General features: G+C 68.3%; 58 protein-coding genes and 2 tRNA genes (2 of these 60 cut by a window edge). 37 read left to right on the forward strand and 23 right to left on the reverse strand.

Annotation, left to right across the window (positions count from 1 at the left end; all coding sequences use genetic code 11):
• The 3 genes from ACUYTF_RS10790 to orn all read right to left on the reverse strand — a co-directional run.
• Positions 1-792 carry the beginning of an acyltransferase family protein gene (locus ACUYTF_RS10790; RefSeq protein ID WP_449279796.1) on the reverse strand. It extends 1,401 nt beyond the left edge of the window, so the window shows 792 of its 2,193 coding nt (coding positions 1-792); the start codon lies at positions 790-792; its stop codon lies beyond the left edge, outside the window.
• Between the two features lie 81 nt (positions 793-873).
• On the reverse strand, positions 874-1,617 hold the full coding sequence (locus tag ACUYTF_RS10795) for a PIG-L deacetylase family protein (protein ID WP_449279797.1): 744 nt from the start codon (positions 1,615-1,617) through the stop codon (positions 874-876).
• Between the two features lie 20 nt (positions 1,618-1,637).
• The gene (gene orn / locus ACUYTF_RS10800) at positions 1,638-2,285 is read right to left on the reverse strand and encodes an oligoribonuclease (protein ID WP_449279798.1); all 648 of its coding nucleotides are present in this window, start codon (positions 2,283-2,285) and stop codon (positions 1,638-1,640) included.
• 27 nt (positions 2,286-2,312) lie between these two features.
• Between orn and def the strand changes: the two genes are divergently transcribed.
• On the forward strand, positions 2,313-2,876 hold the full coding sequence (gene def / locus ACUYTF_RS10805) for a peptide deformylase (RefSeq protein ID WP_434143660.1): 564 nt from the start codon (positions 2,313-2,315) through the stop codon (positions 2,874-2,876).
• Positions 2,877-2,999: 123 nt separating this feature from the next.
• On the opposite strand, the gene ACUYTF_RS10810 is transcribed toward def, so the two are convergent.
• From ACUYTF_RS10810 to ACUYTF_RS10825, 4 genes are all read right to left on the reverse strand, one after another.
• Entirely contained in the window at positions 3,000-4,205 is a 1,206-nt protein-coding gene (locus ACUYTF_RS10810) for an MFS transporter (protein ID WP_449279799.1), read from the reverse strand.
• 276 nt (positions 4,206-4,481) lie between these two features.
• Positions 4,482-4,557: transfer RNA gene (locus ACUYTF_RS10815), tRNA-Arg, on the reverse strand.
• 68 nt (positions 4,558-4,625) lie between these two features.
• The gene (locus tag ACUYTF_RS10820; protein ID WP_449279800.1) at positions 4,626-5,474 is read right to left on the reverse strand and encodes a DNA-3-methyladenine glycosylase family protein; all 849 of its coding nucleotides are present in this window, start codon (positions 5,472-5,474) and stop codon (positions 4,626-4,628) included.
• Between the two features lie 23 nt (positions 5,475-5,497).
• Positions 5,498-6,067, reverse strand: coding sequence for an HhH-GPD-type base excision DNA repair protein (locus tag ACUYTF_RS10825; protein ID WP_434143666.1), 570 nt, complete (start codon positions 6,065-6,067; stop codon positions 5,498-5,500).
• Positions 6,068-6,167: 100 nt separating this feature from the next.
• Here ACUYTF_RS10825 and ACUYTF_RS10830 point away from each other — a divergent pair, with 100 nt between their 5' ends.
• Together ACUYTF_RS10830 and ACUYTF_RS10835 are read left to right on the forward strand one after the other, a co-directional pair.
• A complete protein-coding gene (locus ACUYTF_RS10830) occupies positions 6,168-6,419 on the forward strand; it encodes a type II toxin-antitoxin system Phd/YefM family antitoxin (RefSeq protein ID WP_449279801.1) in 252 nt (83 codons plus the stop codon).
• Positions 6,419-6,673: a Txe/YoeB family addiction module toxin gene (locus ACUYTF_RS10835; RefSeq protein WP_449279802.1), complete on the forward strand. Its 255-nt coding sequence runs from the start codon at positions 6,419-6,421 to the stop codon at positions 6,671-6,673. The genes ACUYTF_RS10830 and ACUYTF_RS10835 overlap by 1 nt, the downstream gene beginning before the upstream one ends.
• A 16-nt stretch (positions 6,674-6,689) precedes the next feature.
• Here ACUYTF_RS10835 and ACUYTF_RS10840 read toward each other — a convergent pair whose 3' ends face one another.
• The 5 genes from ACUYTF_RS10840 to pepN all read right to left on the reverse strand — a co-directional run bounded on the left by ACUYTF_RS10840 (position 6,690) and on the right by pepN (position 13,365).
• On the reverse strand, positions 6,690-7,499 hold the full coding sequence (locus ACUYTF_RS10840) for a phosphotransferase (protein ID WP_449279803.1): 810 nt from the start codon (positions 7,497-7,499) through the stop codon (positions 6,690-6,692).
• 99 nt (positions 7,500-7,598) lie between these two features.
• Entirely contained in the window at positions 7,599-9,194 is a 1,596-nt protein-coding gene (locus tag ACUYTF_RS10845) for an isocitrate lyase (RefSeq protein WP_449279804.1), read from the reverse strand.
• Between the two features lie 209 nt (positions 9,195-9,403).
• Positions 9,404-9,877, reverse strand: coding sequence for a globin (locus ACUYTF_RS10850; protein ID WP_434143674.1), 474 nt, complete (start codon positions 9,875-9,877; stop codon positions 9,404-9,406).
• The gene (locus tag ACUYTF_RS10855; RefSeq protein ID WP_434143676.1) at positions 9,874-10,788 is read right to left on the reverse strand and encodes a mechanosensitive ion channel domain-containing protein; all 915 of its coding nucleotides are present in this window, start codon (positions 10,786-10,788) and stop codon (positions 9,874-9,876) included. Before ACUYTF_RS10855 ends, ACUYTF_RS10850 begins: the two co-directional genes overlap by 4 nt.
• Positions 10,789-13,365 carry an aminopeptidase N gene (gene pepN, locus ACUYTF_RS10860; protein ID WP_449279805.1) on the reverse strand — a complete coding sequence of 859 codons (2,577 nt, stop codon included), beginning with the start codon at positions 13,363-13,365 and terminating at the stop codon, positions 10,789-10,791.
• A gap of 79 nt (positions 13,366-13,444) precedes the next feature.
• Between pepN and ACUYTF_RS10865 the strand changes: the two genes are divergently transcribed.
• The 11 genes from ACUYTF_RS10865 (at position 13,445) to ACUYTF_RS10915 (ending at position 23,846) form a co-directional block, all read left to right on the forward strand.
• Complete coding sequence (locus ACUYTF_RS10865; protein WP_434143680.1) at positions 13,445-14,083, forward strand: mycothiol-dependent nitroreductase Rv2466c family protein; 639 nt, start codon at positions 13,445-13,447, stop codon at positions 14,081-14,083.
• Positions 14,084-14,093: 10 nt separating this feature from the next.
• Complete coding sequence (locus ACUYTF_RS10870; protein ID WP_434143682.1) at positions 14,094-14,585, forward strand: ribose-5-phosphate isomerase; 492 nt, start codon at positions 14,094-14,096, stop codon at positions 14,583-14,585.
• Positions 14,585-15,598, forward strand: a complete 1,014-nt coding sequence (locus tag ACUYTF_RS10875) for a DNA-formamidopyrimidine glycosylase family protein (protein WP_434143684.1) — start codon at positions 14,585-14,587, stop codon at positions 15,596-15,598. The genes ACUYTF_RS10870 and ACUYTF_RS10875 overlap by 1 nt, the downstream gene beginning before the upstream one ends.
• Positions 15,599-15,963: 365 nt before the next feature.
• Positions 15,964-16,311, forward strand: coding sequence for a 50S ribosomal protein L19 (gene rplS, locus ACUYTF_RS10880; protein ID WP_434143686.1), 348 nt, complete (start codon positions 15,964-15,966; stop codon positions 16,309-16,311).
• A gap of 208 nt (positions 16,312-16,519) precedes the next feature.
• Entirely contained in the window at positions 16,520-17,260 is a 741-nt protein-coding gene (gene lepB, locus ACUYTF_RS10885; RefSeq protein WP_434143688.1) for a signal peptidase I, read from the forward strand.
• A 5-nt stretch (positions 17,261-17,265) separates the two neighbouring features.
• On the forward strand, positions 17,266-17,901 hold the full coding sequence (locus ACUYTF_RS10890; RefSeq protein ID WP_434143689.1) for a ribonuclease HII: 636 nt from the start codon (positions 17,266-17,268) through the stop codon (positions 17,899-17,901).
• A 32-nt stretch (positions 17,902-17,933) separates the two neighbouring features.
• Positions 17,934-18,761, forward strand: a complete 828-nt coding sequence (gene murI, locus ACUYTF_RS10895) for a glutamate racemase (RefSeq protein WP_449279841.1) — start codon at positions 17,934-17,936, stop codon at positions 18,759-18,761.
• A 53-nt stretch (positions 18,762-18,814) separates the two neighbouring features.
• Entirely contained in the window at positions 18,815-19,570 is a 756-nt protein-coding gene (gene rph / locus ACUYTF_RS10900) for a ribonuclease PH (protein ID WP_449279806.1), read from the forward strand.
• Positions 19,567-20,169, forward strand: a complete 603-nt coding sequence (gene rdgB, locus ACUYTF_RS10905) for an RdgB/HAM1 family non-canonical purine NTP pyrophosphatase (RefSeq protein WP_449279807.1) — start codon at positions 19,567-19,569, stop codon at positions 20,167-20,169. The genes rph and rdgB overlap by 4 nt, the downstream gene beginning before the upstream one ends.
• A gap of 145 nt (positions 20,170-20,314) precedes the next feature.
• Positions 20,315-23,356, forward strand: coding sequence for an aminotransferase (locus tag ACUYTF_RS10910; RefSeq protein ID WP_449279808.1), 3,042 nt, complete (start codon positions 20,315-20,317; stop codon positions 23,354-23,356).
• Positions 23,357-23,453: 97 nt separating this feature from the next.
• Positions 23,454-23,846 (forward strand): ankyrin repeat domain-containing protein, encoded by a 393-nt coding sequence (locus tag ACUYTF_RS10915; protein WP_449279809.1) that lies wholly within the window; start codon positions 23,454-23,456, stop codon positions 23,844-23,846.
• A 77-nt stretch (positions 23,847-23,923) separates the two neighbouring features.
• On the opposite strand, the gene ACUYTF_RS10920 is transcribed toward ACUYTF_RS10915, so the two are convergent.
• A complete protein-coding gene (locus tag ACUYTF_RS10920; RefSeq protein ID WP_449279810.1) occupies positions 23,924-24,292 on the reverse strand; it encodes a hypothetical protein in 369 nt (122 codons plus the stop codon).
• Between the two features lie 129 nt (positions 24,293-24,421).
• Between ACUYTF_RS10920 and ACUYTF_RS10925 the strand changes: the two genes are divergently transcribed.
• Complete coding sequence (locus tag ACUYTF_RS10925) at positions 24,422-24,901, forward strand: hypothetical protein (RefSeq protein ID WP_449279811.1); 480 nt, start codon at positions 24,422-24,424, stop codon at positions 24,899-24,901.
• A 99-nt stretch (positions 24,902-25,000) separates the two neighbouring features.
• Here the strand turns inward: ACUYTF_RS10925 and ACUYTF_RS10930 are convergent, their stop codons facing one another.
• The 6 genes from ACUYTF_RS10930 to ACUYTF_RS10955 all read right to left on the reverse strand — a co-directional run bounded on the left by ACUYTF_RS10930 (position 25,001) and on the right by ACUYTF_RS10955 (position 28,633).
• Positions 25,001-26,143, reverse strand: a complete 1,143-nt coding sequence (locus ACUYTF_RS10930; protein ID WP_449279812.1) for an AAA family ATPase — start codon at positions 26,141-26,143, stop codon at positions 25,001-25,003.
• On the reverse strand, positions 26,133-26,900 hold the full coding sequence (locus ACUYTF_RS10935) for a DUF6414 family protein (RefSeq protein WP_449279813.1): 768 nt from the start codon (positions 26,898-26,900) through the stop codon (positions 26,133-26,135). Before ACUYTF_RS10935 ends, ACUYTF_RS10930 begins: the two co-directional genes overlap by 11 nt.
• Positions 26,901-27,015: 115 nt before the next feature.
• Positions 27,016-27,147, reverse strand: coding sequence for a hypothetical protein (locus tag ACUYTF_RS10940; RefSeq protein ID WP_449279814.1), 132 nt, complete (start codon positions 27,145-27,147; stop codon positions 27,016-27,018).
• Between the two features lie 293 nt (positions 27,148-27,440).
• The gene (locus tag ACUYTF_RS10945) at positions 27,441-27,677 is read right to left on the reverse strand and encodes a hypothetical protein (protein WP_449279815.1); all 237 of its coding nucleotides are present in this window, start codon (positions 27,675-27,677) and stop codon (positions 27,441-27,443) included.
• A gap of 25 nt (positions 27,678-27,702) precedes the next feature.
• A tRNA-Leu gene (locus ACUYTF_RS10950) sits at positions 27,703-27,787 on the reverse strand.
• 60 nt (positions 27,788-27,847) lie between these two features.
• Positions 27,848-28,633 carry a TIGR00645 family protein gene (locus tag ACUYTF_RS10955; RefSeq protein WP_449279816.1) on the reverse strand — a complete coding sequence of 262 codons (786 nt, stop codon included), beginning with the start codon at positions 28,631-28,633 and terminating at the stop codon, positions 27,848-27,850.
• Between the two features lie 198 nt (positions 28,634-28,831).
• Here ACUYTF_RS10955 and ACUYTF_RS10960 point away from each other — a divergent pair, with 198 nt between their 5' ends.
• Complete coding sequence (locus ACUYTF_RS10960) at positions 28,832-29,521, forward strand: haloacid dehalogenase type II (protein ID WP_449279817.1); 690 nt, start codon at positions 28,832-28,834, stop codon at positions 29,519-29,521.
• A gap of 47 nt (positions 29,522-29,568) precedes the next feature.
• On the opposite strand, the gene ACUYTF_RS10965 is transcribed toward ACUYTF_RS10960, so the two are convergent.
• Positions 29,569-30,393 (reverse strand): alpha/beta fold hydrolase, encoded by an 825-nt coding sequence (locus tag ACUYTF_RS10965; RefSeq protein ID WP_449279818.1) that lies wholly within the window; start codon positions 30,391-30,393, stop codon positions 29,569-29,571.
• Between the two features lie 241 nt (positions 30,394-30,634).
• Here ACUYTF_RS10965 and ACUYTF_RS10970 point away from each other — a divergent pair, with 241 nt between their 5' ends.
• The 7 genes from ACUYTF_RS10970 to ACUYTF_RS11000 all read left to right on the forward strand — a co-directional run bounded on the left by ACUYTF_RS10970 (position 30,635) and on the right by ACUYTF_RS11000 (position 38,525).
• Entirely contained in the window at positions 30,635-31,678 is a 1,044-nt protein-coding gene (locus ACUYTF_RS10970) for a TerC family protein (protein WP_449279819.1), read from the forward strand.
• A gap of 237 nt (positions 31,679-31,915) precedes the next feature.
• Entirely contained in the window at positions 31,916-33,406 is a 1,491-nt protein-coding gene (leuC, locus tag ACUYTF_RS10975; RefSeq protein ID WP_434143717.1) for a 3-isopropylmalate dehydratase large subunit, read from the forward strand.
• Between the two features lie 2 nt (positions 33,407-33,408).
• Positions 33,409-34,011 carry a 3-isopropylmalate dehydratase small subunit gene (gene leuD / locus ACUYTF_RS10980; RefSeq protein WP_449279820.1) on the forward strand — a complete coding sequence of 201 codons (603 nt, stop codon included), beginning with the start codon at positions 33,409-33,411 and terminating at the stop codon, positions 34,009-34,011.
• Between the two features lie 95 nt (positions 34,012-34,106).
• Positions 34,107-35,435, forward strand: coding sequence for a UDP-N-acetylglucosamine 1-carboxyvinyltransferase (gene murA, locus ACUYTF_RS10985; protein WP_434143942.1), 1,329 nt, complete (start codon positions 34,107-34,109; stop codon positions 35,433-35,435).
• Positions 35,436-35,515: 80 nt separating this feature from the next.
• On the forward strand, positions 35,516-36,280 hold the full coding sequence (locus tag ACUYTF_RS10990; RefSeq protein ID WP_449279821.1) for a lysophospholipid acyltransferase family protein: 765 nt from the start codon (positions 35,516-35,518) through the stop codon (positions 36,278-36,280).
• Positions 36,277-37,398, forward strand: a complete 1,122-nt coding sequence (locus tag ACUYTF_RS10995) for an NAD(P)H-dependent glycerol-3-phosphate dehydrogenase (RefSeq protein WP_449279822.1) — start codon at positions 36,277-36,279, stop codon at positions 37,396-37,398. Before ACUYTF_RS10990 ends, ACUYTF_RS10995 begins: the two co-directional genes overlap by 4 nt.
• Positions 37,395-38,525, forward strand: a complete 1,131-nt coding sequence (locus tag ACUYTF_RS11000) for a D-alanine--D-alanine ligase family protein (RefSeq protein WP_449279823.1) — start codon at positions 37,395-37,397, stop codon at positions 38,523-38,525. Before ACUYTF_RS10995 ends, ACUYTF_RS11000 begins: the two co-directional genes overlap by 4 nt.
• Positions 38,526-38,694: 169 nt before the next feature.
• On the opposite strand, the gene ACUYTF_RS11005 is transcribed toward ACUYTF_RS11000, so the two are convergent.
• Positions 38,695-39,192 (reverse strand): DUF3515 family protein, encoded by a 498-nt coding sequence (locus tag ACUYTF_RS11005; RefSeq protein WP_449279824.1) that lies wholly within the window; start codon positions 39,190-39,192, stop codon positions 38,695-38,697.
• A gap of 75 nt (positions 39,193-39,267) precedes the next feature.
• Here ACUYTF_RS11005 and thiL point away from each other — a divergent pair, with 75 nt between their 5' ends.
• From thiL to ACUYTF_RS11025, 4 genes are all read left to right on the forward strand, one after another.
• Positions 39,268-40,323, forward strand: a complete 1,056-nt coding sequence (gene thiL, locus ACUYTF_RS11010) for a thiamine-phosphate kinase (protein ID WP_449279825.1) — start codon at positions 39,268-39,270, stop codon at positions 40,321-40,323.
• A gap of 95 nt (positions 40,324-40,418) precedes the next feature.
• Positions 40,419-41,036 (forward strand): RNA polymerase sigma factor, encoded by a 618-nt coding sequence (locus ACUYTF_RS11015; protein ID WP_449279826.1) that lies wholly within the window; start codon positions 40,419-40,421, stop codon positions 41,034-41,036.
• On the forward strand, positions 41,014-42,153 hold the full coding sequence (locus ACUYTF_RS11020) for a hypothetical protein (RefSeq protein ID WP_449279827.1): 1,140 nt from the start codon (positions 41,014-41,016) through the stop codon (positions 42,151-42,153). The genes ACUYTF_RS11015 and ACUYTF_RS11020 overlap by 23 nt, the downstream gene beginning before the upstream one ends.
• On the forward strand, positions 42,150-42,467 hold the full coding sequence (locus tag ACUYTF_RS11025) for a hypothetical protein (RefSeq protein ID WP_449279828.1): 318 nt from the start codon (positions 42,150-42,152) through the stop codon (positions 42,465-42,467). Before ACUYTF_RS11020 ends, ACUYTF_RS11025 begins: the two co-directional genes overlap by 4 nt.
• A 10-nt stretch (positions 42,468-42,477) precedes the next feature.
• On the opposite strand, the gene ACUYTF_RS11030 is transcribed toward ACUYTF_RS11025, so the two are convergent.
• Positions 42,478-44,022, reverse strand: coding sequence for a PucR family transcriptional regulator (locus ACUYTF_RS11030; protein ID WP_449279829.1), 1,545 nt, complete (start codon positions 44,020-44,022; stop codon positions 42,478-42,480).
• 168 nt (positions 44,023-44,190) lie between these two features.
• Between ACUYTF_RS11030 and gabT the strand changes: the two genes are divergently transcribed.
• Together gabT and ACUYTF_RS11040 are read left to right on the forward strand one after the other, a co-directional pair.
• Positions 44,191-45,528 carry a 4-aminobutyrate--2-oxoglutarate transaminase gene (gene gabT, locus ACUYTF_RS11035; protein ID WP_434143735.1) on the forward strand — a complete coding sequence of 446 codons (1,338 nt, stop codon included), beginning with the start codon at positions 44,191-44,193 and terminating at the stop codon, positions 45,526-45,528.
• Positions 45,529-45,598: 70 nt separating this feature from the next.
• Positions 45,599-47,065, forward strand: coding sequence for an NAD-dependent succinate-semialdehyde dehydrogenase (locus ACUYTF_RS11040; protein ID WP_434143737.1), 1,467 nt, complete (start codon positions 45,599-45,601; stop codon positions 47,063-47,065).
• An 82-nt stretch (positions 47,066-47,147) separates the two neighbouring features.
• Here the strand turns inward: ACUYTF_RS11040 and ACUYTF_RS11045 are convergent, their stop codons facing one another.
• Positions 47,148-47,759, reverse strand: a complete 612-nt coding sequence (locus tag ACUYTF_RS11045; protein ID WP_449279830.1) for an RsmD family RNA methyltransferase — start codon at positions 47,757-47,759, stop codon at positions 47,148-47,150.
• A 128-nt stretch (positions 47,760-47,887) separates the two neighbouring features.
• Between ACUYTF_RS11045 and ACUYTF_RS11050 the strand changes: the two genes are divergently transcribed.
• From ACUYTF_RS11050 to rnc, 8 genes are all read left to right on the forward strand, one after another.
• Positions 47,888-48,457, forward strand: a complete 570-nt coding sequence (locus ACUYTF_RS11050; protein WP_434143740.1) for a dihydrofolate reductase family protein — start codon at positions 47,888-47,890, stop codon at positions 48,455-48,457.
• Between the two features lie 54 nt (positions 48,458-48,511).
• Positions 48,512-50,704: a DEAD/DEAH box helicase gene (locus ACUYTF_RS11055; RefSeq protein WP_434143742.1), complete on the forward strand. Its 2,193-nt coding sequence runs from the start codon at positions 48,512-48,514 to the stop codon at positions 50,702-50,704.
• Positions 50,705-50,805: 101 nt separating this feature from the next.
• A complete protein-coding gene (locus ACUYTF_RS11060; RefSeq protein WP_434143743.1) occupies positions 50,806-52,218 on the forward strand; it encodes a histidine kinase in 1,413 nt (470 codons plus the stop codon).
• On the forward strand, positions 52,215-52,910 hold the full coding sequence (locus ACUYTF_RS11065; RefSeq protein WP_434143745.1) for a response regulator: 696 nt from the start codon (positions 52,215-52,217) through the stop codon (positions 52,908-52,910). Before ACUYTF_RS11060 ends, ACUYTF_RS11065 begins: the two co-directional genes overlap by 4 nt.
• Before the next feature lie 112 nt (positions 52,911-53,022).
• Positions 53,023-53,514: a pantetheine-phosphate adenylyltransferase gene (gene coaD / locus ACUYTF_RS11070; RefSeq protein ID WP_434143746.1), complete on the forward strand. Its 492-nt coding sequence runs from the start codon at positions 53,023-53,025 to the stop codon at positions 53,512-53,514.
• Positions 53,514-54,083, forward strand: a complete 570-nt coding sequence (locus ACUYTF_RS11075; protein WP_434143747.1) for a YceD family protein — start codon at positions 53,514-53,516, stop codon at positions 54,081-54,083. Before coaD ends, ACUYTF_RS11075 begins: the two co-directional genes overlap by 1 nt.
• A gap of 13 nt (positions 54,084-54,096) precedes the next feature.
• Positions 54,097-54,300 carry a 50S ribosomal protein L32 gene (gene rpmF / locus ACUYTF_RS11080; protein ID WP_017885009.1) on the forward strand — a complete coding sequence of 68 codons (204 nt, stop codon included), beginning with the start codon at positions 54,097-54,099 and terminating at the stop codon, positions 54,298-54,300.
• A gap of 61 nt (positions 54,301-54,361) precedes the next feature.
• Positions 54,362-54,605 carry the 5' portion of a ribonuclease III gene (gene rnc / locus ACUYTF_RS11085; protein WP_434143944.1) on the forward strand. Its footprint extends 440 nt past the window's final position, so the window shows 244 of its 684 coding nt (coding positions 1-244); its start codon is at positions 54,362-54,364; its stop codon lies off the right edge, out of view.

Below are 54,605 nucleotides of genomic sequence, written 5' to 3' on the forward strand. Positions count from 1 at the left end.
CCGCGGGTCGATCCGCTGCAGCGCACGGGGCCACGCGGGACGTGCGGCCGCGAGCCAGGCGAGCACGCCGCCGAACGCGAACTCCCATGCCCGCGTCGCGGTCGAGAAGTACGCCCACGAGGGGTTCGCGGCGGTCTCGGCGATCGAATGCCCGAATGAGAGCAGCGCGATGACGACGATCAGCGCGGCGAAGACGCCTGCGGGCCCCGGTACGCGCAGGCCCGGCGCGCGGTCGCGAGAGCGGGCCCGCAGCTTCGCGGCGATCGCGATCGCGAGCACCGCAGCCAGCGGCCAGACGATGTAGAACTGCTCCTCGACCGATAACGACCAGTAGTGCTGCACCGGTGAGGCCGCGGCACCGGCAGCGGAATAGTCGACGGCCTGTGCGGCGAGCATCCAGTTCTCGGCATAGCCGGTCGCGGCGGCGACCTGCGCGAGGAAGGCCGGCGTGAGCCCGGTCGGTACGAAGGCGTAGACCCCGGCGACGGTCACGATGAGCACGACCATCGCGGCGGGCAGCAGGCGTCTCGCTCTGCGGGCCCAGAACCGCGGCAGATCGATGCGTCCGGAGCGGTCGAGCTCGCCGAGGATCTGCCCGGTGATGAGGAAGCCCGAGATGACGAAGAAGATATCGACGCCGATGTAGCCGCCGCTCAGATGCTGCGGCGCGAGGTGGTAGATGAGCACGAGCCCGACGGCGATGGTGCGGAGCCCCTGCACGTCGCGCCGCACGGCGCTACCCGCCGGCCGAGCCTGCACCCGGCCGGTCCTCGCGTCGGTTCCCGTCGGCATCTGAAAGTTCCTCATCGTGTGCATCCAGGTTATGCAACGATTCGGTAACGGTCCACCCCTGGTGGGATGACGCTCGAACTGCTACGCGCGCAGGCGATGGGCCTGGAACGCGACCGCGAACGGCGCCCCTGCCTGCGACCCCGCCTGGGCGAGCACGCCAGGGATCAGGTCTTCCGGAGCATCGTGCCACGGCAGGTCGGCGAGGTAGGCGCGGTGGGCCGAGAGCGAGGCCACGGCGCGACGGACCGATCGCTCGGAGATCGCAACCGCGCAGTTCGGTTCGGCGCCGGTGAGCAGCAGCCACGTCGCGCCCCAGGGTGCGAGCCCCTCGTCCTGCAGCTGCTCCGTGAAGAGCCAGCGGTTGTCCGCGTCGCGCACCGCATCGATCGTCGCGAGCCCGGTCGCCCGGTGGTCGGCATGATCGAGGCCCCAGGGCACGACGAGCGCTCCGGAGCCGGTGATCACGGCATCGGGGCGGAAGCGTCGGATCTCGCGTGCGATCGCTCGGCGCAGCTCGATACCGTACTGGAGCATGCCGTCGGGGAAATCGAGGATGGTGAGGTGTTCGACTCCCACTTCCGTGCATGCCTTCCGCTGTTCTTGCGCGCGCAGCGGCGCCGCCTCCTCGGGCGGGCGCTGCATGCCGGCTTCGCCGGTGGTGAGCAGCAGATACCCGACTTCGATGCCGCGAGCGGTCCATTCGGCGGCGGCGGCAGAGGTGCCGTACTCGGGGTCGTCGGGGTGGGCGACGACGACGAGCACGCGGCCGATGCCGGTCTCGTCGAGCGCTTCGAGCTGCGGTGCGGTTTCGGCAGGTGCGTTCATGCGGCCCACCCTACGCGGGACTACTCCGAGATCGCGGAGTCGCCGTCGATGAGCGCGGCGTAGCGTGCGCCGACTTCTTCGGCGGCCTGGGCCGAGACGACCTTGTCGGGGCCCGATCCCTCGACCATCACCGTCCTGCGGAAGTACGCGAGCTCCTGGATAGACTCGGCGATATCGGCCAGCGCACGGTGGCCGCCGCGCTTCTCGGGCGCTCCGAAGTAGGCGGGCACGTACCAGCGGCGCGCCAGCTCCTTGATCGTGGAGACATCGATGCTGCGGTAGTGCAGCCGCTCTTCGAGCGTCGGCATGTACTTCGCGATGAAGCGACGATCCATGCCGATGGTGTTGCCCGCGACGAGCGGCCGTCGGCCCGGGCCGACGAAGCGGTTCACGTAGTCGAGGACCTGCTGCTCGGCGTCGGCCACCGAAGCGCCCGATTCGATGCGGGGGAGCAGCCCCGACTTCTCGTGCATCGACCGCACGAAGTCGTTCATCTGCTCGAGTGCTGCAGCGCCCGGGTCGATGACGATCTCGAACCCCGCATCGAGCGGCTCGAGATCGAAATCGGTGACGATCACGGCGATCTCGCAGAGACCGTCTCGATCGGTGTCGAGCCCCGTCATCTCGCAATCGATCCAGACAATCTGCTCAGCGGGCGTATTCGACATAGCTGCAACTTTACTAGGCTTGAGCACATGGCAGTTCTTCCCATCACGATCTGCGGCGAGCCCGTGCTGCACCGCCCCGCCGAGACCGTTACCGAGTTCGACGACGGTCTGCGCGAACTCGTGAGCGACATGTTCGAAACCTGCGAGCGCGCGCCCGGTGTGGGGCTCGCAGCGCCCCAGGTCGGCATCGGCAAGCGCATCTTCGTCTGGATGTACGACGATCAGGAGGAAGCACCGGCGCGCGGCGTCGCGATCAACCCGACGCTCTGGATCTCGCCGCCCGAGCCCGGCCTGCCCGACGAGGAGGACGTCGAGGGCTGCCTCTCGTTCCCCGGCGAGCGCTTCGCATTGCGCCGCTCCGAGCGCGCGCTGCTGCGCGCGCAGGACATCGACGGCGAGTGGTTCGAGCTCGAGACGAGCGGCTGGTTCGCGCGCATCATGCAGCACGAGTACGACCACCTGCTCGGGCTGCTCTACGTCGACCGCCTCGTGCACCCCGAGAGCAAGGGGGCGCAGAAGGCGCGGCGCAAGAACGGGTGGGGCGTGCCCGGGCTCACCTGGATGCCCGGGGTGGACGACCTCGAAGGCTGAGGCCCGGCGATCCCTGGCCCCTCATTCTTATGAGCGCAGCTGGTCAGTAGATGCTCCCCGCCCGCGAAAGCAGTGCTACTGACTAGCTGAGCCCGGCCACGGGGCACCGCTCCGACGCGCCGCCTAATCTTCCGGGGAACGGTTCGCCGGTGCGAGGTCGCGCACCAACACCCACCCGATCAGGGCAGCGACGATCAGCGCTGCGGTGACGCCGAACGCCCACCCGAACCCCGCGAGATCGAGGATCGCGCCCGCGATGAGCGGTCCGAGCACCCCTCCGAGGTCGGTCATCATCGAGTACGCGGCGACCACGTTGCCGCCCGGGCGCTGATCGAGCACATCGGCGAGCACGGCCTGCTGACCCGGGTTCACGAGCGCCGAACCGGCGCCCGCGACGGCCATGAGCGCGATCGCCGCCCACAGCGACGGCGAAGCCGGGAAGACGAAGTAGCTCGCCGCGAGCACGGCCATGCCGGTGACGAGCAGCGGCTTGCGGCCGACGGTATCGGTCCAGCGGCCCGAGGGGAAGATCAGCAGCGCATTGCCGGCAGCGTAACCCGCGAGCACCCAGGCGGCATCCGCCGCGTCGCCGCCGTAGACGACCGCGACGAAGATCGGGATGACCGAGATGCGCACGCCGAACGATGCCCAACCGAAGGCGAACACCGACAGGAGCAGCGATCGGTACTGCGGAACACGCAGCGCCTCCGTGAGGCCGACCGGTGCCGCGTCGGTGGCGCCGGCGGCCGGGCCGCCGGCGAACGTCGACCGCCTGAGCGCGATCGCGACGACAGCGGCGGCCACGAGCAGGGTGAGGAAGTAGAACACGAACGGCGCGCGCAGTCCGAAGCCCGCGACGATGCCGCCGAATACCGGCCCGAGCAGGCCGCCGAGCAGAAACCCGGCGGCATTGAGGCTCGCGACGCGCCCGCGCGAGTCGGGCGGGCTGACCTTGACGAGCAGCGCGGTGGCGGCGACGGTGAACATGGCAGACCCGACACCGCCCGCACCGCGCAGCACGATGAACTGCGTGTAGTCGGCCGCGAGCGCCGTGGCTCCGGTCGAGAGCGCGACGATCAGGATGCCGATCGTGTAGGTGAGCCGCTCGCCGATGCGCGCCACGATCCACCCCGCGAATGGCGCTGAGACCAGTCGCATGAGCGCGAAGGCGCTCACGATCGCCGAGGCGGCGAACTTCGAAACACCGAACTCGAGGGCGAACTGAGGGATAGCCGGGGCGACCACGCCGTAGCCGAGGGCAACCGCGAAGGCGCCCGCTACCAGGGCCCAAACCTCGAACGGAAGCGGGGCTCTGGAGGTTCGGGGCACCCTGCGATCCTATCCGGCCCAGCACTCCGTCGGTTCGGGCGGCGAGTCCGTCCGTCCTCATGCGAGCGGCCGAAAACACGCGCGTAGGCAGCCGCTGTGGCGGCTGGGGTCGCCTCGCATGCGAAGCGATGCTTCGCAGAACGCTCGGTGCCCCCTGCTGGATTCGAACCAGCGCGAGAATCTCGAAGCGAACGCGTCGCGTTCGCGATTCTCGCGGGGAGCGAGGTGCGACCGCTTCCCAGGAACGGAGTTCCTGATCATGGCAATTCCAAATAATGGTGCCCCCTACTGGATTCGAACCAGTGACCGACAGATTAGAAGGCTGTTGCTCTATCCACTGAGCTAAGGAGGCGGACGCCGCGTGGGCGAACATATCGAGGTTACTATGATCGGTCGTCTCTTCGCAGGCGCAGGGGAGCCTCAGAGGTACGAGGCGTGCGTCCACAGCTGCAGCAGTGCGTACGAGCGGTAGGGGGCCCAGGTTTCCGATCGCGCGGCGGCCTGCTTCTGGTCCATGCCGAGAGCTCGACGGGCGACGAGGTCGCCGGGCACGAACGTATCCGGATACTGCATCGCGCGCACGAGCAGGCAGTCGGCGGTCCAGGGGCCGACGCCAGGGATCGCGAGCAGTGCTTCCCGCGCCTCGGCCGCAGCAGCGCCGGCAAGCAACGGTCCGCCCGCCCAACGCTTCGCGACCTCGTGCAGGGCGCGTGCGCGCGCCCTGGTCAGGCCGACCTGCGAACGGATCCGCTCGGGGCCCGCATCCACGAGCGCCGCAGCGGTCGGCAGCGAGCGCCATGCGCCGGCGACGGCGCCGAAAGCGGCAGCGAGGCGACTCGAGAAGGTGCGGGCCGCCGCGAGTGACACCTGCTGCCCGATGATGGCGGCCGCGACCGCTTCGAACTCGTCGGGATGGCCGGTGATGCGCACGCCCGGGTGCCGTGCGATCATCGGGCCGAGAAGCGGGTCGTGCGAGAGCGCGGCGTCGATCGCTGCGATGTCGGCGTCGAGGTCGAACCATCGGCGCAGCATCGCGGCAGTGCCGTGCGGGTCGCGGAGCTCCGCATCGAAGCGCGCCGTGAGGCCGTGCGGGTCGAAGACGAGCTCGATGAGCACCGGCCGCGCCTCGCTTTCGCCGCCATCCGAGATCAGGCGCCGGTAGACCGCACCGTCGACCGCTTCGACGCCCGGCACGGCATGGGCGGTGAGCATGGCGAGCACCGCCCGGTGGTTGAATGGACCGATCGCCTCGAGGCGCAGTTCGACCATGGCGAGGCGAATGCCCGTGCTGCTCAGCCGCGCTTCGCGGCGGCTTTCGCGGCGCGCTTCGCCTCGCGCACCAGCAGCAGCGTCTCGGGCGACGTGATGTCCGCCACGCTCATGTGCGTGCCCTCGGCGCCGTACGGGGCGGAGGCCTCGCGCCACCCGGCCCCGTCGAAGCCGACCTGCTTGCCGAGCAGGGCGAGAAAGATCTTGGCTTTCTGATCGCCGAAGCCGGGCAGTGACTTGAGTCGCTTCAGCACTGTCCTGCCGTCGGGGGAGCCCTGCGTCCAGATCGCCGCGGCGTCGCCGCCCCACTCATCGATCAGCCCTTGGCAGAGTTTCTGCACGCGCGCCGCCATCGACCCGGGGAAGCGGTGCACGGCCGGGGTCTGCTTGAACGCCGCCTCGAAGTCGTCGGGATCGATCGAAGCGAGGTGCTCGGCCGTGATATCGCCGAGGCGCTGCTGCATTTTGAGCGGCCCGGCGAAGGCGACCTCCATCGCGACCTGCTGGTCGAGCAGCATGCCGATGAGCAGGGCGAGCGGGTTCTCGGTGAGCAGTCGGTCGGCTGCGACGTCGTCGGTGAGGTGGATATCCATCCCGTCAGTATCGCATCGATCGTTTGCGGTGTCGTCGTAACATCATTCGCGCCAGTGGTACCATAAACACGTACAATTTGTTGAGAGGCGGGGGCCGGTCATGTCAATCACCGCGAGCGAGGCTCGACGCACACTCTTTCCGCTGATCGAGCGCGTCAACGCCGACCGCGACGCCGTCGAGATCGTCTCTCGAAAAGGCAACGCCGTCTTGATGCCCGCCGACGAGTACGCAGCATGGCAGGAGACCGCGTACCTGTTCCGCTCGCCGGCGAATGCGCGCAGGCTGCTCGATTCCTACGAGCGCGCACGTACCGGAGGTGCTGAGGAACACGAGCTCGATAGAGACGAATGATGCGCCTGTCGTGGGACCGATCGGCATGGGAAGACTACAAGCACTGGCAGAGCGCGGATCGACGAGTGCTGGAGCGCATCAATACGCTCATCGATGCCTGCCTGCGCGACCCGTTCGAGGGGATCGGCAAGCCCGAACAGCTCAAATACGGTGCGCAGGGAGCGTGGTCGCGTCGCATCACCGAGGAGCACCGTCTCGTGTACCTCGTGGACGGCGACGATCTCATCATTCTGCAAGCGCGATACCACTACTGAGCGTGAGGCGGGCCGGCTACTCCGCGTTCCAGAGCCCGCGGTAGAAGTCGATGCGCGCCGGGTCGGGCGCGACGCCGTAGGCCTCCCAGAAGACCGCCTCGTCGTAATCTGCGTAGTTCCATTCCAGCGACATCGTCATCACGGCGAGGTCGGCCCAGCGGTCGGCGATGCCGAGCCGCCCGAGGTCGACATGGGCGAGGAACGAACCGTCATCTGCGATGATGGTGTTCGGTGCGCACGGGTCGCCCTGGCAGACGACGAGCCGGTCGATGGGCGGCACCGACCCGAGGGCTTCGGCGTCGACTCCCGCGGCGGCGATGCGATACTCGACGCTCCAGTCGAACGGGCAGCCGGCGACGGGCGTCGCGTGCAGCCGGCGCAGTCCGTCGCCGAGGGCGCGCAGCGCCGTCCCGGGGTCGCGCTTCCAGCGCTCCGCCACCGCCGAGGCGCCGGGCAGCGCGCGCGTCAGCATCACCTCCTCGCCGCCGTCCGCGATGAGCTCGACAACGGTCGGTGCCGAGTGGCGGCCGTGCAACCAGTGCAGGCGCTCCGCTTCGGCGGAGAGCGACTCGCCCGACCCGGCCGGGTTCCACTTCGCAAAGAACTTCGCGGCGGGGCGATCCCTGTCGAGAGGCCCGCCTGAACCGCCGCCCACCGCGAACGTCAGGCCGCCGACGCCATTGCGCCACACCGGGCGCAGCCGCGCATCGCCGAGACCGCGGGCTGCGAGCGCGCGCCGCACGGCGGCCGGCACCGGCATCATCTCGGGCGGCGGGCCGGCGAGATCGGACGGCACGGGCCGCGAACCGTCAGGGGAGGAGCTCATACCGTTCAGGCTAATCCACGACCGCGAAGCGGGGGCCGCGGCCGAAGCCGCGACCCCCGCCCGGGTGCTTCCGATCGGCTCTGCGATCGGAGAGGATGATCAGCCGAACTGGTTCATGGTGTTGTCCTTGCCGCCCGCCTTGAGGGCGGCCTCGCCGGCGAAGTACTCCTTGTGATTGTCGCCGATGTCGCTGCCCGCCATGTTCTGGTGCTTCACCGTCGCGATGCCCTGACGGATCTCCTCGCGCTGCACGTCGCGCACATAGGTCAGCATGCCCTCGTCGCCGAAGTAGCCCTTCGCGAGGTTGTCGGTCGACAGCGCCGCCGTGTGGTAGGTCGGCAGGGTGATGAGGTGGTGGAAGATGCCGGCGCGAGCCGACGCGTCCTTCTGGAAGGTGCGGATCTTCTCATCGGCGAGGCGCGCGAGCTCGGTCGCGTCGTACTCGACGCTCATGAGCTTGTCGCGATCGTACGCCGACACGTCCTGTCCCTCTTCGGTCATCTGATCGAAGGCCTGCTGGCGGAAGTTGAGCGTCCAATTGAACGACGGGCTATTGTTGTAGACCAGCTTCGCGTTCGGCACGACCTCGCGGATGCGGTCGACCATCCCGGCGATCTGCTCCACGTGCGGCTTCTCCGTCTCGATCCACAGCAGGTCGGCACCGTTCTGCAGCGACGTGATGCAGTCGAGCACCACGCGATCCTCACCGGTGCCCGTGCGGAACTGGTACAGGTTCGAGGCGAGGCGCTTCGGGCGCAGCAGCTTGCCGTCGCGCTTGATGACGACGTCGCCGTTACCGAGATCGGCCTCCGAGATCTCCTCGACGTCGAGGAACGAGTTGTACTGGTCGCCCAGGTCGCCCGGGGTCGTGCTGACGGCGAGCTTCTGCGTGAGGCCGGCGCCGAGCGAATCGGTGCGGGCCACGATCACGCCGTTGTCGATGCCGAGTTCGAGGAAGGCGTAGCGGATGGCGTTCAGCTTCGCGATGAAGTCCTCGTGCGGCACGGTGACCTTGCCGTCCTGGTGGCCGCACTGCTTCTCGTCGGAGACCTGGTTCTCGATCTGCAGCGCGCACGCACCGGCCTCGATCATCTTCTTCGCGAGCAGGTACGTCGCCTCGGGGTTGCCGAAGCCGGCGTCGATGTCGGCGATGATCGGCACCACGTGGGTCTCGTAGTTGTCGATCTGCGACTGGATGAACTCGGCCGCCGTGTCGTCGCCGGCGCGGCGGGCGTCGTCGAGCTGCGAGAACAGCAGGTCGAGCTCGCGGGCGTCGGCCTGGCGCAGGAAGGTGTAGAGCTCCTCGATGAGGTCGGGCACCGAGGTCTTCTCGTGCATGGACTGGTCGGGGAGCGGGCCGAACTCAGAGCGCAGCGCCGCGACCATCCAGCCCGACAGGTAGAGGTAGCGCTTGTTCGTGCTCTTCAGGTGCTTCTTGATCGAGATCAGCTTCTGCTGGCCGATGAAGCCGTGCCAGACGCCGAGCGACTGCGTGTAGACCGACGAGTCGCCGTCGTACTCGGCCATGTCCCGGCGCATGATGTCGGCCGTGTACTGGGCGATCTCGAGCCCGGTCCTGAAACGGTTCTGCGCACGCATGCGTGCGACGTACTCGGGGTCGATGGCATCCCAGCCTGCGCCGCCCTGCTGCTTGAGCTCCTGAACTGCTGCGATGTTGTCTTGGAAGGCGGTCATCGTTGATTCCTTTGCGTGGTGGCTGCTCGCCCGCCGGTGCTGCGGGGAGTTGGGCTACTTCCACTTTGGGGCACGAATCATGACCGAATCGCACATTTTAGGGGTGAATTAATCGAGTATTTCTGCTTTCTGAAATTGACTGCGGGATGTGCGGCGCCAGGGATCGCCTCGCGTGCTCCCCGTCGCCGCTCGATCGCATGAGCGGCGCGCTACTCGAGGCGATTCACCATGGCGGTCGCCGCGCGGTCGACGTAGTCCCGGAACGGGGCATCGTAGATCGGCGGCAGGGCGACCTCGTCGAGTGCGGCGTTCATGTGGTGCAGCCAGCGGTCGCGCGCCCGCGGCGTGACGGGGAACGCGACGTGCCGCATGCGCAGTCTCGGGTGCCCGCGCTGCTCCGAATAGGCGGTGGGGCCGCCCCAGTACTGCTCGAAGAAGGTGCGCAGCCGCCAGATCGCGCCCTCCCAGTCGTCCTGCGGGTACATGAAGTTGAGCTCGGGGTCTTCGCGCACGCCGGCGTAGAAGGCGCGCACGAGCCTCTCGAAGGTCTCGGTGCCGCCGACCCGGTGCCAGAAGGTCTCGGTCAGCGCATCGCCGTCGATTCCCGATCGGAGCGTCAGGTTCGGTGCGGGCGCGACGCCTTCGGTCGCCGCGCGCTCACCGGGAACGGGCTGTTCGGTCATGCCGTGCCTCCTGGGAATCGGGGGAGCTCTTCGGCCAGCTTGATGCCGGCCTCGTTGAAATGCCGTACGAGCGAGGCGCGGAGCGCGCGCTGCACCGCCCACTGCGCCTCCGGGCGCGTGCGCACCGCGAGGCGCAGTGTCGCGCGGTCGCCGAAGGCGCTCTCGACGCCCCAGACCTCGGGCTCGCTCGTCACCTTGCGCGCGATCTCGGGGCTGGAGCGGATCGCGCGCGCCGCATCGATGGCGGTCTGCTCGACCTTCTCGAGGTCGCTATCGGCCCGCACGGTGATGTCGATGAGGGCGCGCCCCCAGCCCTGCGACGAATTACCGAGGGTGAGGATCTCGCCGTTGCGGATGAACCAGAGCGTGCCGTCCATCGCACGCACGCGGGTGACGCGGATGCCCACGTCCTCGACGGTGCCGCTGACCTCGCCGATCTGCACGATGTCGCCGACGCCGAGCTGATCCTCGAACACCATGAAGATACCGTTCAAGATGTCTTTCACGATGTTCTGCGCACCGAAGGCGAGACCCGCGGCAACGATGCCCGCCGAGGTGAGCACGGCACCGAGATTCACGCCCATGGTGCCGAGGATGAGGATCAGCGCGATGACGACGATCGTCCACGTGATGACCGCGCGGCCGACGGTGCCGAGCGTGCGGGTGCGCTGCACGGCGCGCGCGTTCACGTACGGGGAGGCCTGGATCTCGGACGTCGTATCGACATCCTGCGCCTTCTTGACCCCTCGCACGATCTGCGTCACGGTGCGCATGAGCAGGCGCCGCAGCACCCAGTTCAGCAGCACCGCGACGATGATGATGCCGAGCACCGTGAGCGGCGCCTGGTAGGTGTGTAGGAACGACACGAACGCGTTCGTCACGACTTCCTCCACCTGGTCGACACCGTCCACCTAGCCCTCCGCGCCGTTCGCGGCGCGGTCGGCGGCCTGTGCGACGAGCGCGCGCTCGACGCCGGCGAGATGCTCGATGATGAGACGCCGCAGCGCCGCCGGGGCCTCGGGGTTCGCGTCGAGCCACCCGCGGGTCGTCTCCGCGAGCTCCGCGCTCGCCAACGGCGACGGGTAGAAGCCGTCGATCAGCTCCTCCGCGATCGCGTAGCTGCGCGACTCCCACACACGGTTCAGCGCCGAGAAGTACTGCTCCACGAACGGCGCCAGCAGCGCGAGATCGGCGGTGTGCAGGAACCCGAGCCCGGTCGAGCGGATGACGAGGTTCGATGCGCCCGGCGCGCCGAACGTCGACTCCCAGGCCGCCTGCTTGTCCGCGAGCGTCGGCAGAGCGGCGCGCGCGTGGGCCGCGGAGCGCTCGCCGCTCGCGGTGCGATCGTCGGCGAGGGCCGCATCGATCTCCTCGGCCGTCGCACGGCCGCCGGCGGCGAGCGCGATGAGCAGCTCCCAGCCGAGATCGGTGTCGATGTCGAGGCCGTCGAGCGAGACCGACTCGTCGAGCAGCTGCATCACGCGATCGAGCTGCGCATCCGTGCGTGCCAGCTGAGCGAACACGCGCACGAACTGGAACTGGTTGTCCGAGCCGGCCGACGCAGCGCCCGAGAGCTCCCACAGCCGATCGGCGACGCGTGCCACGGCCGAGTCGCTTCGCGACGGGTCGACGTAGTTCTCGGCCGCGAGCGAGACCTGCTGCAGCAGCGTGCGCAGCGTGGTCGACGCGGTCTCGCGGTCGATGTGGCGCAGCACGATGTCGATGAACCGCGAGGCCGGGAACTCGCCGTTGCGCGTCGCATCCCAGAGCGTGCCCCAGACCAGTGACCGCGGCAGCGACTCCTCGAAGTCCCCGAGATGCGCAGCTGCCGTCTCGAGCGACGCCTCGTCGAGACGGATCTTCGCATAGCTGAGGTCGTCGTCGTTGAGCAGCAGCAGGTCCGGCCGATCGGCGCCGACGAGCTCGGGCACCTCGGTCAGCGCGCCGTCGATGTCGAGCTCGACGCGCTTGGTGCGGCGCAGCACCCCGCCCTCGAGCGAATAGAAGCCGACGGCGATGCGGTGCGGGCGAAGCGTCGGGTACTCGTCGTTCGCGCTCTGCGAGATCGCGAATGCCGTGTAGCGGCCATCGCCGTCGATCTCGAAGACCGGGCGCAGCGTGTTGACGCCGGCGGTCTCGAGCCACAGCTGCGACCACTCGGCGAGATCGCGCCCACTGCGGGCCTCGAGCTCGACGAGCAGGTCTCGCAGCTCGGTGTTCGCGTGATGGTGCTTCACGAGGTAGTCGTGCACACCCGCCATGAAGGGCTCGCGGCCCACCCAGGCGACGAGCTGCTTCAGTACGGACGCGCCCTTCGCATAGGTGATGCCGTCGAAGTTGACGAGCACATCCTCGAGGTCGCGGATCGGCGCGACGATCGGGTGCGTCGACGGCAGCTGGTCCTGCCGGTACGCCCACGACTTCTCGCTCGCCACGAACGTCGTCCAGCACTCCGACCACTCCGTCGCCTCGGCGGTCGCGAGGGTCGACATGTACTCGGCGAACGACTCGTTCAGCCACAGATCGTTCCACCAGCGCATGGTCGCGAGATCGCCGAACCACATGTGGGCGAGCTCGTGCAGGATGGTGACGACCCGGCGCTCGCGCATCGCGTCGGTGACCTGGCTGCGGAACACGTACGCTTCAGTGAAGGTCACCGCGCCCGCGTTCTCCATCGCGCCGGCGTTGAACTCGGGCACGAACATCTGGTCGTACTTGTCGAAGGGGTACGGGTAGTCGAACTGACCCTCGAAGAACGCGAAGCCCTCGCGGGTCTTGTCGAAGATGTAATCGGCGTCGAGGTGCTCCGCGAGCGACTCGCGGCAGAAGACGCCGAGCGGGATGGTGCGGCCGTCGATGCTCTCGAGCTCCGAGCGCTCGACGTGGTACGGGCCGGCGACGATCGCCGTGATGTAGCTCGAGATGACCGGAGTCGGCTCGAACTTCCAGGTGGCGATGGCCTCGCCGTTCGCCTCGCCCGCCGCATCCGGTTCGGGCGTCGGCTGATTGCTGATGACCTCCCAGCGCGCGGGCGCCGTCACCGAGAAGGTGAAGGTCGCCTTCAGGTCGGGCTGCTCGAACACCGCGAACACGCGCCGTGAATCGGGCACCTCGAACTGCGAGTAGAGATAGACCTCGCCGTCGACCGGGTCGACGAAGCGGTGCAGGCCTTCGCCGGTGTTCGTGTACGCCTGGGTCGACGCGATGGTCAGCGTGTTCTCGGCGGCGAGACCCGGCAGCCGCACCCGCGAATCGGCGAAGACCTCGGCCGGGTCGAGCAGCTCGCCGTTCAGCTTGACGCTCTCGACCGCATCGGCGATGAGGTCGATGAAGGTCTCGGCGCCCGGCTCGGCTGCGAACCGCACCGTCGTCACTGCGGCGAACGTCTCCGCCGAGGTCGTGAGGTCGAGCGCCACCTCGTAGCTCTCCGTACGGACGATGGCCGCCCGCTCCTGGGCTTCGGCGCGGGTGAGATTCGTTCCTGGCACTGTGCACTCCTGAAGATGTCGAATAGGCGGCAACCGATCCCTCCACCCTATTCCCGTGAGCTATGGCTACGCTGAAGCCATGAGCGAAACAATTGCACGGTCAGAGCAGCCCGAAGTCGAGTTCTGGTTCGATCCGAGCTGCCCCTGGTGCTGGATGACGAGCCGCTGGGCGAGCGAAGTCGCCGAGGCCCGCGGCTTCACCATCGCCTGGCACCCGATCAGCCTGACGGTCATCAACGAGGGCCGCGACGACCGCCATGCCGAACTGCACCTTCAAGGGCACCGCTGCGGCCGCGTCATCGAGGCCGCGCGCACCTCGGTCGGCCCCGAGGCCGTCGCCGCGCTCTACACCGAGATCGGCACGCGCCGCCACCCCGGCGGGCGCGACGACTTCGATGCGATCATCGCCGAGGCGCTCGCCGCGACCGGCCTCGACGCCTCACTCGCGGCCGCCGCGGACGACGAGCAGTACGACGCGCAGCTGCGCGCGAATACCGCCCACGCGCTCGAGATCGCCGGCCCCGACGTCGGTGTGCCGATCATCTCGATCGACGGCGTCGCGTTCTTCGGCCCGGTCGTGACCCCGGCACCCACCGGCGATCTGGCGCTGCAGCTGTGGGACGGCATCCGCGCCGCGGCGAGCGTGCCCGGCTTCTACGAACTCAAGCGCGGTCGCACCGTCGGCCCGCAGTTCTCGGCGCCCTTCGCTTCTCGCTAGGATCGAGCCCATGCGCATTCACGTTGCCACCGACCACGCCGGCCTCGAGTTCAGCCAGCAGCTGCAGCAGCATCTGCGCGACCAGGGGCACGAGGTGATCGACCACGGCCCGGCCGAATACGATGCGCTCGACGACTACCCGTCGTTCTGCATCAATGCGGCGCTCGGCGTGGCCCGCGATGAGGCGGCCGGCGTCGAAGCGCTGGGCGTCGTGTTCGGCGGGTCAGGCAACGGCGAGCAGATGGCGGCCAACAAGGTCGCGGGCGTGCGCGCCGCGCTCGTGTGGAACGACTCCACCGCAGAGCTCGCACGCGAGCACAACGACGCGAACGTCGTCTCGATCGGCGCGCGCCAGCACACGGTCGAGGAAGCGATGCGCTTCATCGACCTCTTCATCGCGACGCCATTCCCGGGCGACGAGCGCCACGTGCGCCGCATCGGCCAGCTCGGCGAGTACGAGCGCACCGGCGCGATCGTCGGCAAGCAGGTGGACTCCCTGTAATGCCTGAAGGGCACAGCGTCCACCGCATCGCGCGGCAGTTCGGTGCGAACTTCGTCGGCACCTCGCCCGCCGTGTCGAGCCCGCAGGGGCGCTTCGCCCAGGGGGCCGCGCTGCTCGACGGGCGGCGCATGCTCGACGCGCGCGCCGTCGGCAAGCAGATGTTCCTCGAGTTCGAGGGCGACCGCTGGCTGCGCGTGCATCTCGGCATCTACGGGGCCTGGGATTTCGCGGGCGACGTCAGGGTCGACCCGTCGATCATGATCCACGGCATGGGTGATACGCACCTGAAGTACGGGCGGTACGGGCAGACGGGGGAGTACACCCGCGTCGGCGGAGCCCGCCTGATCGATCGCGACGCCGAGGACTCGGTGACATCGATCGGCGCCCCGCGCCGCACGAGGGTGCGGATGGCGGAGAACGAGAAGGAGAGCGAGATCTCGGGCGCTTTCCCACCCGAACCCGTCGGCCAGGTGCGGGTGAGGCTGCTGAACGAGAGCGTGTGCGCCGACCTGCGCGGCCCGACCGCCTGCGAGGTGCTCTCGCCGGCGGAGGTCGACGCCGTGATGATGCGGCTCGGGCCCGACCCGGCGAACGCGAACACCGCCGCCGAGAAGCAGCGTTTCATCGAGCGCGCCGCGAAGAAGCGCACGCCGATCGGCCTCGTGCTCATGGACCAGTCGATCGTCGCGGGCATCGGCAACATCTATCGGGCCGAGATGCTCTTCCGTGCGGGGCTCGACCCGCATGCCCCCGCCAACACGCTCGACCGCACGGTGCTCGAAGCGCTCTGGGACGACTGGGCGCACCTCCTCGAGATCGGCATCACGGTCGGCCAGATGATGACGATCGACGGTCTCGAGGGCGATGCGTACCGTCGCGCGCTCGAGGAGCGCGACGAACGGCACTGGGTGTACAAGCTCGAGGGCACCCCTTGCAAGCGCTGCGGCACGAACATCGTGCTCGAGGAGATGGGCAATCGGAAGCTCTACTGGTGCCCCGGCTGCCAGTCCTGACGCCGTGCGTCAGGTGAACGGCCATTTCTGGCCGTTCATGCAGCCGCCGAGGCCGTCTCGGTCTCGGTGTAGCGCCCTGCGCAGTGCGGGCGCGTGCTGCCAGTCCTGACGCTGTGCGTCAGGTGAACGGCCATTTCTGGCCGTTCATGCAGCCGCCGAGGCCGTCTCGGTCTCGGTGTAGCGCCCTGCGCAGTGCGGGCGCGTGCTGCCGGACGTGATCACCGCGCGCGGAGTGTGGCATAATAGATCCTTGTGCCACGGCGCGACGCTGCCGCGAGGGTTTCGCACGGTCCGTGAACGCACACCCATACTTTGAATACGATATTCCGCGTTCCGACTTGCGGCGGGCGCAGAGAGAGACTGAAATGCAGAAGCTCGACCACGTCGATGCCGCGTCGCTCAAGAGCGACATCCCCGAGTTCCGCGCCGGCGACACCGTCAAGGTGCACGTGAACATCGTCGAGGGCAACCGCTCGCGTGTCCAGGTGTTCCAGGGCATCGTCATCTCCCGTCACGGCGAGGGCGTTCGCGAGACCTTCACCGTTCGCAAGATCAGCTTCCAGGTGGGCGTCGAGCGCAAGTTCCCGGTCCACTCGCCCGCGATCGACAAGATCGAGGTCGTGACCCGCGGCGATGTGCGCCGTGCGAAGCTCTACTACCTGCGCGGCCTCACCGGCAAGAAGGCCAAGGTCAAGGAGAAGCGCGAGTTCTAATCGCGTTCCCCGCAGTACCGCATGCGACGTTCTCAGGCTCCCCTCGAATAATGATGGGAGCCTGAAGCGTCTGTACGGGCTGCAACCGGCGCCGATCGAGTGCGACGCCGGCAGATGCCGTCCGGTCGCCCTCGCAGGCGGCCGGACGGCAGACGGATGCCGATCAGTGGATGCGCCCGAGCGGGCCCTCCGGGACAGGAGCAAGAGTATGGGCGAGTCCGGTTCGCGGAGTCGGAACGGGGTGCTGTCGTTCCTGCGCGATCTCATCGTCATCCTCGTCGTGGCGTTCCTCGTCTCGTTCATGCTGAAGACGTTCCTCGTACGCAGCTTCTACATCCCATCGGTGTCGATGGAGCAGACGCTGCAGGTGAACGATCGCATCCTCGTCAACCAGCTCGTGCCCGAGGTGAGCGACGTGCAGCGCGGCGACATCATCGTGTTCAAGGATCCGGGCGGCTGGCTGCATCCGAGCAGCGCACTGCCGCCGCAGGGCCTCGAGAAGCTGCTGCAGGCCGTCGGGCTCGCGGCCGATACGAGCGCGGAGTACGTCGTCAAGCGCGTCATCGGCGTCGGCGGCGACCGCGTCGAATGCTGCGATGCCGACGGCCGTGTCATGGTCAACGGCGTGCCGCTCGATGAGCCCTACATCGTCATCCCCGAGGGCGAGACGCGCGCCTCGGCGATCGACTTCAGCGTCGAGGTGCCCGAGGGCTCCGTCTGGGTGATGGGCGACAACCGCTACCAGAGCAAGGATTCCCGTTACAACCAGGATCAGCCGGGCAAGGGCTTCGTGCCCGAGGACGAGATCGTCGGCCGCGCCTTCGTGCTGAACTGGCCGTTCTCGCGCTTCACCTGGTTCACCCGGCCCGACGCGACGTTCACGGGCGTCGACGAGGCGCGGGCCGCCGCGGAGTCGATGAACCCGCAGCCGGCTCCCGCCGGCGAATGATCCCGATGGGCGAGTCGAAGGATCCGACGCTCGAGTTCGAGGCGCAGCTGTTCGACGCCGGCTATCCGTTCGTCATCGGTCTCGACGAGGTCGGCCGCGGTGCGGTGGCGGGCCCGGTCGCGGTCGGCGCGCATGCGATTGCCGCAGGCGTTCGCGAGTTCCCGACGGGGCTGCGCGATTCGAAGCTCCTGAGCGAGAAGAAGCGCGAGACGCTCGCCCCGGTCGTCGCCGATTGGGGCCTCGGAGTCGTCGGCTTCTCGAGCGCCGCCGAGATCGACGCGTCGGGCATCACCGCGATGCTCGGCGAAGCCGCGCGCCGGGCGCTGCTCGAACTGCACGGCCTCGGCATCCCGGTCGATCGGGCGGCCATCATCCTCGACGGCTCGCACGACTGGCTGACGCCCGTGCTCAGGTCGCCGCTCGACGTGCGCACCCGCGTCGGGGCCGACCGATCCTGCGCCAGCGTCGCGGCGGCATCGGTGCGGGCGAAGGTCGCCAGGGATCGCGTCATGCGCGAAGCCGACGCCGAGCATCCGGGCTACGCCTGGGCCTCGAACAAGGGCTACGGCGCGAAGGCCCATTACGCCGGCATCGCCGATCTCGGCCTCACCGATCTGCATCGCCGCACGTGGATCAAGTAGCCGGCAGGGCGGCGCGATAGGCTGTTCGGGTGATGAATCTCGACCCGGAAGCGCCGATCGGCGTCTTCGACTCGGGCGTCGGCGGTCTGACCGTCGCGCGCGCGATCAGGGATCAGCTGCCCGGCGAGTCGATGGTCTACGTCGGCGACACGGCGCGCACCCCGTACGGCCCGCGGCCGATCGCCGAGGTGCGGCGCTTCGCGCTCGAGGTGCTCGACGGCCTCGTCGACCAGGGCGTGAAGATGCTCGTGATCGCCTGCAACACCGCATCCGCGGCGGTGCTGCGCGACGCCCGCGAGCGCTACGACGTCCCCGTGGTCGAGGTGATCGGCCCGACCGTGCGCAGTGCGGCGGCGATCACGCGCAACAAGCGCGTCGGCCTCATCGGCACGAAGGGTACGATCCAGTCGCGAGCGTACGACGACCTGTTCGCGATGCGCCCCGACATCGCCCTGAGCTCGGCCGCATGCCCCCGCTTCGTCGAGCTGGTCGAAGCCGGGCGCACGAGCGGCCCGGAGGTGATCGCGGCGGCCGAGGAGTACCTGGCCCCGCTGGTGCGGCACGGCATCGACACGCTCGTGCTCGGCTGCACCCACTACCCGTTCCTGCGCGGCGCGCTCAGCCAGGTCGTCGGTCCCGACGTCGCGCTCGTCTCGAGCGATATCGAGACCGCCAACGAGGTCTACCGCGTGCTCACCGTCCAGGGCCTGCTGCGCCCCGAGAGCGCGGGGGCGCCGGTCGTTCGCTACGAGGCCACGGGCGACGACACCGAATCGTTCGTCGAACTCGCCCGCACCATGCTGGGCATGCCGATCCCTGTCGTCGATCATCTCGCGACCGGCACCATCCGACTGCCGTAACCGACCCGCCGGTGCGCTGCACCGCCCACACCGCAACGAACCTGGAGACACCGATGAGCAACATGACCCGCGTCGACGGCCGGACCGCCGAACAGCTGCGCCCCGTGACGATCGAACGCGGCTGGAGCACGCAGGCCGAGGGCAGCGCCCTGATCTCGTTCGGCGACACGCGCGTGCTCTGCACCGCCTCGTTCACCCCCGGCGTGCCGCGCTGGCTCGCCGGCAAGGGCACCGGCTGGGTGACCGCCGAGTACTCGATGCTGCCCCGCTCGACTAACGAGCGCATGCAGCGCGAATCGGTCAAGGGCAAGATCGGCGGCCGCACCCACGAGATCTCGCGCCTGATCGGCCGCAGCCTCCGCGCAGTCATCGACATGAAGGCGCTCGGCGAGAACACGCTCGTCATCGACTGCGATGTGCTGCAGGCCGATGGCGGCACTCGCACGACCTCGATCACGGGGGCGTATGTCGCGATGGCCGATGCGATCGAGTGGGCGCGGGCCGCGGGCCATATCGCGCGCAAGGCGCAGCCGTTGAAGGACAGCGTCGCGGCCGTCTCGGTCGGCATCGTCGGCGGCGTTCCGATGACCGACCTCGCCTACACCGAGGATTCGCGCGCCGAGACCGACATGAACGTCGTCGTGACCGGTTCGGGCGACTTCGTCGAGGTGCAGGGCACCGCTGAGGGCGCACCGTTCCGCCGCGACGAGCTCGACGCGCTGCTCGACCTGGCGCTCGCATCCGCGGGCGAACTGCGCGACATCCAGCAGCAGGCGCTCGCCTCGCAGGGCGCCGGGGCCGGCGCATGACCCGCCTCGTACTCGCCTCGCACAACGCCCACAAGCTCACCGAGCTGCAGCGCATCCTCGGTCCGCTCGTGCCCGGCATCGAGCTCGTCGGCTACGACGGCCCCGAGCCGGTCGAAGACGGCGTGAGCTTCGAGGAGAACGCGCTCATCAAGGCCCGCGCGGCAGCGGCCCATACGGGGCTGCCCGCCATCGCCGACGACTCGGGCATATCCGTCGACATCCTCGGCGGCAGCCCGGGCATCTTCTCGGCGCGGTGGGGCGGCCCGGCGCGCAACGACCAGGCCAATCTCGACCTGCTGCTGTGGCAGCTCACCGACGTCGCCGATGAGCACCGCGCCGCGAGGTTCGTGTGCGCCGCAGCGCTCGTCGTGCCCGGTACCGCGGGGGTCGACGCCGACGAGGTCGTGCTGCGGGGCGTCTGGAACGGCCGCGTGCTGCGCGAGGCCTCGGGCGCCGGCGGCTTCGGCTACGACCCGATCTTCCAGCCCGAGGGCGAGAACCGCTCGTCGGCCGAGCTGAGCGCCGCCGAGAAGGATGCGCTCTCGCACCGCACGCGGGCCTTCACCGCCCTCGCCCCGGAGATAGCGTCGCGACTGTAGACTCCACGGGTATGAGCGTTCCCGATTCGCTCCACGATCACCGGCTTGTGCGGCACCATTGCCCGGGCCAGAGTGCCCCCGCACGCGCGGTTCGCGGCACCCAACACACTGCATTCCCTTCGACACCGGTGACGGAGTATTCACGATGACAGAACAGCAGGACGGTCTGGTGCGCCCGGAAGCGACGACGGGAGACGCGGCGGAGATCGCGCGGACCCTGTACGGCATCACGGCCGAGGCGGTCGAGCTCGGCAGCAATCAGGATCGCAATTTCGCGCTGACCGAGGGCGACGGGACGCGCAGCGTGCTGCGCATCGACAACCCGGTATTCGGCGATGCGGCGCGCGACGCCCAGCACGCGGCGCTCGACGCCTACCGCGCGGCGGGGGTCGCGGTCGCCGCTGTGCTGCCCGGGCTCGACGGGGCGCTCACCCAGCGCTGGCGCGGCCTCGCCGTACGCCGCAGCGAGTTCGCGACCGGCGAGCCCATGGTCGATGCCGGCTACTTCGCCCCGACGGTGCTGCGCGAGTTCGGAGCGCTGGCGGCCGAATCGGTGCTGGCGCTCGCCCCGCTCGCGCACGAAGGACTCGACCGGGGCTGCGACGGCCCCGGCAGCGTCTGGGATATGCGACGCGCCCACGAGATGACGCTGCGACTCGCACCCGCGATTCTCGACGACGAGCTTCGCGCACGGGTCGTCGACGCGGCGAACGCGGCGGCCGAGGCCCTCGCGTCCGTCGCCGCAGCGCTGCCCGTGCAGGCGATCCACGGCGACCTCACCGACGACAATGTGATGGGCGAGCGCGGGGCCGATGCGCGCCTGCACCCGCGCACCGTCCTCGACCTCGGCGATCTCGGGTACGGCTGGCGCGTTGCGGAACTCGCCGTCACGGCGTCGTCGCTGCTGCATCACGAACCCGAGCGTCCGTTGCGCGTACTCGACACGATCGAGGCCTTCCACGCACGGGCGCCGCTCAGCGCGGCGGAGGCGCGGGCCGTCTGGCCCCTCATCGTGCTCCGTTCCGCGCTGCTCGTCGCGAGCGGGTGGCGTCAGCTCGAGATCGACGGCGGCAACGACTACGCCCGTGAGCGCATCGCGGGCGAGCAGGCCATCTTCGAAGCGGCGACGCTGCACTCCCTCGCAGCGGCCACCGAGTCGGTGCTCGCGCGGCTCGGATTCACCGGGGTGCCGAGCGGCGAGGGGCTGCGTCTCGTCGCGGTGCCGACCGGCCCGGCCGGAGGCGCGCAGCCCGCGCGGCCGCTCGCGGCGCTGCTCCCGGGCCTGACCGGTGAGGTCGCGATCATCGACGCGGGCGTCGAATCGGCATCGCTCGAATCGGGCAAGTGGCTCGAGGGCGATGCCGAACAGGTACTCGTCGATGCGGCGTTCGCCGACGGCGCCGCGGCCGCCGTACTGCCGTACGGCGTCTACCGGCTCACCCGCACCGCGACCGACGCCGCCGACGCGGCCGCCACCTGGCCCGCGAACACGGTGCTGCACCTCGCCCCCGGCGACGAGCAGCGGGTCGCCGCTCCGGTCGATGCGACGGTGGCGGAAGCGGGGCCGAACGCGCTGCTACTCGAACTCGCGGGCGGCTGGCTGCTCGGCATCAGCGGCATCTCGCCGCACGTCGAGCGCGGTGCCGCGGTACCGGCCGCGACGGTGCTCGGTACGGTCGTGCAGAGCGCCGGCACGCGCACCGTCACCGTCGGCATACGGCGACCCGACGCGTTGCCGCTCACCGAAGCGCACTTCGCGTCGCCGCAGCTCGTCGTGCCCGAGCTCGCGCCGGCCTGGCGGCGCTTCGCGCCCGACCCGGCTCCGCTCCTCGGTCTGCCCGCGCTCGCGCAGCGCGACGAATCCGACGACGAGCTCGCCCGGCGCACCCGGATCTTCGCGAGCGCGCAAGAGCGGTACTACGCAGAGCCGATGCAGATCGAGCGCGGCTGGCGCCACCACCTGGTCGATACGACCGGCCGCTCGTACGTCGACATCGTCAACAACGTGTCGGGCATCGGCCATGCGCACCCGGCCGTCGCCGACGCGGTCGATCGGCAGATCCGCATCCTGAACACCAACTCGCGCTTCCTCTACCGCGAACTCGCCGAGTACAGCGAGCGTCTGCTCGCGACGCTGCCGCCGGCGGTGCGGGAGAGCCGCGACGGCCGCGACGGTCTCGACACCGTGCTGCTCGTGAACTCCGGTTCCGAGGCCGTCGATCTCGCGATCAGGCTCGCCCAGGCCGCGACGGGGCGCAAGACCGTCATCGCGCTGCGCGAGGCCTATCACGGCTGGACGATGGCGAGCGATGCGGTCACGACGAGCGCGTACGACAACCCGTACGCGCTCGAGAGCCGGCCCGACTGGATCCATATCGCCGACGTGCCGAACCGCTTCCGCGGCACCTACCGGGGCGCCGCCGACGACCTCGCGGTCGGTGCACGCTACTCGGCCGATCTCGGGGCCGATCTCGCAGCGCTCGCAGCTGCCGGGCGAGACGCCGCCGGCTTCATCTGCGAATCAGTGCTCGGCAACGCCGGCGGCGTGCTGCTGCCCGAGGGATACCTCCCCGATGCCTACGACCGGGTGCACGGAGCGGGCGGGCTCTGCATCGCCGACGAGGTGCAGGTCGGCTTCGGCCGCATGGGTACGAGCTTCTGGGGCTTCGAGCAGTCGGGCGCCGTGCCCGACATCATCACGATCGCGAAGCCGATGGGCAACGGGTTCCCGATCGGCGGCGTCATCACCTCGAAGCGCGTCGCCGACGCGCTCTCGCAGCAGGGCCAGTTCTTCTCGACCGCCGGCGGCAACGCGGTGAGCTGCAGGGTCGGCATCGCGGTGCTCGACGTCATGCGCGATGAGCAGCTGCAGGGCAATGCGGCGCGTGTGGGCAGCCACCTCGCCGACGGCTTCCGAGCGCTGGCCGAGAAGCACGACCTCATCGGGCACGTGCACGGCGAGGGGCTCTACCTCGGTGTCGAGCTCGTCAGGGATCGCGCGACGTTCGAGCCCGCGACGGCCGAAGCGAACGCGATCTGCGAGCGTCTCCGAGAGCTCGGCGTGATCGTGCTCACGACCTCCGAGCGCTCGAACGTGCTCAAGGTGAAGCCGCCGCTCTGCCTCACGGTCGAGAGCGCCGATTTCGTGCTCGCGCAGCTCGACCGGGTGCTGTCGACCGGGTGGTGACGCGTTCAGGGGTCCCGCCGCTCGGGCGTGCGGGATCCCTGTCGCCGCACCGCGGCGATAGGATCGCATCGAGCACGAGACTTCGAGGGAGCGGAACATGACGGAGAACACGGGCCCCGCCCCGGCGGCCGACGACGCGATCGCATTCGCCCACCGGCTGTTCGATGCCGCGCGGGCGGGGGAGACCACATTCGTGACCGCAGCAGTCGATCAGGGCGTCCCCGTCGACCTCACCGATGCCGCGGGCAACACGATGCTCATGCTCGCCGCCTATCACGGCAACGCGGAGCTCGTGGCGGCGCTCGTCGAACGCGGCGCCGATGTCGACCGAGCGAACGACCGCGGGCAGACCCCGGTGGCCGGCGCCGTGTTCAAACGCGCCGATGACGTGACCCGCGTGCTGATCGCTGCAGGCGCCGACCTCGACGCGGGTACGCCGTCGGCGCGGGCCGCGGCGCGCATGTTCGAGATCGAACTGCCGGAGGCGTAGGCCGTGCGCCGATCCTCGACCTGACGATCGAGGCGCGAGACAACCCGCACACTGCGTGCGCGCCTGGGAGCGAAGGGTCAGTCCTCTTCGAGTTCGAAGCGCCCCGACTGGTCCGAGAAGACGGCGGTCTGACCCGGGCGGGCCGAGTTCAAGAAGTCCTTCACGAACGGGAAGTCGCCGACGAAGTGGCCGACCGACCAGACTTCGTGGTTGTCGGCGTCGTCCATGTACTCGTCCGATTCGATGCCGACGACCGATTCGAGCCGGTCGCCGTGAACCGTCACCCAGCGGGGCGGGTGCTCTGCGTGCATCTTGGAGAGGAACACCGGGATGCGGGCGTGCTCCATCATCTCGATCTGCGTCGGCGGAGCGTACCGCGGATCGACCTCGGCATCCACGGCGTCATTTTCAGACTCGGGCTTCGGGGTCTTCTTGAACAGTCCCATGCAGTGCTCCTTCGGCTCTGCGATATTTCTAGCACGCTCGGCCCGAATCGCCTACGCCCGAGAGACGCTGTCGCCGGCCGCGGCCCGCTCTCGCGAGTGCGCCTGAGTTCCTCTAACACAGAAAAATTGATGAAAACCCTCGGCTACCTCGCTGAACTCAAACTTACCCCTGTTAATTCAGTCGCTGTAGAATCGAGTCCGGAGCCTCGCGACAGCATCAATACCGGCCGCCAAGTCACAGGTAAGGAAACCGAGGAAATTCTTGCTCTGTATGGGAACGGACTGAACGCAGAGGAGGTTGGGCGGCAAATCGGACGACCTGGGCGGACTGTGCTTGATGTCCTTAGGCGACACGACATCAAGCTGAGGCGTAGAACCAAGCTTGACGAAATCGACAGCGAAGAAGTAGTTGAGCTCTACGAGTCAGGGCTATCGCCGATCGAAGTTGGGACCCGGCTCGGCATCAGCTCAAACAGCGTGAACAAGATCCTCATTCAAGCGGGCATCGAGACACGCAAACTAGCTGCACCGTCAGAAGAAATGGAGATCCGGTTAGTTAAAGGATACGAGAACGGTGCGTCGCGCCAAGCGCTCGCTGAGCAACATTAACTCTCAAAGAGCACCATCTCGAGAGTGCTGCATGCGCGAGGTGTCGAGATTCGCCCGAAGGGGCAGCCACGCAAGCAGTAACGGGTGGCGAGCCTAGGCTTACTCCTCGAGCTCGCTTTCCAGAAGCCTCTCTACGAGAAGAATTGAGATGAGCTCGTCAACAGATTTTCCAAGCTTGCGGATATTGGTCGAGCCTTGGGCCATGACCCTAGCGTGCTCTTTCAGGAAGTCTTCCTCCAGAATGGCCTTCTCATCATCGTCAAGCGACGCAAACTTTCGCTCAGCCAGCCGATCTGCCACGGTAAGGATCTGCTCGGCATCGAGCTGTTCGAATTTGATCAAGGCATCAAATCTTGAGAAAAGCGCATCTCCCAACGCCTTATGGATCTCATCTTCTGAGTCATAGTTCGACGTGCAGATAATCAACGACCGGCCCACGTCTACGCGGTAATTCCTATCTTCGAACACGCCACCGTCGAAGAACTCGTAAAACGCACTGTGGAACACAGACGCGGCTTTGTCGAACTCGTCAATGAGGATAACGCCAGACTCTCGATCCAAAAGGTCGTGTGCAAACGAGCCTTCGCTGTGCTTACCGCCGAAAATGTACGACCCAAATTGCTCGTTCTGGTACATCGAGAACTGCTTGCGCATGAGCTTGCCGCCGAGTAGCTCACTGATGAACTTCGCTGTCTCGGTTTTACCGACTCCAGATGGACCGTAGAACATTACGACCACAGGCTTGTTGTGTCGCGAACGCGTCAGCGGGTAGAGCGCCGAGAGCATGATGTCTCTCACCCGCTCTTGGCCTACGAGATGGCCTTCGAATCCGTCCCGGAAGGATCTGAGCTCTTTACTGGTAACTGTCGCGTATGCAAAGGTTTCCACCTCAAAGCTGCTTCGAAACGCTCGTTCGAGGTGCGTGCGGATCTGCTCGGGCGGATTATGGAGATGCACCTCCAGCGGGCGGAGTGCTTGAATGAGCCCCGGAAAGTTCGAGATCACATGCTCACTCAGGCTTGCGTAGTCGCCAGACTTTGCAATGAGCCGCTGCGGGCGGTCGAACTGCTCATCCTCTTGCTGTTCATTGTCGCCGGGAAAGCCGACAATACGGAACTCCTTGCGTCGCTCGTCTAGCTCTGACGCAGCTTCAAGGATGCCCTCTTCTTCCTGCTCCGCGACTGTCGCATCAAACCATGCGAGTGGTCCGTAGTAGACCGTCACCTTCGTCTCAGGCTGCATGCTGAACTCCTGCGAGCAGGACATCGTAGACATTCAGCGCATCAGGCTGTTTCGGAGCTTCCTTGCCGAGAGCCTCGCGAGCAGAAACGGAAGTTGCAGCTGGTGTTTCGATATTCATCTCTGCTTCCATACTCAAGCTCGACTCAAGAGCTTTGCCGACCAGGACGCCGTGAAAGACGAGGTTCATTCGGCCCAAGTCAACCAACCCGTAGTTGTTGCGGAAGGCTTGGATATTGAAGCGGAGAATACATTTCGTACCGTCTTGATTCTTACCTACAAGCTCGTAGTACCCCTTTGCAGATAACAGAGCAGCGTCCAGCGCAGCAAGGTTGATCGGGAGTTCTTTGCTATCGACCATGGCCATGTACGGGGTAAACATCTTCGTATGAGCAGCAGAACCAGGCTGTGCCGTCAGAGTGAGGTCTTCAAGCTCAACAATTCCCGACATCTTCCTGCGCTTATCCAGGTAGTCGGTCAGGATCGTATTCGACAGCGTCTTGTTAAGGATGCTGCGACCAAGCGCAGATGCGCTTGCGGCTGCGCCCGCTTCAGCAGATCCGCCGAAGAATGGGAGCCAGTTAAATTTGGCTGCCGCCTTGACTGTAGCCTCGGTTGCGACCTCAGCGACACGCTCATTGCCCTGCTGCTTGGAAGTTAGTTCTTTTCCACCCGCTTCCATATCTAGCAGGTCGGAGACAGACTCCTCGTCAAAGTAGACGATCTTGATGAGCTTCGAATTCTTACTAGCCTTCGCCATGACCTAACTTTCCTCACTCAGCGAGTGACCTGGCCGCGCGAGGAGCGCCGTGTATTGTGCGCATACAGTCGACTTAGATTGAATTCCCGCGCGGCTCACTATGTATGCCACCAGCCTAGGCTGCTTTCGTCTCGGGGGTCTTTAGCCGTTGCTCGTGACCATCAATCGCATCTTGCTGCTCGTTGGAAATCTCTGTGATGCCGTGCAGGGTGACTTTGATTTCGGCAACATCGGCTTTGAGTACCACGACACAACTAAATCAGTCTCCACCAAACCCGACACTTGACAGCGGGCGAAGAGCGCAAACGCATAGAGACTGAGAAGCGTCAGATCGAACGCAAACAGCAGAAGCTCTTGGAAGCCCACTACAACGATGCGATCCCAGTCGAGCTACTTCGTGACGAACAGAAACGACTCGAAGTCGAACTTGCCTCAGTTACAAGAACGCTCGACGCTCAGCTTGAAGACCTCAAGGAAATAGAGCACCTAATTACCTTGGCGCTTGACCTGTGCGAAAACGTCGCACAGAGCTACAAAAAGTCACCACCACACATTCGGCGGATACTTAACCAGCTCATATTCGACCGACTTGATGTGTTCTTTGACCCACACGAGTTCGAAACCACGGTTGAGCCAAGATTCTCTGAAGCTTTCGCATTCCTCGGCGAACATGAGATCCGCGTTGCTGCATCTGCGTTCGGGCTTCAAAACAAAGAACCTGCCGGAGATTCCGGCAGGTTCTTTGCTGTTCTTAAAACACCCGATGTTCTTTCTCAAATCTTTTGTTTAAGTAAGAGCATCGTGGTGCGCAAGGGGGGACTTGAACCCCCACGTCCGAAGACACTGGAACCTAAATCCAGCGCGTCTGCCAATTCCGCCACTTGCGCGTGGTCGGCGCTGCACCGAATCGACCGGAGGCGGTCGGGCGGTCTGCGCCGGGAACCAGCTTAGCGGTGCTCGGGTACGATGCGCGCACCGTCGGGCAGCTGCGTGCCGGCCGGGAGGCGCACCGTGATGAACCCGTCGGCGTCGGCAGCGGGCGCTTCGTGCTCGCGGGTCATCAGTTCGGCCTCGACCTGGCCCGCCGTGACCTGATCGGACTGGGCGGTGACGGCCTCGTGCTTGCTGTGGCCGTGATCGCTCTTGCTCATCTTGTCGATCCAGGCGAGGGCGAGCGCCGACACGATGAAGGCGAGGTGGATCAGCACCTCCCACATCACACCCTGCGACGAGTAGATGACCCTGCCCGAGGCGTCGAGCACGATGCCGTCGTTCATGCGGCCGACCTCGATGAAGGTCTTGAGCAGGTGGATCGACGAGATCGAGATGATCGAGATCGCGAGCTTCACCTTCAGCAGGTTCGCGTTGACGTGCGAGAGCCAGTCGGGCTCGTCGTGGTGGCCGTCGACGCGAATCTTCGAGACGAAGGTCTCGTACCCGCCGATGATCACCATGATGAGCAGATTCGCGATCATGACGATGTCGATGAGGGCGAGCACGCTCAGCATCACTTCGGTCTCGCTGATGTGGCCTTCGAGGATCGCATTGTGCACGAGATGCCAGAGCTCGACGCAGAACAGCACCACGTAGACCGCCTGGGCCACGATGAGGCCGAGGTAGAGCGGAGCCTGGAGCCAGCGGCTCGCGAAGATGAAGCCCGCGAGGGTGCGCGAGGCCGCACCCGGGCCGCGGTTCGTGCTGCGTTCGATCGGTGCTGCGAATCGCTCGGCCAAGGGGTGCTCCTCAGGTTCGGGGATGGGCTCGTCGGGGCTCGCGACCCGCGGGCGCCGGCCCGGCACCGTCACGGAGACGCGTGAAAAGCGTAGCGCAGCCGAGGCCGTCGCGCGCTGTGCGATCGGCGCAGGGTAGCCAAGACCGATGTTCGCGCCTAGGGTGGCTCGGACATGCTTCGGAGAGGATCGGGGGCCCGCATGCCAGCATTCGACGATATCCGCGCCGTGGCGATCGATGTGCTGGGCACGCTCGTCGACGAGCCTGCCGCGATCGCCTCGACCCTGCGTGCGCAGCTGCCGGGAAGCTCCGGCGACGACATCGATCGGGCGCTGCACGAGTGGGACGCGTATCTCGCACGGGCGCAGCGCGATATCGCGGCTGGCCGGCGCGGATTCGTCGACGCGGATGCGCTCGAAGCCGAGACGCTTGCGCACGTGCTCGGCGATGCCCGGCCCATCGACGACGCTCCCGCGGCGCCGCTGTCGTGCGTCGGGGCCGCGCTCGATCCCTGGCCCGATGCGGTCGAGGGGGTTCGCCGGCTCGCCGAGCTGCTCCCGGTGCACGGGCTCTCCAACGCGACGACCGGCACGCTCGAGGCGCTTGCGTCCAGGGCCGGATTCGCGTGGTCGGGGGCCCTGTCGGCCTCGGCCGCTGCGGCATACAAGCCCGCCCCCGAGGTCTATCGTCTCGCGCTCGATGCGACCGGGCTCGACGCCGAACAGGTGCTGATGGTGGCGGCGCACGCCTGGGATCTGCGAGGGGCGGCCGCGATCGGCATGCGCACGGCCTACGTGGCCCGACCGGTCGGCGACCCGCCGAGCAGCGACGACGCATTCGACGGAGAGTTCGGGAGCCTCGCTGAACTGGCCGACGCGCTGCGCGGCTGACTGCCGGTGCAGCCGGTGCCGGCGACGGCGGTTCGCGTGCGCCTACGCTACGCCGCCTCCCCGTCGCCCAGTACTCGGAGCAGCGTCTCCGTCGTCGCCTCCGGCGCATCCCAGGTGACGATGTGGCCGGCGTTCGAGACGACGTGCTCGTCGACGCCCTCGAACTCCGCCCAGGCGCGCATCGCCGACGCGATGTTCCCCGTCGCGTCCTGTTCGCCGCGGATCAGCGCGAGCGGCACGGGCGAGCGGTAGCCGGGGTCGGGCGCGACGAACGAAACCGCCGCGCCCCACACCTCGAGGAATCGCGGCTTCGGCATCCGCGCGAAGACGGCCTCCGTCCGCTCGACCGCATCCGGGGTGATGGCCGAGGCTCGGGCCATCAGACCGGGCAGAGTGCGCGCGGGGATCAGCCGCAGGGACGGGGCGGCGAGCCGCAGCGCGAACCGTTCGAACGCGGTGAGGGGTCCGGCGTTCCAGGTGGAGTCGACCGCGACCACGCCGGCCACCCGCCCCGGGTGCATCCGAGCGTACTCCTGGGCGAGGTTGCCGCCGATCGAATGCCCGACGAGCGTCGCGCGGGGCACCCCGCAGGCGTCGAACAGCCCGTCGAGATCCGCCAGGGCGTCCTGCCCCGTGAACGGTGTCGCCTCGGCGAGCGAAGACGCACCGTGCCCGCGCATATCCCACACGATCACGCGGTACCCGGCATCGCGCAGAGCCTCGGCCTGCACCGACCACATCGTGTGATCCATGCCGGCGCCGTGCAGCAGTACGACAGCGGCGCACACGGCGGTTTCGGGAGCAGCCGTGCGCAAGTCGGCGTATGCGATCTCGGCGTGCGGGCGATTGAGACGTCGGTCGAGCTGCACCATGCTTCGAACCTACCCGGACGCGTCGCGGGTGTCGATGGTCGCGGGGTCCGACGTCTTCTCGGGCTCGACGGGAACCGGTATAGTAGTGCGGGCGAAGGGGAGTATTCCGTCAACTTCAGCATCGTCAGTACGCGGCACTCGGAAGTGCCGCCGGTGCGAGCGGCGTCGCGAGAGCGGCGATCGGGGAGAGACCTTCGGCGATTCGCGCACCCCGCGCCGGCCGAAGGAGAAACCACCCCGTATGTCCACCGCACTGCCGCTCTGGTTCGAAGTCGGGTCCATGATCGCGCTCGTGGCGATCCTGATCCTCGACCTGCTGCTCATCATCAAACGCCCGCACGTGCCCTCGATGCGCGAAGCCAGCCTGTGGGTCGGGTTCTACGTGCTGCTCGCCCTGATCTTCGCCGGCCTCATCTTCGTCCTCGGCGATGTGCAGCACGGCACCGAGTTCCTCGCCGGCTGGCTCACCGAGTACAGCCTGTCGATCGACAACCTCTTCGTCTTCGTGATGATCCTCGCCGCATTCAAGGTGCCGTACGCCTATCAGCAGCGGGTGCTCATGGTCGGCATCATCCTCGCCCTCATCTTCCGCGGAGTCTTCATCCTCGCCGGCGCCGCGCTCATCGAGCGGTTCGTGTGGATCTTCTTCATCTTCGGCGCCTGGCTCATCTGGACCGCCTGGCAGCAGGTCTTCTCGAACGAGGACGAGAACGCGGGCGACAGCTGGCTCATCCGCCAGCTCAAGAAGGTGCTGCCCATCACCGACGAGTACGACGGAGGGAAGCTCAGCACCCGCATCGACGGCAAGAAGATGTGGACCCCCTTTCTGCTCGTCTTCATCTCGCTCGGCACGACCGACCTGCTCTTCGCGCTCGATTCGATCCCTGCGATCTTCGGTATCACCCGCAGCCCGTTCATCGTGTTCACCGCGAACGTGTTCGCGCTCATGGGGCTGCGCCAGCTCTACTTCCTGCTCGGCGGCCTGCTCGATCGTCTCGTCTACCTGAAGTACGGCATCGCGGCGATCCTCGCCTTCATCGGAGTGAAGCTCGTCATGCACGCGCTGCACGAGAACTCGCTGCCGTTCATCAACGGCGGCGAGCCGATCTCGTGGATTCCCGAGATCAGCATCTGGGTATCGCTCGGGTTCATCGTGCTCTCGATGGCGGTCGCATCGATCGCGAGCGTCGTCCGGATGCGCAGGCAGGCGGCGCTGTCGGGGGAGAAGCTGCACTTCGGCGCGCACGAGACCGAGCAGAATGACGGCGACAGCGGTCGCGACTGACCGCGGGCGGCTCCGAGGGGCGGGGCGCGCTGCGCCTCCGTCCCCTCAGCACCCGCGCACGGCGCCGGTGCTAGACTCTGATGCTGTGCATCGCAGGCAGCTTCTTCTTCCTTGCCGCGGTGGGAAGTAGCGGATTCGGCCCTCCCATCGCGGAGGTTCGCCGTGGTCGAAGAGCGGTGGCGCACGCATGCGTGCGGCACCGCGCTGCAAGTTAACGGAAGATAGAGAAGCTCACGAATGACTGATTCACCGAAGCCCCGCACTCTGGCCGAAAAGCTCTGGGATGCGCACACCGTCGTGAAGGGCGAGGGCGAGAACCCCGATCTGATCTACATCGATCTCCACCTCATCCACGAGGTGACGAGCCCCCAGGCCTTCGACGGTCTCCGCGTCGCGAACCGCCCGCTGCGCCGCGTCGACCTCATGATCGCCACGGAGGATCACAACACTCCGACGCTGAATATCACGCGTCAGATCGAGGACCCGACGAGCCGCCTGCAGATCGACACCCTGCGCAAGAACGTCGAGGAGTTCGGCGTGCGCGCCCACCCGCTCGGGGACAAGGAGCAGGGCATCGTGCACGTCGTCGGGCCGCAGCTCGGCCTCACCATGCCGGGCATCACGGTCGTCTGCGGCGACAGCCACACCTCGACCCACGGCGCGTTCGGCGCGCTGGCCTTCGGCATCGGTACGAGCGAGGTCGAGCACGTCATGGCGACGCAGACGCTGCCGCTCAAGCCCTTCAAGACCATGGCGATCAACGTCGAGGGAGAACTGCGCCCCGGCGTCACGGCCAAGGACATCATCCTCGCCGTCATCGCGAAGATCGGCACCGGCGGCGGCCAGGGCTATGTGCTCGAGTACCGCGGTTCGGCCATTCGGAGCCTGTCGATGGACGGCCGAATGACGATCTGCAACATGTCGATCGAGGCGGGCGCCCGCGCGGGGATGGTCGCTCCCGACCAGACGACCTTCGACTACGTGCAGGGCCGCGAGGCCGCACCGAAGGGCGCCGACTGGGACGCGGCGGTCGAATACTGGAAGACCCTGCCGACCGACGAGGGCGCCGTCTTCGACGAGGAAGTGTTCATCGACGCCTCCGAGCTCGAGCCCTTCGTCACCTGGGGCACGAACCCGGGCCAGGGCGTGCTGCTCAGCGACCGCATCCCGAACCCCGCGGAGATCGACGACGCCAATGAGCGCGCCGCCGCCGAGCGGGCGCTCGAATACATGGACCTCGAAGCGGGCACGCCGATGAAGGAGATCGCGGTCGACGCGGTCTTCATGGGCTCCTGCACGAACAGCCGCCTCGACGACCTGCGTACCTTCGCGAGCATCATCAAGGGCAAGAAGAAGGCCGACAGCGTACGGCTCATGGTCGTTCCGGGCTCGGCCCGCGTGCGACTCGAGGCCGAGGCCGAGGGCATCGACAAGATCGTCGAGGAGTTCGGCGGCGAATGGCGCTTCGCCGGCTGCTCGATGTGCCTGGGCATGAACCCCGACCAATTGGCGCCGGGCGAGCGCTGCGCATCGACATCGAACCGCAATTTTGAAGGCCGTCAGGGCAAGGGCGGCCGTACTCACCTCGTCTCGCCGCTGGTGGCAGCGGCGACCGCGATCCGCGGCACGCTCTCGAGCCCATGGGATCTGCAGGACGACGCGGAGCGGGGCATCTCGCACGACGCAGACGGAGGCGCGGCCGGCGCCGAGAAGGCAGAGGCAGCGTAATCATGGACAAGTTCACCACCGTCACCGCCGTCGCCGCGCCGCTCAAGCGCTCGAACGTCGATACCGACCAGATCATCCCCGCCGTCTTCCTGAAGCGCGTCACCAAGACCGGCTTCGACGACGCCCTGTTCCACCACTGGCGCCAGGACCCGGAGTTCGTGCTGAACCAGGACACGTACGCGAACGCGCAGATCCTCGTCGCCGGCCCCGACTTCGGCACCGGCTCATCGCGCGAGCACGCCGTCTGGGCGCTGCGCGACTACGGCTTCAGAGTCGTCATCTCCGCACGCTTCGCCGACATCTTCCGCGGCAACTCGGGCAAGCAGGGCCTGCTCGCGGCGCAGGTCGCAGAGACCGACGTCGAGAAGCTCTGGGCCGAGATGGATGCGGTGCCCGGCGCCGAGGCGACGGTCAGCCTCGAAGACCGCACCGTCACGGTCGGGAATACAACCGTGCCGTTCGTGATTGATGATTACACGCGGTGGCGCCTGCTCGAAGGGCTCGACGATATCTCGTTGACGCTTCGCAACGAGCAGGCGATCTCCGATTTCGAGGCGCGGCGTCCGAACTGGATGCCGAGCACCCTTCCCCAAGGAGCCGAGTGACTGAGAAGACGAAGACCGAGGCGCAGCCCGAGGCAGACGCAGCAGCGCTGCCCGAGGCCGGACTGAAGCAGGACGCGCAGAAGGCCGGAGCCCGCGTGGGCCTGACCTCCGATGAGATCCTCATCAACGGCGGCCGCCCGCTGCAGGGGCGCATCGAGGTCCGAGGTGCGAAGAACCTCGCACCGAAGGCGATGGTCGCGGCGCTGCTCGGACAGACCCCGAGCGTGCTGCGCAATGTGCCGAACGTCTCCGACATCCGCGTCGTCGCCGGTCTGCTCGCGCTGCACGGCGTGCTCATCACGCGCGGCGAAGATCCCGGCGAGTGGCGCTTCGACCCGTCGAACGTCGAGACGGCGCACCATGCCGACATCGATGCCCATGCCGGTTCATCGCGCATCCCGATCCTGTTCTGCGGGCCGCTGCTGCACCGGCTCGGAGAGGCGTTCATCCCCGATCTCGGCGGCTGCCGCATCGGCGACCGCCCGATCGACTTCCATCTCGACGCGCTGCGCAAGTTCGGCGCCGTCGTCGAGAAGCTGCCGAGCGGCATCAGCCTCTCGGCCCCGAACGGGCTCAAGGGTGCCAACATCGAGCTGCCCTACCCGTCGGTCGGCGCGACCGAGCAGGTACTGCTCACGAGCGTGCTCGCCGAGGGCCAGACCGAGCTGCGCAACGCGGCCATCGAGCCCGAGATCATCGACCTCATCTGCATCCTGCAGAAGATGGGCGCGATCATCAACGTGGAGCCGAACCGCGTCATCTTCATCGAGGGCGTCAAGGAGCTGCGCGGTTACGACCACCGCGCCATCTTCGACCGCAACGAGGCCGCGAGCTGGGCCTCCGCAGCCCTCGCCACCAAGGGCGACGTGTTCGTCGGCGGCGCGCAGCAGGAAGAGATGATGACCTTCCTCAACGTCTTCCGCAAGGTCGGCGGCGACTTCGATGTGCAGGACGACGGCATCCGCTTCTGGCACCCGGGCGGCGACCTCAAGCCGGTGACCATCGAGACCGATGTGCACCCGGGGTTCATGACCGACTGGCAGCAGCCGCTCGTGGTCGCGCTCACGCAGGCCCAGGGCGTCTCGACCATCCACGAGACCGTCTACGAGAACCGTTTCGGCTTCACCGACGCGCTCAACAAGATGGGCGCCGACATCCAGGTCTACGAAGACGGCCTGGCTGATGCGAACCGGCGCGTGAAGCGCCGCGAGTTCGAGCAGGCCGCGGTCATCACCGGCCCCAAGCCGCTCACGGGCGCCGAGATCGAGGTGCCCGACCTGCGCGGCGGCTTCAGCTACCTCATCGCCGGGCTCACCGCCGAGGGGCAGACGAAGGTCACGAACCTCGGCATCATCTCGCGCGGCTACGAGAACTTCATCGAGAAGCTGCGGCAGCTCGGCGCAGATTTCGTCTTCGAAGGCTGAGTTCTTCGGATTATCTCTCGGATTCCGCGCCTCCCGGCGGATATGCAGTCGGGAGGCCGCGGCTCCGGGATAATCGAGGTATGAGTCACACGGTGAAGCTGCGCAGTCGGCCATCTGCTGAGAAACGTCGTCCGTCGATGTTCTGGTTTCTCGCGTCGGCGATCCTGCCGATCTGGTCGCTGATGGTGCGCTACCGCTTCACGCCCACGTCGAAGCTGCCGCAGACCGGGCCGTTCATCCTCGCCCCGAACCATTACAGCGAGATCGACCCGATCGCCATGGGCGCCGCGGTCTGGCATCTCGGCCGGCTGCCCCGCTTCATGGCGAAGGCCAGCCTCTTCAAGGTCCCGGTGCTCGGCTGGGCGATGCGCCGTTCCGGTCAGATCCCGGTCGAGCGCCAGGGGTCGGCGCGCGGTGGGAGCCCCATGGGGGCCGCGAACCAGCTCATCGCGCAGGAGTCCGGCGTGATCGTCTACCCCGAGGGCAGCCTCACCCGAGACCCGCAGCTGTGGCCGATGCGCGGCAAGAGCGGCGCGGTGCGTCTCGCGATCGAGTCGGGCATCCCGTTGATCCCTGTCGCCCACTGGGGCACTCAGAAGCTCATGCCGCGCTACGGCAAGCGCATCCACCCCTTTCCCCGCAAGACCATCGAGGTGTCGGTCGGCGAGCCGATCGATCTCGACAAGTACCGGGGCCGTCCGCTCGATCAGCGCGTCGTCACCGAAGCGTCGAAGGAGCTGATGGACGCGATCACCGTACTCCTCGTCGAACTGCGCGGCGAGCCCGCGCCGTCCGAGCAGTGGGATCCGAGCAAGCACGACCAGAGCGAGACGGGGCGCTTTTGAATACGCGCCCGATTCCCGTCGTCACCGGTAACGGCAAGCGCAATCGCGGCCGCAAGGTCGCCGTCGTCGGCGGCGGCAGCTGGGGCACGACCTTCGCGAAGATCCTCTGCGATGCGGGCTGCGACGTGCGCATCTGGGCGCGCCGCCCCGAGGTCGCGAACGAGATCCGCGTCGCCAAGCGCAATTCGCAGTATCTGCCGGGCATCAACCTGCCCCGCTCGCTGCACGGAACCTCCGACCTCGCCGAGGCGCTGAAGGGCGCACGGCTCGTCTTCCTCGCAGTGCCGAGCCAGACGCTGCGGCAGAACCTGCTCGATATCGAGCCGTACCTCGACCGCCGCAGCGTGCTCGTGAGCCTCGTGAAGGGCGTCGAGAAGACGACGACCATGCGCATGTCCGAGGTCATCATGGACACGCTCGATGTCGGCCCCGAGCGCGTCGGCGTCGTCTCGGGCCCGAACATCGCCCTCGAGATCGCCAAGGAGCAGCCGACCGGCGCGGTCGCATCGTGCGTCTCGCTCGATGTGGCGCAGGAGATCGCGACGGCGGCCTCGGCCCCCTACTTCCGCACCTACGTCAACACAGACGTCGTCGGCACCGAGCTCGGCGGCGTGCTCAAGAACCTCATCGCGCTCGCGATCGGCATCGTCGACGGCGTCGGCTACGGCGAGAACACGAAGGCCGCCATCATCACACGCGGCCTCGCCGAGATGACGGAGTTCGCGATCGGGCAGGGCGCCGACCCGACGACGCTCTCGGGCCTCGCAGGTCTCGGCGACCTCATCACCACCTGCCAGTCGCCGCTATCGCGCAACAACACCGCCGGCCGTCTCATCGGCCAGGGGTATACGCAGGAGGAGACGCGCGAGCAGATGCAGCAGGTCGCCGAGGGCATCACTTCGGTGGCCCCGATCCTCGAGATCGCGCACGAGCGCGGCATCGCGATGCCGATCGTCGAACAGGTGCGCATGGTGCTCGACGGCCGCATGCCGCCGAAGAACCTCGGCCCGCACCTCGCGACCGAGGACGACGTGCCGCAGCCCGAGCTGAGCCTCAACGTCGCGAAACCCGGGCGCTGGCGCACACTGCTCGGACGCTTGAGGGGAGCCGCAGAATGATCACGTCCGTCACCGGGGCCGCGCCCCGCAAACGCACCGTCGTGCTGCTGTTCGGCGGCCGTTCGAGCGAGCACGGCATCAGCTGCGTCACCGCCGCCGGCGTGCTGCGCGCCATCGACCGCGAGGCCTTCGACGTCATCACGGTCGGCATCACCCGGCGCGGTGCGACCGTGCTGATGCGCGAGGACGACCTCGCCGACTACCGCCTCGACGCGGGAGCGCTGCCCGAGGTCGTCGACAACGGCACGCGCGTGCTGTGGCCGGCGTCGGTCGATGCGCACGCGCTGACCGTCGTGCACGAGGACGGCTCCGTGCGATCCCTCGGCCATATCGACGCGGTGCTGCCGATGCTGCACGGCCCGTTCGGCGAGGACGGCACGATTCAGGGCCTCTTCGACCTCGTCGACCTGCCTTATGTGGGCAGCGGCGTGCTCGGTTCGGCGCTGTGCATGGACAAGCACGCCGTCAAGACGCTGCTGCAGGCCTCGGGGATTCGGGTGGCGCCGTGGCGCATGATCACCCGTGAAGAGCTCGATCGGGGCGACTCGGCCGTCGCCGGCCTCGACGCCGGCCTCGACTACCCCCTCTTCGTCAAGCCCGCCCGCGCCGGCTCCTCGGTCGGGGTGACCCGCGTTACCGAGCCATCGGGCCTGCCGGAAGCCCTCGAGACCGCGTTCGCGGAGGACCGCATGGTGCTCGTCGAGTCGGGGGTCACCGGCCGCGAGATCGAGATCGCGGTGCTCGAAGGGCGCGCAGGGGCGGCGCCCCGCGCGAGCTCCGTGCTCGGCGAGATCGTATTCACGGGCCGCGAGTTCTACGACTTCGAGGCGAAGTACCTGGGAGCCTCGGGCGTCGAGCTCGCGCTGCCCGCCGACGTCACCCCGGAAGAACTCGCCGCGGTGCAGCAGGCCGCCATGCGCGCGTTCGAGGCGGCGCAGTGCGCCGGGCTCGCGCGCATCGACTTCTTCCTCACCGACGACGGTCCGGTGCTCAACGAGATCAACACCATGCCGGGCTTCACCCCGATCTCGATGTACCCGCGCCTGTGGGAGGAATCCGGGCTCGCCTACTCCGACCTCATCACCGAGCTCATCGAGCTCGCGCTCGAGAAGCCGCGCGCGCACTGACCCGCGACTCCGGGCGGACGCGCTCACGTCGTTACTTCATTCGGAGATGAGCGCTCGCTCGGATGAATTCGGCGGTTTTCGTCCGAACGAGCTCGCAACTCCGAGCGAGCTCGCGCGCCCGGCTGCGTTCGCCGAGAGCGCGGGCCGATTGCGGGCGGTGCGTACCGGGTCAGCCGGCGTCGGGGCCGAGCTCGAATGTGTCGTTCACGCTCGTGCACTGGCGCACCTGGGGCAGCTGCTTGACGACCGCGCTGAGGTCGAGCACGGCGGCGGTGCCGCTCGCCTTCTCGGAGTCCACGACGACCTGGAGGCCGGGTTCGCGGCCGTACGCCTCGAAGCGGTAGAGCGGGGCGCGGGTGTCATCGACGATCCAGTCGACGCCGTTCACATTGACGCACTCCTGCGTGGTGGGGCCCGTCGGCTCGATGCCGCAGTAGAGCAGCACGCCGGCCGGATCGCCCCACGCGCCCGTCGCCTGGGCGTTCGTGGTGCGCTTGTCGAGCTCGGCGACCGTCGCGGGCAGTCGCACGATGACGTCGGCGCATGCCGGGTCGTTCGAGTTCTCCGCAGACTCCATCGGCACGTCGCCGGCGCATCCGGCGAGAAGCGACACGCCCCCCGCGATGACGGCGATTGCGGCGATGAAGCGGGTGCGTCGAATGGTCACGGATTCAGCCTAGCGCGGGCCGCCTGCGCCGCAGCCGTGACGCCGATCGGTGCCCGCACGCGCTAGCGTGGAGAGGTGCGAATCGAAGCGGAGAGCGAACCCCTGCAAGGCCCCGATGCGGGTGTCGCCGTGGGCGACCTGGGGGAGTCGGGCGTGCTCGCGCGCGTGCTCGCGAAGCTCGGCGCTGCGGATGCCGCGGTGGTGGGCCCGGGCGACGACTGCGCCGTGATCAGCACCGATGCCGGCACCGTCGTGACGACCGACACCATGGTCGAGGGGCCCGACTTCAGGCGGGCCTGGCACGACGGGTTCGAGCTGGGGTGGAAGCTCGCGGCGACCAACCTCTCCGATGTCGCCGCGATGGGGGCCCGCCCGATCGCGCTCACCGTGGCGTTCGCCGTGCCCCGGGATACCCCCGTAGTGCTGCTCGAACGCATCGCCGAGGGGCTCGACGCTGCTTGCCGCGAACTCGCGCCCGGATGCGGTGTCGTGGGCGGCGACCTCGGTACGGCACCGGTCGTCATGGCCTCGGTGACTGCGCTGGGCGCGCTCGAGGGGCGACCGCCGGTGCTGCGCTCGGGCGCTCGCGCGGGCGATGTCGTCGCCTACGCCGGCGACCTGGGGCTCGCGGGTCTGGGGCTGTCGCTGCTCTTCGCCGAGGCGGCGGATGCCGATGGCACGGCGCACGCGCGCACGCTGGTCGAGCTGAAACGCGCGCATCCGGCCGAGCTCGCGGCCCAGCTCGCTCCGGCTCCGCCGATCGGGCTCGGTGCCGCGGCTGCAGACGCCGGTGCCACAGCGATGATGGACGTCTCGGATTCCCTCTCGATCGACGCAGCCCGCATGGCGCGCGCGAGTCGTGCCGACGTGGTGCTCGATACCGCCCTGCTCGAATCCGGATTCGGCGCGCAGCGGGGTGCGCAAGTGCCCGTCGCTGCCATGCTCACCGGGGGAGAAGACCACGGGCTCCTCGCAACGTTCCCGCCGGGCACGGTGCTCCCCGAGGGATTCCGTGAGATCGGCATGGTCGGCCCGGCTCAGGACCCGCGGCGGCCCGGCGTGCGACTCGACGGCGAACCGTTCGAACCGCGGGGCTGGGACCCGTATACGGTGCGCTTTCCGGGCTGGTGAACCGGGTGCGCTGATGGTGCTCGACCTCGCGATGAAGCGACACGCCCGGGATTCCCGGCCGTGAAGTGTCGGGCCGCTTCGGAGCAATACTAGGTATGAGACAGACGCACGTGCCGAATGATGCGCAGGTGATCATTCGCTCCAGGGATCGGCCCGAGGAGTTCAGCGAACTCTACCGGCGCCACGCCAGGGCGGTGTTCCGCTACGCGGCGTCGAGGCTCGGGCGCGAGCACGCCGACGATGTCGTTTCGGAAGCGCTGCTGGTCGCCTTCCAGCGGCGCGGATCATTCGACCCGGTGGCGGAGTCGGCCCTGCCCTGGCTGCTCGGCATCGCGACGCGGCTCATCCGCAAGCGCCGGCGCGAGGAGACCGCAGCCTGGCGGGCGGTGGCGCGGGCGAGCGGGCTCGGCGGCGCCGGCACCGACCGCTCGGGGCACGACCCGGCCGAAGCCATCGACGACCGACTGGACGCCCATGCGTCGATCGAGCGCATCTCATCCGCGATCGCGGCGCTTCCTGCACGCGATCGCGACGTGCTCACGCTGACCGCCTGGTCAGACCTCGACGCCTCGGGCATCGCCGAGGCGCTCGCCATTCCCGAGGGCACCGTGTGGTCTCGGTTGAATCGGGCCCGCAGGGCCCTTCGCAACATCCTCGACGCGGATGCGGTCCGCATTTCGGAGAACGATCATGAATATACGACTGAACGATGACGAACTGCGGCTGATCCGCTCTGCACGCAGCGGCGCCGAGACCGAGATGAGCGATGACGAGTTCGCTCGGGGCCTGGCCGCGTTCGAGCGCACCATCGAGGCTTCATCACAGGGATCGCACCGCGCCGGTTCCCAGGCGCGCCGGAGTCGCCGTCGGCGTCGCGGCCTGATCTGGACTGGAGCCGGCGTCGTCGCAGTGGGCGCCCTCGCCGGAGTCGCCCTCGTCGCGACGCCCGCGCCGGTGCTGTCTCCGGTGCTGGGCCCCGCGACGCCGAAGGAGTCGCACGCCGAGGCGGTCGAGCTGCTGCAGCGCGCCGCCGATGAAGCGCTCGCAGACGGTACCGAGTTGCAGCCGGGCCAGTACTTGAAGATGAGCTGCGAACTCACCGGAATCTCACCTATGTACACCGCCGACGGGTTCGCCGATGGAAATCCGCCGACGGGGTTGATGAGAGTGAGTGAAAAGCAGGCCGCCTACGTCCCGGATAACGATTCGGCTGAGACCGTGTTCCACCTCTCCCCGAAGTACGACACAGAGGTCGTCTTCGGGGAGTATCCCGATACCGAGTCTCCCGTGCCGTTCGACGGCGAGCGGGCGCTCGCCCCTGGCGAATATCAGGAATCCATACTGCCGCCGGGGCAGTTCTTTGCTGGCGTGACGATTCCTGAGAATCCCAGTGAGCTGGAGAGCGTCGCCCTGCGGCAGTGGGAGGACGGGCTCGCCGAGTTCTATCCGGACTCTCATTTCACGCCGGAGCAGACACTGTCGCGCGCGCTGTTCCCCTACCTGTCGAATGTGATGCCGCGGGAGATCAGGGCGGAAGCCTTCCGTCTGCTTTCTCAGCAAGCCGGTGCGCGGATGGTGGCGCTCTCGGAAGACGATCTGAGCTTCGATACGGCTGGCTCGGACACCCGGGTCGTGGCGTTCGAGGTGCTGGAGAACACCGAAACACAGCTGGTCTTCGACGTCGAACGTGCGCAGTTCATTGGTCAACGAGAAGTGCTCGTTGCGCCGACGGATGACTACCCCAACATGCAGGTCGGAGACACCGTGGGCTCGTCTGCCTGCACCACTTCGATCGTCGACGAGATCCCCGACATCGAAACCTGGAAATGAAGCCTTCCGAGGCGCGGATCCTGCTGAGCGAGGGCCGCGCCCTGTTCCGCCCGAGCGACTTCGCGAAGCTCGGTGATCCGCGTCTCAGACCCGTCGAATGGTGCCGCGAGGCGATCGGGGTGCTGGTCGAGGAGGCCTGCTGGGCTCCGGAGATCCATTGGATTCCGAGCGACGAAGTACGACTGGAGTTTCGTCGGGCCGGCAACGCGGAGTGGGCGTTGTCGGCGGCGAAACGGGCGGGCTTGGAGGCTCGGCATCTCGAAGCGGGGCGCGTCGTCATCGTGACCTTCGAACTCGAGAGCCTTCCGGCGTAGAGTGCCGGGCTCAGGTAGGCGGCGCGAGGAGCCGCAGCGCCGCCCAGAGCTCGGCGCGCGCGTCGGGGGAGTCGAGATCCATGCGCAGCAGCTCGGCCGCCGTGCGCATGCGCGCGGTGAGTGTGTGGCGGTGCACGCCGAGCTCGAGCGCGGCGGGGCTCGTCTGGCCGTGGTGGGCGAGCCAGACGCGCAGGCTCGCCTCGATGGCGTCGCTCTGCTTCTCGTCGTGGCGTCGCAGCGGCTCGAGGAGCCCGGCGGCGCGGCGCGGCGCCTCGGGGTTCTCGTGCAGCAGGCGGATGACGCCGGGATGGAGCTCGGGAGAGTAGTCCGTAGGCGCATCGATCGCCTCGGCCGTCGCATGCTCGAACGCGCGCTCGGCCTGGTCGAGCATGAGTTCGAGCTGCTCGAGCGGTGCCCGCTCCGAGAGCCCGGCGGCCTCGTGGTGGGTGCGGAACCGTCGGCGCAGCGCCTCGGCTTGACGAGCCTCCGCGATGATGACGGCGGCGCCGTGGAGCGTCGCCGCGAAGACACCGCTCGATGCCCCTTCGAGTTCGCGCAGCTCGTCCACGAGCTCGAACGGCAGGCGCTCGCGATCCCTGTGGCGCACGACCACCGCGTTGCCGCTCGGCAGCGCCGTGCCGGCGCCCGCGACGAGCCGCTCCGCGAGGGCGTACTCGTGCCCGAGCAGCAGCTCGACGACGGCCTCGCGCAGGGCCGCTTGCTCGGCATCGGCCCCGACGCGGCGCTCGAGATGCATCGTGGCGAGCGCAGCGACGAGAGCGAGCAGATTCCGCTCGGCGGCATCGGGCGGCCCGGCCTCCTCGACGACGAGCACGCCCCGCACCGGGCGCCCGAGCGCCTGCAGCTGCAGGCCGCCGCTCCGGGCGCCGATGCGGACGGCGCTCACACCGCGGTCGAGCATGCGCTGCACTTCGGTGCGCAGCAGCTGCGCCGGCGCGTCGGCACGCTCGGCGGCCGGCGCGAACTCGATGATGCGGCCGGTGCGATCCGTCACGCCGACCGGCCGGCCGAGTCGCGCCGCGGTTTCGGCGAGCACCGCCGAAAGACCCGTCGGGTGCAGCGACGCGTTCGACACGGCGCGTTGCGCATCGAGCGCCCAGAGATCGCGTTCGCGATCCCTGGCCTCGAGCAGTCGCACCGATGCCTGCACGATCGCGATGAACGGAGTGTCGTAGGGCACCCGGAAGAGCGGTAGCCCGAGGCGGTCGCAGGCCGACACGATGCGGGGCGGCACACGGTCGAGATGCAGGCCGACGCCGACGCCGAGCGCGGCGACGCGGGCGTCGATGAGGCGCCCGATGTAGGCGTCGGCATCGCTCTGCCGCCGGATCGCCGAGAAGCGGGCGCCCGTCGTGAGCAGCACCGTGTCGGGGGTGAGGAAGGGCGCCGGGTCCTCGATCTCGCTGACGTGCACCCACTGCACCGCGCGTTCGCCGGTGCGGTCGTCGGCTCCGGCGATGAGTACGAGCCCGAGATGGTACTGGTGCAGCAGCCCGCCGAGCGGGATGACCCGCACGGCTGATTCCGTCGTCATGGGCAATCCCTCTCTTGGTGCCAGGCTGTCGAAAGTTGCTCCTAGAAATATACATTCTGGCACGAGGTTGCACGGTATCGCGAGATTAGGCTGAGACGGAAATCGCAGCATGCCGGCCCGACCGGGCCAGAACCGAAGCGCATGCCCGACCCAAGGAGAACATTCATCATGGTCGATGTCATCGGCGGACCGTCGCTTCCCCAGGAGCGCAAGCTCGTCACGAGCATTCCCGGACCGAAGTCGCAGGAGATCATCGCGCGCAAGAACGCTGCGGTCGCTGCGGGCGTCGGCGCGGCTCTGCCGATCTCGATCGTCGCGGGCGGCGACGGCGTGCTCGTCGACGCCGACGGCAACTCGCTCATCGACCTCGGCTCGGGCATCGCGGTCACCGGTGTCGGCAACTCCGCGCCGCGCGTCGTCGAAGCGGTGCAGCGCCAGGTCGCCCAGTTCACCCACACCTGCTTCACCGTGACCCCGTACGAGGGCTACATCGCCGTCGCCGAGAAGCTGAACGAGCTCACCCCCGGCGACCACGAGAAGCGCTCGGCCCTGTTCAACTCGGGCGCCGAGGCGGTCGAGAACGCGATCAAGATCGCGCGCCACTACACGAAGAAGAACGGCGTCGTCGTGTTCGACCACGCCTACCACGGCCGCACCAACCTCACCATGGGAATGACGGCGAAGAACATGCCGTACAAGGACGGCTTCGGCCCGTTCGCGCCCGAGGTGCACCGCGTGGCCACCTCCTACCCGTTCCGCGACGGCCTCAGCGGCGCCGAGGCGGCAGCGGTCGCCCTGACCCAGATCGAGAAGCAGGTCGGCGCATCGAACCTCGCCGCCATCATCATCGAGCCCATCCAGGGCGAGGGCGGCTTCATCGCTCCCGCAGAGGGCTTCCTCCCCGCGCTGCAGGAGTGGGCGACCGCGAACGGCGTCGTCTTCATCCTCGACGAGGTGCAGACGGGCTTCGCCCGCACCGGCCAGATGTTCGCCGCCGAGCACGAGGGCGTCGTTCCCGACCTGGTGACCACGGCGAAGGGCATCGCGGGCGGCCTGCCGCTGTCGGCGGTCACCGGCCGCGCCGAGATCATGGATTCGGCGCACGCGGGCGGTCTCGGCGGCACCTACACCGGCAGCCCGATCGCCTGCGCCGCTGCGCTCGCCACGATCGAGACCTATGAGCAGGAGAACCTGCTCGAGAAGGCCACCGCCATCCAGGCCACCATCGAAGAGGTCTTCGGCGCACTCCAGCAGTCGGACGACCGCATCGGCGACATCCGCGGACGCGGCGCGATGATGGCGATCGAGCTCGTCGAGTCGGGTTCGAACACGCCGAACGCCGCGCTCACCTCGGCCGTGGCGAAGGCCGCCGCCGATCAGGGCGTGCTCGTGCTCACCTGCGGCACCTACGGCAACGTCATCCGCTTCCTGCCCGCGCTCACGATCTCCGACGCGCTGCTGCGCGACGGCCTGCAGGTCGTCGTCGACGCGATCACCAATAACTGAAGCGAACCCCCAGTACTCAGGCAGAGCGACGACAATCGAGTCGTCGACCCAGTGTGTAAGGAGCCACAGCATGGTACTCAAGCCCAATGAGCAGGATCTGCTCGATCGCGTCCAGTCCGGTCTCGGCATCGGCGGCAAGTGGGAGGCCTCGACCTCCGGCGCGACGTTCGACGTGCAGGATCCCGCGACCGGCGAGACCATCAAGACGATCGCCGATGCGACGGTCGAGGACGCCGTGCGCGCGCTCGACGCCGCGGTCGAGGCGCAGGCCGAGTGGGGTCGCACCCCGACCCGCGTGCGGTCGAACATTCTGCGCCGCGCGTTCGATCTGCTGATGGAGCGCAAGGAGGAGTTCGCGCTGCTCATGGCGATGGAGATGGGCAAGCCGATCGCCGAGGCGCGCGGCGAGGTCGTCTACGGCGGCGAGTTCCTCCGCTGGTTCTCGGAGGAGGCCGTACGCGTGCAGGGCGACTACCGCCAGAACCCCGAGGGCACCGGCAACATGGTCGTCTCGCACCTGCCGGTCGGCCCGTGCTACTTCGTGACGCCGTGGAACTTCCCGCTCGCGATGGCGACCCGCAAGATCGCGCCGGCGATCGCCGCCGGCTGCACTTCGGTCATCAAGCCCGCGGGGCTCACCCCCCTCACCACGATCTACTTCGTGCAGCTGCTCGAAGAGGCCGGCCTGCCCGCCGGCGTCGTGAACGTGGTGCCGACGACCAAGTCGAGCGCGCAGTCGAGCGCGCTGCTCTCTGACCCGCGCCTGCGCAAGCTCAGCTTCACCGGTTCGACCCCGGTCGGTGTGAAGCTGCTCGAAGCGGCAGCCCAGAACGTGCTGCGCACCTCGATGGAGCTCGGCGGCAACGCCCCGTTCGTCGTGTTCGAGGATGCCGATCTCGATCAGGCCGTCGAGGGCGCGATGCTCGCGAAGTTCCGCAACATCGGTCAGGCCTGCACTGCGGCGAACCGCATCATCGTGCACGAGTCGGTCGCCGACGAGTTCGCGAAGCGCGTCGGCGAGAGGGTCGCGGCGATGAAGGTCGGCCGCGGCGCCGACGAGGGCAACGATATCGGCGCGCTCGTCGAGGAGAAGGCCGTGGCGAACACGGCGCGCCTGGTCGCGGATGCGGTCGCCACCGGCGGCACGATCGTGACCGGCGGCGAAGCCGTCGAGGGGCCGGGCTACTTCTTCCAGCCGACCGTCATCGACCACATCAGCCCGCAGGCGGCGATCATGCGCGAAGAGATCTTCGGGCCGCTCCTGGGCATCGTGCGCTTCTCGACCGAGGAGGAGGCCGTGGAGATCGCGAACAGCACCGAGTACGGCCTCATCAGCTACGTGTTCACCGAGAACCTCGCACGCGGGCACCGCATGATCGAGCAGCTCGAGACCGGCATGATGGGCCTGAACACGGGCCTCGTGTCGAATGCGGCGGCGCCGTTCGGCGGCGTGAAGCAGTCGGGTGTCGGCCGCGAGGGCGGCTTCGACGGCATCCACGAGTTCCTCTCGACGAAGTACACGCTGATCCCTCGCTGATTCAGCACCGAGCGCTTCTCGGGCCCGCAGGGCACCGCGCACCCGTCACGGGTCGCGGTGCCCTGCGGCGTTCGCGGAGCGTTCAGCCCTCGCGCGAGGAGAGCTCGCACCACCACAGCACGGTCTCGCCGTAGCGGCGATCGCGAAGCGGTGAGAGCCCATCGGGCAGCGTCGGTTCGGGGGAGCGGCTGCTGCGCTCGACCAGCACCACCGCGTCATCCGCGAGCAGCGGGACGAGCGATGCGAGGTTCGCCGTGAGCTCGGCCTCGCCGAGATCGTAGGGCGGGTCGAGCATGACGACATCCCAGCGGTCCGGAGCCGCTGCGCCTCCGGCGGCGCGCTCGGCAGCCGCATCGACATAGCCCTGCGCCGATTGGCGCACCACGTCGATGACGGGCCGGGACTCCTCCCGCTCGAATGCCGTGAGCACCGTGCGGGCATTGCGCCCGGCCACCTGCGCCGCCGGGGCGTGCTTCTCGACGAGCACGACCGCCGACGCGCCGCGGCTCGCGGCCTCGAGACCGAGCGCGCCCGAGCCCGCATACAGGTCGAGCACCCGCGTGCCGTCGGTCATGCCCCACGACTCGAGCGCCGAGAAGATCGCCTCGCGCACGCGGTCGCTCGTCGGCCGGGTGCCCGCCTTCGGCACGTCGAGGCGCAGTGAGCCGGCACGGCCCGCAATGATTCTGGTCACCCGATGAGCGTACCGGGTGGTGCTTGGCCTCGGCGATGCCGCGGGGTACGATCGCCGCACCGATGTGCTCGATGCTCGCGACCCGACGCCGCTGCCCGTGCACGGAACGACTTACGGGGGAGGACGCGATGAGACCGCTGCGATACTCGATCAACGTCACGCTCGACGGATGCTGCCACCACGAGGCCGGGTTGCCGCCCGATGAGGAGTCGATGCTCTACTGGACCGTCGAGATGGAGCGCGCCGACGCACTGCTGCTCGGCCGCGTCACCTACGAGATGATGGAGTCGGCGTGGCGCCGGCCGGCGGCGGGCGGCTGGCCCGACTGGATGGAGTCGTGGGAGACGCCGTTCGCGGAGGCCATCGACGGGGCGCGGAAGTACGTCGTGTCGCGCACCCTCGACGCGGTCGATTGGAACGCCGAACTCATCGAAGGCGAGCTCGGCGAGACCGTGAGGGGCCTCAAGCAGGAGCCCGGCGACGGCCTGTGGGTCGGCGGGGTGACCCTGCCGCTGGCGCTCGCCGATCTCGGGCTGATCGACGAGTACGAATTCCTCGTGCACCCCGTGATCGCGGGGCGCGGGCCGACGCTGCTCGCGGGTCTGCGCGAGCGCACCCGCCTCGAGCTCGTGTCGCGCCGCGAGTTCAGTTCGGGCGTGGTCGCGGTGCGATACCGCCCCGTGCCGCGGACGGAGTGACCGACGGCTCCGTGACCGATCGAGCGCGTCGGATGCGGCCGATACGCTAGAACCATGGTGCATGCGACGCTCGACACGCCCCTCGACGGGGTCATCGGCGCGCGCACGGCGAAACCGCTCGCCAAGGCCTTCGACGTGCGCACTGTCGGCGAGCTGCTCATGCACCTGCCGCGCCGGTACTCCCGCCGCGGCGAGCTCACCCCGCTCACGGGTCTGCCCCCCGGCGAGCAGATCACGGTGGTGGCGCAGGTGCTCGATGTGCGCGAGCGGCAGATGCAGCGGCGGCGCGGTAGCATCCTCGAGGCGCGCATCACCGATGGTCAGGGATCGCTGACGCTCACCTTCTTCAACCAGGCCTGGCGCACCCGCGATCTGCGGCCCGGTCGGCGCGGCATCTTCGCCGGCAAGGTCAGCGACTACCGCGGCAGCCTGCAGCTGCAGCACCCCGAGTACGAGCTCTTCGAGGACCGCGACGATGCGCCGGGAGCCGAGAAGCTCGACGAGGCCGCCGCGAAGGCGTGGGCCGAGACGCCCGTTCCGATCTATCCGGCGACCGCGCAGGTGCCGAGCTGGACGGTGCAGAAATCGATCGTGCTCGTGCTCGATGCGGTCGCCGAGATTCCCGAACCCCTGCCCGCCGACATCGTGCGTGCGGAGGGCATCATGCCGCTCGGGCGCGCGCTCGAACTCGTGCATCGGCCGCAGAACGAGGCCGACTACCGCGAGGCCCGCCGCAGCCTGCTCTTCCGCGAGGCGTTCAAGCTGCAGCTCGCGCTGCTCGACCGGCGGCGACGGGCCGACGACGAGGCGAGCACGCCGCGCCCTGCTGCCGATGCCGGCGGTGCGCTCGCGCGCTTCGATGCGCAGCTGCCGTTCGAGCTGACGGGCGACCAGCGCAGCGCGGGCGCGGTGATCGCGAACGAACTGGCGCGGCCGCACCCGATGCACCGGCTGCTGCAGGGCGAAGTCGGTTCGGGCAAGACGCTCGTCGCACTGCGGGCGATGCTGCAGGTCGCCGCGAGCGGCGGCCAGAGCGCGCTGCTCGCCCCGACCGAGGTGCTCGCGTCGCAGCACTTCCGTTCGGTGGTCGAGGCGCTCGGGCCCGACCTCGCAGCCGAGATGAACCCGGTGCTGCACACCGGCCGCATGCCGGCAGCCGAGCGCAAGCGCGCGCTGCTGTCGCTCGCATCGGGGGCGTCGCACATCGCCGTCGGCACGCATGCGCTGCTCGGCGACGCCGTGAGCTTCTTCGACCTCGGGCTCGTCATTGTCGACGAACAGCACCGCTTCGGCGTCGACCAGCGCGAGGCGCTGCGCCAGAAGGGGCAGGCGCCGCACGTGCTCGCGATGACGGCGACCCCGATTCCCCGTACCGTCGCGCTCACCGCCTTCGGCGACCTCGAGGTGACGACCATCAGGGAGCTGCCGCCGGGCCGGCTCGGCATCGAAACCTTCACGGTGCCCGAGCTCGAAATGCCGAATCGTGCGGCCCGGGTATGGGCTCGAGCGCGCGAAGACATCGCCGCGGGGCTGCAGGTATACGTCGTCTGCCCGGCGATCTCGGCGGGCGTGGTCGAAGACGGAGATCTCGCAGATGCCGCAAGCGCCGACGGAGAAGGCGGTGCGCAGCGTCCCCTCGCGACGGTCGCCGACACGGTCGCGGAGCTGCGTGCGAGACCCGACTTCGAGGGGGTGGCCGTCGACGGGCTGCACGGCGGCATGGCGTCGGCCGACAAGGAGCGCGTCATGGGCGCGTTCGGCTCCGGAGAAACCGATGTGCTCGTCGCGACGACGGTCATCGAGGTCGGCGTGAACGTGCCGAACGCGACCATCATGATCGTGCGCGATGCCGACCGCTTCGGCGTTTCGCAGCTGCACCAGCTGCGCGGCCGCGTGGGGCGCGGCAGCCACGCCGGGCTCTGCCTGCTCATGACGACGGCCGAGCAGGGGTCCGTGGCGCGGGAGCGCATCGAAGCCGTCGCCGCCACCTCCAACGGATTCGCGCTCGCCGAGGTCGACCTCGAGCTGCGGCGCGAGGGCGACATCCTCGGCACGGCCCAGTCGGGCGGGCGGTCGACGCTGCGGCTGCTGCGCGTGACCGAGCACGGAGAGCTCATCGAGCACGCCCGAGCGGTCGCCGCCGGTCTGCTGGAGCGCGACCCGGAGCTCGAGACGGCGCCCGGAATGGCGGCGGTGCTCGCGAAGGATCGCGAAGCCGGCCTGCTCGACAACCTCGCGAAATCCTAGGGAGCACGGCGGAGCTGCGATGCGGCGCCGGGTACCCGGGTACTACGGGGTCGGTACCGTCGCACGATGAGCGGGCCGCCGTCGGCAAGTAAGGTGAACGCATGACCAGCATCAACGACGGGGCGGGCCGCGTCGTCGCCTCGGATGCGCGCCTGCCGAGGCCTCCGGGAATGTTCCGGCGCGCCCTCGCGGCGCATCCGGTCGCCGTCGATGTCTTCATCGTCGTCTGGTATTTCATCGGCACCGCGATGGGTGTCGGTCTCGATCTGCTCGCGGCTTCTGCGCAGACGGGTGATTCTTTCTCGTCGCTGTTCGGTGCGCCGCCCCATCTCGTCTGGCCCTGGTGGCCGCTCGCCGTCGTGCGCACGCTGGCAGTCGCTGCGGCGCTCCTGCTCCGTCGCAAGTACCCGTTGAGCGGCCTCGCGGTGACGGTGCTCGCGATGCTCGGCACCCAGGGGCTGACCGGTGCCGCGAACGCCGTCGCCCTGCTGTTCATGCTCTACGCCGTGCCGGTGTTCCGTAGTGCGGCGGCGGGGTGGGTCGGCTACGCCATGGCGCTTGCCGGCACGGCGCTGCAGTACCTGTGGGAGTTCGTAACCGGCGGGGGCGAAGCGGTCGATAGCGCGGCGGATATCCTCGCATCCGACACCACCACCATGGTCCGGTCCTTCGGCGACCTCGTCGTGCTGACGATCTTCTCAGCGCTCTGGTACCTCGCGGTGGTGCTGTTCGGCATCAATCTCGGCAATCGGCGCCGCTACCTCGAGGCGGTGATCGACCGCGCGCATCAGCTCGTGCGCGAGCGCGATCAGCTCGCCCGGCTCGCGGTGGCCGAGGAGCGCTCGCGCATCGCCCGCGAGATGCACGACATCGTCGCGCACTCGGTGTCGGTGATGATCGCTCTCTCGGAGGGGGCGGCGCGCGCCGCTTCGGCAGCGCCCGACAAGGCGGCCGAAGCGATGCAGCGCAGCGCCGAGACCGGCCGCACCGCGCTCGCCGAGATGCGCCGCCTGCTCGGCGCTCTGCAGGCCGAGGGGGAGAGCGCCGACCTCGTGCCGCAGCCCGGGGTCGATCAGCTGCCCGAGCTCGTGCGCGGGTTCGAGGATGCGGGCCTGACGGTCGTCTGCGAGGTCGCGGGCGCACCCTCGGGCGATCAGGGCCAGGAGCTCGCCGTGTACCGCATCGTGCAAGAGGGGCTCACGAACGTACTCCGGTACGCCGGGCCCGGCGCGCGAGCCGATGTGACGGTGCGTCACCAGGCCACCGGCGTCGAGATCGAGATCACCGACACGGGGCGGCCGTCGGGCACGACCGGGCCGAAGAGCGGCGTGGGCTCGGGCCGCGGGCTCGCGGGCCTCGCCGAGCGCGCCCGAGTGTTCGGCGGCCGCATCAAATCCGGGCCGTTCGCCCATGCCGACGGCAGGGTCGGCTGGCGCCTGCACGTCCATCTGCCCGCCCACGCGAGTACGCAACGACCATCGGCCCCGGTAGCGGGCCAGGAGGATCTCCCATGAATGACACCGCGATCCGCGTCATGCTGGTCGACGACCAGGAGCTGATCCGCACGGGATTCTCGCTCGTGCTGATGGGGGAGCCCGGTATCGAAGTCGTCGCCGAGGCGGCCGACGGCGAGGCCGCGCTCGCCGCGCTCGAACGGTTGCAGCACGAGGGCGGCGGCTGCGACGTCGTGCTCATGGACGTGCGCATGCCCGGCATGAACGGCATCGACGCGACCGCCGCCATCGTCGAACGGTTCGCCGAGACCCGGGTCGTGGTGCTCACGACCTTCGATCTCGACGAGTACGCCACCGGCGCCATCCAGGCCGGTGCCAGCGGCTTCCTGCTCAAGGACGCGAAGCCGACCGAGCTCGTCGACGCCATTCTCCGGGTGGCTTCGGGCGACGCCGCGATGGCGCCGAGCGTGACTCGGCGACTGATCGACCAGCTGCGCCGCTCCGACAGCGGGATCGGCGCGCCCGCGACCGGCGGAGACGCCGCGGCGCTCGACCCCGCCCTCGCAGTGCTGACCGAACGCGAGCTCGACGTGCTGCGGCTCATCGCGCGCGGCAGCAACAACGCCGAGATCGGCGCCGAGCTCTTCCTCTCGGAGTCGACAGTGAAGACCCACGTGGGGCGGGTGCTCGCGAAGCTGCAGCTGCGCGACCGGGTGCACGCGGTCATCTTCGCGGGGCAGCACGGGCTCTGACCGCCGCGCGGCGCGGAGAAGACCGGAGGATCGGCGATCCCTGTCGACCCGACCGCGCCGCCACCCGGTGCGACTTGAGCAAATTTTCGGCCTGAACCCCTAGGCTGAAGGCATGACGAGAATCGCAGTGGTACCCGGTTCGTTCGATCCGGTGACGATGGGGCACATGGACGTCATTCTTCGGGCGGCCGGCATTTTCGACGAGGTGCACGTGCTCGTCGTGCACAACCCGGGCAAGAACGCCATGCTCCCGATCTCGGAGCGCATGAATCTGCTGAAGCAGTCGCTCGAAGAGATGCACGCTCCGCAGAACATCACCGTCGCGTCGTGGTCGGTCGGGCTGCTCGTCGACTACTGCACCGAGGTCGGCGCATCCGTGCTGGTCAAGGGCATCCGATCGCAGGTCGACGTCGCGTACGAGACCCCGATGGCCATCATGAATCGCAGCCTCGCGGGCGTCGAGACCGTGTTCATGCTGCCCGACCCGGCCCACGCCCACGTGTCGAGCACGCTCGTGCGCCAGGTCTCGGAGATGGGCGGCGATGTCAGCACCTATGTGCCGGGCGCCGTCGCGAGCTTCCTGAACAAGCGGAGGCCCAGCTGATGCAGTCGACCCGTGTATACGAGGAGAACATTCGCGACCTCGTGGGCAAACCCGGCGAGATGCGCGAGCGTTCCCGCTCGTTCGCCGTGCCCGAGAAGCTCGGCGAAGCGCTGGCCGAGGTTCCCGCCGGCACCGTGCTCGACCTCGACGTGCGTCTGGAGTCGGTGCACGAGGGCATTCTCGTCTCCGCAGAGGTGAGCACCACCATGCACGCCGAATGCGGTCGCTGCCTGAAAGAATTCGCCACGCCGTTTCAGATCGAATTCCAGGAACTTTTCGCGTATACTCCTACGGAGGCCGACGAGTACGGGGTTCACGGTGATCACGTGGATCTTGAACCCCCGCTCCGAGATGCGGTAGTGCTTGCACTGCCGTTTCAGCCTGTGTGTCGCCCGGACTGCCCGGGGCTCGACCCCGAGTCCGGTGAGCTGCGCGATGCCGAGGTTGGAGGGCTGCCCGCAGAGGATCTGGATCCGAGGTGGGCGGCGCTGGCAGGCTTTCAGACGAATGCCGCCACGGCTCAAGATGAACCTGGCACGGGTGAGACTCCCGGGCCCGTAAGCAAGTAGGAAAGAGAACATCATGGCTGTTCCCAAGCGGAAGATGTCGCGCTCGAACACCCGTCACCGTCGTTCGGCGTGGAAGGCCGAGGCCCCCAAGCTGGTGAAGACCGTCGAGAACGGCCGCACCGTCTACAGCCTCCCGCACCGCGCTCGCGTGGTCGAGGACTCGCAGGGCAACGCCCTCTTCCTCGAGTACAAGGGCCGCAAGGTCGCTGACGCCTAAGTTGGCGTCGACTGAACGAAAGCCGCCGGAGCCGCCCCAGGGCGAACCCGGCGGCTTTCTCATCCCCTTCGGAGTGCGGCCCGACCCCGAGCTGCTCGAGCTCGCCCTCACGCACCGGTCGTGGGCGTACGAGCACGGAGGCGCCCCGCACAACGAGCGCCTCGAGTTTCTCGGCGACTCGATTCTCGGCCAGGCGGTCACGATCAAGCTCTACCGCGACCACCCCGACCTGACCGAGGGCGAGCTCGCGAAGCGCCGTGCCGCCCTCGTCTCGACCGTCGCGCTCGCCGAGATCGCCCGCGGAC

The sequence above is a fragment of the Leucobacter sp. GX0328 genome (assembly GCF_053567315.1).

Excerpts from the sequence above, each read along its gene's own strand:
- ACUYTF_RS10795 (WP_449279797.1), bottom strand. The coding sequence starts at position 1,617 with ATGAACGCACCTGCCGAAACCGCACCGCAGCTCGAAGCGCTCGACGAG.
- orn (WP_449279798.1), bottom strand. The coding sequence starts at position 2,285 with ATGTCGAATACGCCCGCTGAGCAGATTGTCTGGATCGATTGCGAGATG.
- def (WP_434143660.1), top strand. The coding sequence starts at position 2,313 with ATGGCAGTTCTTCCCATCACGATCTGCGGCGAGCCCGTGCTGCACCGC.
- ACUYTF_RS10820 (WP_449279800.1), bottom strand. The coding sequence starts at position 5,474 with ATGGTCGAACTGCGCCTCGAGGCGATCGGTCCATTCAACCACCGGGCG.
- ACUYTF_RS10825 (WP_434143666.1), bottom strand. The coding sequence starts at position 6,067 with ATGGATATCCACCTCACCGACGACGTCGCAGCCGACCGACTGCTCACC.
- ACUYTF_RS10830 (WP_449279801.1), top strand. The coding sequence starts at position 6,168 with ATGTCAATCACCGCGAGCGAGGCTCGACGCACACTCTTTCCGCTGATC.
- ACUYTF_RS10835 (WP_449279802.1), top strand. The coding sequence starts at position 6,419 with ATGCGCCTGTCGTGGGACCGATCGGCATGGGAAGACTACAAGCACTGG.
- ACUYTF_RS10840 (WP_449279803.1), bottom strand. The coding sequence starts at position 7,499 with ATGAGCTCCTCCCCTGACGGTTCGCGGCCCGTGCCGTCCGATCTCGCC.
- ACUYTF_RS10845 (WP_449279804.1), bottom strand. The coding sequence starts at position 9,194 with ATGACCGCCTTCCAAGACAACATCGCAGCAGTTCAGGAGCTCAAGCAG.
- ACUYTF_RS10850 (WP_434143674.1), bottom strand. The coding sequence starts at position 9,877 with ATGACCGAACAGCCCGTTCCCGGTGAGCGCGCGGCGACCGAAGGCGTC.
- ACUYTF_RS10865 (WP_434143680.1), top strand. The coding sequence starts at position 13,445 with ATGAGCGAAACAATTGCACGGTCAGAGCAGCCCGAAGTCGAGTTCTGG.
- ACUYTF_RS10870 (WP_434143682.1), top strand. The coding sequence starts at position 14,094 with ATGCGCATTCACGTTGCCACCGACCACGCCGGCCTCGAGTTCAGCCAG.
- ACUYTF_RS10875 (WP_434143684.1), top strand. The coding sequence starts at position 14,585 with ATGCCTGAAGGGCACAGCGTCCACCGCATCGCGCGGCAGTTCGGTGCG.
- rplS (WP_434143686.1), top strand. The coding sequence starts at position 15,964 with ATGCAGAAGCTCGACCACGTCGATGCCGCGTCGCTCAAGAGCGACATC.
- lepB (WP_434143688.1), top strand. The coding sequence starts at position 16,520 with ATGGGCGAGTCCGGTTCGCGGAGTCGGAACGGGGTGCTGTCGTTCCTG.
- ACUYTF_RS10890 (WP_434143689.1), top strand. The coding sequence starts at position 17,266 with ATGGGCGAGTCGAAGGATCCGACGCTCGAGTTCGAGGCGCAGCTGTTC.
- murI (WP_449279841.1), top strand. The coding sequence starts at position 17,934 with ATGAATCTCGACCCGGAAGCGCCGATCGGCGTCTTCGACTCGGGCGTC.
- rph (WP_449279806.1), top strand. The coding sequence starts at position 18,815 with ATGAGCAACATGACCCGCGTCGACGGCCGGACCGCCGAACAGCTGCGC.
- rdgB (WP_449279807.1), top strand. The coding sequence starts at position 19,567 with ATGACCCGCCTCGTACTCGCCTCGCACAACGCCCACAAGCTCACCGAG.
- ACUYTF_RS10910 (WP_449279808.1), top strand. The coding sequence starts at position 20,315 with ATGACAGAACAGCAGGACGGTCTGGTGCGCCCGGAAGCGACGACGGGA.
- ACUYTF_RS10915 (WP_449279809.1), top strand. The coding sequence starts at position 23,454 with ATGACGGAGAACACGGGCCCCGCCCCGGCGGCCGACGACGCGATCGCA.
- ACUYTF_RS10920 (WP_449279810.1), bottom strand. The coding sequence starts at position 24,292 with ATGGGACTGTTCAAGAAGACCCCGAAGCCCGAGTCTGAAAATGACGCC.
- ACUYTF_RS10925 (WP_449279811.1), top strand. The coding sequence starts at position 24,422 with ATGAAAACCCTCGGCTACCTCGCTGAACTCAAACTTACCCCTGTTAAT.
- ACUYTF_RS10930 (WP_449279812.1), bottom strand. The coding sequence starts at position 26,143 with ATGCAGCCTGAGACGAAGGTGACGGTCTACTACGGACCACTCGCATGG.
- ACUYTF_RS10935 (WP_449279813.1), bottom strand. The coding sequence starts at position 26,900 with ATGGCGAAGGCTAGTAAGAATTCGAAGCTCATCAAGATCGTCTACTTT.
- ACUYTF_RS10960 (WP_449279817.1), top strand. The coding sequence starts at position 28,832 with ATGCCAGCATTCGACGATATCCGCGCCGTGGCGATCGATGTGCTGGGC.
- ACUYTF_RS10965 (WP_449279818.1), bottom strand. The coding sequence starts at position 30,393 with ATGGTGCAGCTCGACCGACGTCTCAATCGCCCGCACGCCGAGATCGCA.
- ACUYTF_RS10970 (WP_449279819.1), top strand. The coding sequence starts at position 30,635 with ATGTCCACCGCACTGCCGCTCTGGTTCGAAGTCGGGTCCATGATCGCG.
- leuC (WP_434143717.1), top strand. The coding sequence starts at position 31,916 with ATGACTGATTCACCGAAGCCCCGCACTCTGGCCGAAAAGCTCTGGGAT.
- leuD (WP_449279820.1), top strand. The coding sequence starts at position 33,409 with ATGGACAAGTTCACCACCGTCACCGCCGTCGCCGCGCCGCTCAAGCGC.
- ACUYTF_RS10990 (WP_449279821.1), top strand. The coding sequence starts at position 35,516 with ATGAGTCACACGGTGAAGCTGCGCAGTCGGCCATCTGCTGAGAAACGT.
- ACUYTF_RS11000 (WP_449279823.1), top strand. The coding sequence starts at position 37,395 with ATGATCACGTCCGTCACCGGGGCCGCGCCCCGCAAACGCACCGTCGTG.
- ACUYTF_RS11015 (WP_449279826.1), top strand. The coding sequence starts at position 40,419 with ATGAGACAGACGCACGTGCCGAATGATGCGCAGGTGATCATTCGCTCC.
- ACUYTF_RS11020 (WP_449279827.1), top strand. The coding sequence starts at position 41,014 with ATGAATATACGACTGAACGATGACGAACTGCGGCTGATCCGCTCTGCA.
- ACUYTF_RS11025 (WP_449279828.1), top strand. The coding sequence starts at position 42,150 with ATGAAGCCTTCCGAGGCGCGGATCCTGCTGAGCGAGGGCCGCGCCCTG.
- ACUYTF_RS11030 (WP_449279829.1), bottom strand. The coding sequence starts at position 44,022 with ATGACGACGGAATCAGCCGTGCGGGTCATCCCGCTCGGCGGGCTGCTG.
- gabT (WP_434143735.1), top strand. The coding sequence starts at position 44,191 with ATGGTCGATGTCATCGGCGGACCGTCGCTTCCCCAGGAGCGCAAGCTC.
- ACUYTF_RS11040 (WP_434143737.1), top strand. The coding sequence starts at position 45,599 with ATGGTACTCAAGCCCAATGAGCAGGATCTGCTCGATCGCGTCCAGTCC.
- ACUYTF_RS11050 (WP_434143740.1), top strand. The coding sequence starts at position 47,888 with ATGAGACCGCTGCGATACTCGATCAACGTCACGCTCGACGGATGCTGC.
- ACUYTF_RS11055 (WP_434143742.1), top strand. The coding sequence starts at position 48,512 with ATGGTGCATGCGACGCTCGACACGCCCCTCGACGGGGTCATCGGCGCG.
- ACUYTF_RS11060 (WP_434143743.1), top strand. The coding sequence starts at position 50,806 with ATGACCAGCATCAACGACGGGGCGGGCCGCGTCGTCGCCTCGGATGCG.
- ACUYTF_RS11065 (WP_434143745.1), top strand. The coding sequence starts at position 52,215 with ATGAATGACACCGCGATCCGCGTCATGCTGGTCGACGACCAGGAGCTG.
- coaD (WP_434143746.1), top strand. The coding sequence starts at position 53,023 with ATGACGAGAATCGCAGTGGTACCCGGTTCGTTCGATCCGGTGACGATG.
- ACUYTF_RS11075 (WP_434143747.1), top strand. The coding sequence starts at position 53,514 with ATGCAGTCGACCCGTGTATACGAGGAGAACATTCGCGACCTCGTGGGC.
- rpmF (WP_017885009.1), top strand. The coding sequence starts at position 54,097 with ATGGCTGTTCCCAAGCGGAAGATGTCGCGCTCGAACACCCGTCACCGT.